The sequence below is a fragment of the Nonomuraea sp. NPDC049784 genome (assembly GCF_040659615.1).
Classification (GTDB): domain Bacteria; phylum Actinomycetota; class Actinomycetes; order Streptosporangiales; family Streptosporangiaceae; genus Nonomuraea.
In genome coordinates, this window is sequence record NZ_JBFAMX010000026.1 from 1 (window position 1) to 45,120 (window position 45,120).

Below are 45,120 nucleotides of genomic sequence, written 5' to 3' on the forward strand. Positions count from 1 at the left end.
CGATCATCCTGGCGGGCGGCGGCGTGATCATCGCCGAGGCGTGCGACGAGCTGCGCGCGCTGGCCGAGCACCTCCAGGTCCCCGTGCAGGTGACGCTCATGGGCAAGGGCGCCTTCCCCGAGGACCACCCGCTGTTCGCCGGCATGGCGGGCATACAGACCCAGACGCGGTGGGGCAACGCCGCGTTCCTGGACAGCGATCTGGTGCTGGCCGTGGGCGCCCGCTTCGGCGACCGGCACACCGGCGACCTCGAGGTCTACCGCAGAGGGCGCACGTTCGTGCACGTGGACATCGAGCCCACGCAGATCGGCCGGGTCTTCGAGCCCGACCTGGGGATCGTCGGCCATGCCCGGCCGGTGCTGGCGGAGCTGCTGGGCGAGGCGCGCCGCCGTACGGCGCCGAAGGAGCCCGGCAAGTGGCTGCGGAAGATCGCCGACCTGCGCCGGACGATGGCCCGGCGCGACGACTTCGACGACGTACCGATCAAGCCGCCACGGGTCTTCAAGGAGATCAACGAGTATTTCGGCAGGGACACCACGTTCGTCACCGCCATCGGGCTCTACCAGATCTGGTCGGGCCAGTTCCAGACGACCTACCTGCCGCGCCGCTACCTGGTCTGCGGCCAGGCCGGGCCGCTGGGCTGGGAGGTGCCGGCGGCCATGGGCGTCAAGTGCGCCCATCCCGAGCGCCAGGTCGTGGCGGTGGTGGGCGACTACTCCTTCCAGTTCCTCATGGAGGAGGTCGCGGTGGCCGCCCAGTACCGTGTCCCGTTCGTCATCGTCATGATCAACAACGAGTACCTGGGGCTCATCCGGCAGGCCGAGATCCCGTACGACATGAACTACGCCGTGGACCTGCACTACGGGGAAGGCGGCATCGACCATGTCAAGGCAATGGAGGCGTTCGGCTGCCCGGCACGGCGGGTGGAGCTGCCGGGGGACATCCGCGACGCGCTGGCCTGGGCGACGGCGGAGTCGGCGCGGGAGCGGCTGCCGGTGCTGGTGGAGGTGATGGTCGAGCGCGAGGCCAACGCCGCCATGGGGCCCTCGCTCGAGGCGATCAAGGAGTTCGAGCCGCTGCCCGAGCTCATCACCGCTGACTGGTCCGACTGAGGAGGAGCGCATGCGGCTCAAGCCTGGTATGGCCTGGCAGGACGCCTACGACCGATGCTGCTCGGCGGCGCCCGAAGCCTTCCACGACGACCGGGTGCTGAACCACTGGGGCGGCATCTGGCACCGCGACGGGCGCCCCGTGCCCGGCTTCTCACCGCTGGACGGCACCGCCATCGCGGGCCTGCCCAGGCTCGACCGGGCGGGCGCCGGACGCGCGGTGGCGGGCGCGGTCGAGGAGCACCAGAGGTGGCGGCACGTGCCGCTCGCCGAGCGCAAGGCCATGGTGTCCGCCGCCGTGGAGTCCATGGCCGCGCACCGCGACCTGCTGGCCCTGCTGCTTGTCTGGGAGATCGGCAAGCCGTGGAAGACGGCCCGCGCTGACGTGGACCGCTGCCTGGACGGCGTGCGCTGGTACGTCGAGGAGATCGACCGCATGGTCGCGGGGCGCGCGCCGCTGCCCGGGCCGGTCAGCAACATCGCGAGCTGGAACTACCCGATGAGCGTGCTCATGCACGCCATGCTCGTGCAGGCGCTGGCCGGCAACGCGGTGATCGCCAAGACTCCCACGGACGGCGGGCTGTGCTGCCTCACGCTCGCCTGCGCGCTGGCCGTGCGGGAAGGGCTCCCGTTCACGCTGGTCAGCGGGGGAGGGGCGGAGCTTTCGCCGGTGCTCGCCGGTGGGCGCTCGCTGGGCTGCGTGTCGTTCGTGGGCGGCAGGGACGCGGGGGCGAAGGTGGCGACCTCGCTGGCCGACGTGGGGCGCAGGCACGTGCTGGAGCAGGAGGGGCTCAACTGCTGGGGCGTGTGGGAGTACGGCGACTGGGACCTGCTCGCGCGGCAGATCCGGGCGTCGTTCGACTACGGCAAGCAGCGGTGCACCGCTTATCCGCGGTTCGTGGTGCAGCGCTCGCTGTTCCACGAGTTCCTGGGGGCGTACCTGGCGGCGGTGGGATCCCTGCGGTTCGGCCATCCGCTCGCGGTGGACTCTCCCGACGACCCGCTGCCCGAACTGGACTTCGGGCCGTTGATCAACGCCTCGAAGGCCAAGGAGCTGGCCGACCAGGTGGACGAGGCTGTGGCCCGGGGCGGGGTGCCGGTGCACAGGGCGCCGCTCGACACCGGACATTTCCTGCCGGGGCAGGATATTTCCGCGTATTTTGCGCCGACGGCACTCCTCAACCCGCCCCGCTCCTCGCCCCTCTTCCACGCCGAGCCGTTCGGGCCGGTGGACACGTTCGTGCTGGTGGACACGGAGGCGGAGCTGCTGGCCGCGATGAACGCCAGCAACGGCGCCCTGGTGGCCACGCTCTCCTGTGACGAGGAGGAGACGTACCGGCGGCTGGCACCGGAGGTCCGGGCCTTCAAGGTCGGCCACAACCGGCCGCGCTCTCGGGGCGACCGGGAGGAGCTGTTCGGCGGGCTCGGGGCGTCCTGGCGCGGCGCATTCGTCGGCGGCGAGCTGCTCGTGCGGGCCGCCACCACGGGGCCGGAGGGCGAGCGCCTGCCTGGCAACTTCCCGCACTACACGCTGCTGCCCTAAAAGGCTCCGAAGCGGGTCGCGACCACCAGCACGAGGAAGATCAGCGCGGCGACTCGCAGGAGCTTCCCGCCGATCCCCAGCGATGGCCACGACAGGTACGCCAGCCAGCCGACGAACGCGATCACCGGCAGCACGGCCACGCCGCCCAGCGGGTTGGCCACGGCGAACCCGGTCAGCAGCAGGATCACCAGCACGGCGGGCGCCACCCACCGGGGGACCTGCGTGAACAAGTACGTCATCGGCACGGCGCTGCGCTGCTCGACGGCCTTGCGCAGGCCGGTCGCGCCCGGCGTGAAGAACTGCTCGCCCTTGGGAAGCGGGCGCTTGCTGTCAGGGGCCACCCTCAGAGCCTACGGCAGTTGGCGTGTCGGCCTGTCGTAACGCCTTTAATCTGGTCAGGTGCTCGCCGTGATCCGATACACCGTTCCAGAGGCCCAGTCCCAAGACTTCGTCAAGCAAGGCCAAACCATTCTCGACACGCTCGCCGCCCAGCCGGGCTACCGGCGTGGCCGGCTGGCCCGTTCGGTCGATGAGCCCAACCTGTGGGCGCTGGTCACGGAATGGGAGGGCGCCGGGTTCTACCGCAGGGCTTTGTCGGCTGCGAGGATGGCGATGTACCCGCTGATGATCCTCATGGTCAACGAACCCAGTGCCTACGAGGACGTCTACACGCAAGACGGGGCGTAACGATTACTGGCGCGCGAGAGGGTGCGTGCGTCCCCTAAGCTGGGATCTCACCAATTTCACTCGCCGACCTCCAGCCGGAAAGAGAATCAACCAAAATGGCACGACGCACCGACGTCATGGACACCATCGTCAGCCTCGCCAAACGCCGCGGGCTCGTATACCCGTCGAGCGAGATCTACGGAGGACTGCGCGCGTCGTGGGACTACGGTCCACTGGGTGTCGAGCTCAAGAACAACGTCAAGCGGCAGTGGTGGCTGTCGATGGTCCAGTCGCGCGACGACGTCGTGGGCCTCGACTCCTGCGTCATCCTTGCGCCCGAGGTGTGGCGGGCCAGCGGCCACGTCGAAACCTTCACCGACCCGCTGACCGAGTGTCTCTCCTGCCACAAGCGCTTCCGCGCCGATCACCTCATCGAGGCGTACGAGGAGAAGAACGGCAAGTCGCCCGAGGGCGGCCTGGCCGACATCACCTGCCCCAACTGCGGCAACAAGGGCACCTTCACCGAGCCCAGGCAGTTCAGCGGCCTGCTCAAGACCTATCTCGGCCCGGTCGAGGACGAGTCGGGCCTGGCCTACCTGCGGCCCGAGACCGCGCAGGGCATCTTCATCAACTACCTCAACGTGCAGCAGTCGGCACGCAAGAAGATCCCGTTCGGCATCGGCCAGGTCGGCAAGTCGTTCCGCAACGAGATCACGCCGGGCAACTTCATCTTCCGCACCCGCGAGTTCGAGCAGATGGAGATGGAGTTCTTCGTCAAGCCGGGCACGGACGAGGAGTGGCACCAATACTGGATCGACGAGCGCTTCCGCTGGTACTCCGACCTGGGCATCAGCAAGGACAACCTGCGCCTCTATGAGCACCCGAAGGACAAGCTGTCCCACTACGCCAAGCGCACGGTGGACATCGAATACCGCTTCAACTTCACCGGCTCGGAGTGGGGTGAGCTCGAAGGCGTCGCCAACCGCACCGACTTCGACCTCAGCTCCCACTCCAAGGCGTCCGGCGCCGACCTGAGCTTCTTCGAGCAGGACACGGGGGAGCGCTACATCCCCTACGTCATCGAGCCGGCGGCCGGTGTCGACCGGGCGGCGCTGACGTTCCTGCTCGACGCCTACAGCGAGGACGAGGCGCCCAACGCCAAGGGGGTCCTGGAGAAGCGCACCGTCATGCGGCTCGACCACCGGCTCGCGCCGGTCAAGGCCGCGGTGCTGCCGCTCTCGCGCAACGCCGACCTGTCGCCCAAGGCCCGCGACCTGGCCGCGCAGCTGCGCCGCCGGTGGAACGTGGAGTTCGACGACGCGGGCGCCATCGGCCGCCGCTACCGCCGCCAGGACGAGATCGGCACGCCGTTCTGCATCACGGTCGACTTCGACACGCTCGAGGACCACGCGGTGACCATCCGCGAGCGCGACTCGATGGCCCAGGAGCGCATCTCGATCGACGGCGTCGAGTCCTACCTGCGCCAGCACCTCAATGATTGATTTTTAGTGTTCGTCTGACGGGCCGCTCGCCGTTGTCTCGGCGGGCGGCCCGTTGTGCGTTCAAAGCCATGGTCTCTTACGGCTGCGCACGGTGGACACCACCCGCCGCACTTCCGGCGGGGGCCTAGCCTGCTCGTCTGCGGCAGACGGCCCGGGCGACCAGGAACGCCAGCACCGGCAGCACGAACACGGCCACCCGCAGTCCGATCACGATCATCATGTACGTGTCGTGCGGCACGGTCAGCAGCGCGTCGGGGGCGCGCGCCGGCTGCGGGAAGCCCGGCGCGGAGTGCATCCGCGGCGACGCCTCCGACACCCACATCCCCGCCCACAACACCGTGAAGAACGCGATGACCGCGACGCCCAGCGCCGTGCGCACCGGCGCCTGCGACGGCCGGTCCAGCAGGTGGTGATGGTCGCCGTCGCCGGTGAAGCGCCGCTCGATGAACGGGTAGAGGAACAGGACGCCGAAGAAGACCGTGAGGATGAGCGGCGGGATCCAGAGCCCCGGCTGCAACACGTACCCGCCGATGGTGATCTCCCACGGCGGGACGAGCCGCTGCGCGCCGTCCAGCACCCCGAAGTACCAGAACGGCTGCGCCGACGGCACATATCCGCCCGCCCGGTACGCCCCGTGCTCCCACACCGGGTTGACCCGCACGAACGTGGCGAGCGCCGCGATGGCTCCCATCGTGAACAGCGCCGTGGCGCCGTTCTTGACCGCGAAGTACGGGAAGAACGGGCCGCCGGTCACCCGGTGCTCGTCGGCTGCCGTCGCCCTGCGCTCGTGTTCATGGTCGCGACCGCTTCGCTCCTCGTTGGCTCGTTCCTCGCTCTCTCGTCGCGAGCTCCTTCGCTCGGTGTGCTTCTGCCGCCAGGTGAGGATCAGCGCGTGCAGCGGCACCACCGCCATCAGGATCCCCGGCACCAGCAGCACATGGGTGACGAACACCCGTGGGATGACCTGCCCGGGGAACCCGCCGTCGAAGGCGAACGCCGCCAGGTACGTGCCCACCAGAGGGATCGACAGCAGCAGCCCGTGTGCCTCGCGCAGGCCGGTCATCGCGAGCTGGTCACCGGGCAGCGAGACGCCCAGGAACGACTCGAACAGCACCAGCCCGAACAGCACCACCCCGAGCATCCAGGTCAGCTCGCGCGGCCGCCGGAACGCGCCGGTGAAGAACACCCGGCACAGGTGGGCCACGATCGCCAGCACGAACACCGTGGCCGACCAGTGGTGGAGCTGCCGCATCAGCAGCCCGCCCCGCACGTCCAGGCTGGTCTCCGTGGCGGACGCGAAGGCCACGCCGGGGTGGGGTTCGTAGAACAGGGTGAGGAACGTGCCCGTGAGCACCAGCAGCGCGAACGAGTAGAGCGCCAGCTCGCCCAGCAGGAACGTCCAGTGGCTCGGGAACAGCTTGCGCAGCTGCGGCCGGAGCCAGCGGGCGAACGGCAGGCGGTCGTCGAGGTAGATCGCGGAATCGACGGCCGCCTTTGCGGCTCCCGCGACTAAGCGGGCGCGCCGCTTGGGCTTGGTAGGAGTGGCCATGGGCGCCTCCTGATGGGGGTGTGATCTGATTCTGCACCCACCGCCCGCCTTTCACAAGAATTGGTGTAAACCAATTGGTCTAAGCCAATTTTGCATCTTCCAGAACTTTAATTGGATTAGACCTGTTGTAGGCCGTTTACCAGCGCAAACGACAACTTATCCGAGGGGTGCAGTTTCATCATCAATTTCGCCGGTAGAGTCCGGGCAGAGGCGTTGATTGGAGCGTGTGGTGGCCAAGTACGTTTACGACTTCACCGAGGGCAACAGGAATCTCAAGGATCTTCTCGGCGGCAAGGGTGCGAATCTCGCTGAAATGACCAACCTCGGGCTGCCTGTTCCCCCCGGATTCACGATCACCACCGACGCCTGCCGCCACTATCTGGCGACGGGCGTCGTACCGGACGGCCTGGACGAGGAGGTCGCCGAGCACCTCGACGCGCTCGAGGAGCAGATGGGCCGGCGGCTCGGGCAGGCCGACGACCCGCTGCTGGTGAGCGTGCGGTCCGGGGCGAAGTTCTCCATGCCGGGCATGATGGAGACCGTCCTCAACATCGGGCTCAACGACGAGTCGGTGCACGGCCTGGCCAAGCAGGCGGGCGGCAACGACCGCTTCGCGTGGGACTCGTACCGCAGGCTCATCCAGATGTTCGGCAAGACGGTGCTCGGGATCGACGGCGACCTGTTCGAGCACGCGCTCGACGAGCTGAAGGGCAGGCGCCAGGACACCGACCTCGACGCGGGCGAGCTGCAGCGGCTCGTGGAGACGTTCAAGGGCATCGTCCGCGACCAGACCGGCAAGGACTTCCCCAGCGACCCGCGCGAGCAGATGCGCCTGGCCGTCATGGCGGTCTTCGACTCCTGGAACGCTCCCCGGGCCATCCTCTACCGCCGCCAGGAACGCATCCCCGCCGACCTCGGCACCGCCGTGAACATCGTGGCCATGGTCTTCGGCAACGTCGGCAACGACTCCGGCACCGGCGTCGCCTTCACCCGCGACCCGGGCACCGGCAGGCAGGGCATCTACGGCGACTACCTGCAGAACGCCCAGGGCGAGGACGTGGTGGCCGGCATCCGCAACACGATCCCGCTGGAGGAGCTCGAGCGCATCGACAAGCCCTCGTACGAAGAGCTGCTCCGGATCATGGAGACCCTCGAGAACCACTACAAGGACTTGTGCGACATCGAGTTCACGATCGAGCGCGGCAAGTTGTGGATGCTGCAGACGCGGGTCGGCAAGCGCACCGCGGCGGCCGCCTTCTGCATCGCCACGCAGCTCGTGGACCAGGGCCTGATCACGCTCGACGAGGCCGTCACCCGGGTCACCGGCGATCAGCTGGCGCAGCTCATGTTCCCCCGCTTCGACGGCGGCGCGGAGAAGAAGAAGATCGCCAAGGGCATGAACGCCTCCCCCGGCGCCGCCGTGGGCAAGGCCGTCTTCTCGTCCGAGCGGGCGGTGGAGCTGTCGCAGCAGGGCGAGGACGTCATCCTGGTCCGCCGTGAGACCAACCCCGACGACCTGGCCGGCATGATCGCCGCCAAGGGCATCCTGACCAGCCGCGGCGGCAAGACCTCCCACGCCGCTGTGGTCGCCAGGGGCATGGGCAAGACGTGCGTGTGCGGGGCGGAGGAGCTGGAAGTCTCTCCCCATGAGCGCCGCTTCACCGCGCCCGGCGGGGTGGCGGTGTCCGAGGGCGACGTCATCTCCATCGACGGAACCTCCGGGGAGATCTTCCTCGGGGAGGTGCCGGTCGTGGACTCGGCGGTGGTCGAGTACTTCGAGGGCGCCCCGCCGGAGGACGAGCTGGTCAAGGCCGTGGACCGGATCATGCGCCACGCGGACTCGATGCGGCGGCTGGGCGTGCGGGCGAACGCCGACACCCCGGAGGACGCGGCGCGGGCCCGCCGCTTCGGGGCGGAGGGCATCGGGCTGTGCCGTACGGAGCACATGTTCCTGGGTGAGCGCAGACAATTGGTGGAGGACCTGGTCCTCGCGTCGACCGACGAGGAGCGCCAGGCGGCGCTGGACGCGCTGGAGCCGCTACAGAAGGCCGACTTCACCCAGATATTTCAGGCGATGGGCGGCGCCCCCGTCACGGTCCGCCTCATCGACCCGCCTCTCCACGAATTCCTCCCCGACATCGTGGACCTCTCGGTCAAGGCCGCCACGGACGAGGCCACCGAGAAGGACCGCCGGCTCCTCGCCGCGGTGAAGCGCCTCCACGAGCAGAACCCGATGCTGGGACTCAGGGGCGTGCGCCTGGGCCTGGTGATCCCGGGCCTGTTCACGATGCAGGTGAGGGCGATCGCCCAGGCGGCCAAGGAGGTGCCCGGCGCCCGGCCGGAGATCATGATCCCGCTGGTGGCGGCCGTACAGGAGCTGGAGTCGGTACGTGAGGAGGCGGAGAAGATCCTCGCGGAGACCGGCGTGGACGCTCTCATCGGCACCATGATCGAGGTCCCGAGGGCGGCCCTGACGGCGGCCCAGATAGCGGAGGCGGCGGAGTTCTTCTCGTTCGGCACCAACGACCTCACCCAGATGGCGTGGGGCTTCTCCCGGGACGACGTGGAGTCGGCCTTCTTCTCCCGCTACCTGGACCTGGGCATCTTCGGCGTCTCCCCGTTCGAGACCCTGGACAGGGAGGGCGTGGGCCGCCTGATCAAGATCGCGGTGGAGGAGGGCAGGTCGGCCCGTCCGGACCTGCACCTGGGCATCTGCGGCGAGCACGGCGGCGACCCGGACTCGGTGCACTTCTGCCACGAGGTCGGCCTGGACTACGTCTCCTGCTCGCCCTTCCGCATCCCGATAGCCCGCCTGGAGGCCGGCCGCGCCGCCCTGGCCGAAACGGACTCCGACACGCGCTAGTCGCGCGGCCGTTCCTCTCGCGCAGGCAGCAGGCAGTCGAGCACGACGGCGGCCATGCGGCCGGGCCGGTCGGGGGCGGGATGGTGGCGCTCGGCGGTGAGTGCTCCCAGGACGATCGCCTGCACATCCTCGGCGTCCACGTCCGTCCGCACGGCGCCGGCATCCTGTGCCCGTACGAGCAGATCGGCGAAGGCCTGGCGGAGGTCCAGGGCCGTCTCCTGGGTGCGCTCGGACAGCTTGACGCCGGCCTGGGCGAGCGCGTCGGCCAGGTCCTGCTTGCCGTGGGCCTCGCTGATCAGGCTGTGCAGGAACGGGAAGAACGCCGACCCGTCGCGGTCGCTCTGGACGGCCTGGCGGGCCTGCTCGGTGAGCGAGGCGAGGTGCTCGGTGAGGACCGCCTCGATCAACGCCTCCTTGGCCGGGAAGTGGCGGTGGACGGTGCCTGGGCCGACCCCGGCCCGGCGGGCTATCTCATCGAGCGACACGGTCAGGCCCTCGGTGGCGAAGGCCTCGCGGGCGGTTTCGAGGATGCGTTCCCTGTTGCGCCGGGCGTCGGCACGCATCGGCCGCTGGCTGTCCAATCGTCCCCCTTGCAAACCGGGGCGAGCGCCCCGCATAATGATTAAGCGGTGCAAACGCCCCGCTTAATCAAGGAGTATGCCATGACCGTTGCCGGCGCACACCAGATCGTCGAGCAGTTGCTGAGCCTCGTCGCCCACGGCCCCTGTGAGGAGATGGCCGACCTGTTCGCGGAGGACGCCGTCTTCGAGATGCCGTATCTGCCGCCGGGCGTGCCGGCTCAGGAGCCGGGCCGCGAGACCTTCCGCGCTCACCTGCGCGAGGGGGCGCTGGTGCAGCGCTTCGACGCCGTCACCGACGCCCGGATCCACCAGACGGCCGACCCGGAGGTCGTCATCGCTGAATACCGGCTGCACGGCACCGTCACCGCCACCGGCAAGCGCTTCGCCTTCGACCTGGTCATGGTCGCCCGGGTACGCGACGGGCTCATCGTCTCCCACCGGTCCTACGCCAACCCCCTCGACGCGGCCGTCGCCTTCGGCGCCGTCGGGGACCTGCTCACCGCTCTGGCTGGGTAGCCGTGCCTGGATGGACGAGCCCGGACTCCAGGAGGTCCAGGTCCGGGGGGACGAGGGTCGTCGACTCGACCAGGCCTCTGAGGAGGTTGTGCAGGAGGTTGTTGTCGTAGGGGCGGCCCTCCGCCTTGTCGTGGCGCAGCGGGTACGGGAAGCCGCCGGCGTGGAGGCGGTAGCGGACGGCCTCGATGCGGTCCTCGATGATGTTCGCCCGCCAGTCGTCATCCGGGCGGAGGTAGGCCAGCCGGGCCGCGGCCTGCTTGTACGTCAGCGGCCGAGGCGCCTCCTCGTACAGCAGGTAGCGTTCGCCCAGGACCACCAGGAGCAGGCGCTCTGCCGCGTTTATCTCCCAGATCTTCGGCGGGATGGTCTCGGCCTCGTGGCGGTCCGTCTGGGTGTCGCCGTAGGGTCCCGTGACGTAGAGCTCCACCAGATGCTGACGGTAGCCGGAGCCCCTGATGAACAGCGGGGTGTAGCCCGCCGTCAGCGGGACGGGATCGGATGACTGGTGCATCAGCTGGCCGTGCGGCAGGCGCATGAGCTGCTGGCCCATGTTGCGCAGCCACCAGTAGCTGTCCTGGTACGTCACCTCGGCGTGCAGACGGCTCACCGACTGGTCGTCCGTCCCCACGCTCAGGTCGACGGCCGGCCGCTTGGCCCGGCCGAAGCGGACCTGGCGGCCCGGGCGCGGCCGGACCTTGATGCCACCGGTGATGGTGCGGGCGTGGAGTGTGCCGGGAACGGCCGCCTCCACACCATGCGCGAGGCTGTTGGCGACGCTCATCTACTCGCCTCCTTGGTGCTGGTCGTACGCGCGCCCCCACATGGTGCCCCAACCTCTCCGGGACCCCTCCCGGCCCGCACGAGGAGGGTTCAGGCGCCGGGTGGCCGCGTGGTGGCGGAGCGACCAGGGCGGAACACCGCGCGCTCCCGAATCTACTGCGTGAAGGTGGAAATACGCAGAGTTCTGATCACGCTTTGGACGCCTTCCTCCACACCTGCTCGGCCGAGGAGTCAGCACGCCCCGGGCCGTTCGGGCGGCGCCGCAGTGCCGGGTCGCCGGTCACTTCCATGGAACCCCTTGCCGCATTCGGATCGTAGCCGTACCGTCACGGATAGCGTTTTCGGCGGTGCGGAGGTGGAGCTGTGGGGTGGCACAACTGTGGGCATCCTTTCGCGAACGGGGAGACGTGATGTTGCCGCACATCGCATGGCGGCTGGACGCCATGATCGCGGCCATCACCGAGCACCGCCTGCCCCTCACCCGCCCGATCGAGCAGGCGTTGCGGGCGGTTCCCCGCCACTGGTTCATGCCACCCGTGGGCGAGTCGATCGAGCGCGACGGGCGTCGCGTGCCGATCGACCGGGACACCGACCCGCCGGCCTGGTGGGACGCCGTCTACGCGGGCCGGCCGATCGTGACAGGCAATGGGTGCTCGTGCCCCGCGCCCAGCGCGGTCGCCGATCTGCTCGAGCTGCTCGGGCCCGTGTCCGGGCAGCGGGTGCTGGAGGTGGGGACGGGCACGGGATGGACCGCCGCGCTGCTCGGCCGCCTGGTCGGCCAGTCGGGCAGCGTGACCTCGGTCGAGGCGGACGCCGCCGTCGCCGAGCAGGCCGCGAAGAACCTGGCGGCCGCCGGCGCCATGCCCCACCTCGTCCTGGGGGACGGCGCGGCGGGCTGTGCCGAGCGGGCGCCGTATGACGGGGTGCAAGTGACGTACGCCGTGCGCATCGTGCCGTACGCCTGGATCGCGCAGGCCCGCCCAGGGGCGGCGATCGTCTGCGGGTTCGGTGACAATCACGCCCTGCGGCTGGTGGCCGGGCCGGACGGCACGGCGAGCGGCCGGTTCTCGCGGCTCACGACGATGTGCACCCGGCAGAACGACCCGTCCGGCGCGGCCCTGGCCGTCGACCTCATCGGAGATCGGCGTGAGGCCTACCGGACGTGGACGGAGTGGGACGAGCCGGAGCGGGAGCGGTTCGGCATGACGGTCACACCCGAGGGGCAGCGGGTCTGGCTGGACAGCCCTGAGCGGGTGATCGGATAGGGGAGCGGACCGCTCCTGTCGTAATTCGTTTGCCCGGGCGCGAAGCCGACGAGCAGGATGCGGGGATGCGCATCGAGTTCGCGAGATTCTCCCTCGACGACACCGACCTTCTCGTCGACTTCCTGACCCGGCAGGAATGGCCCTTCCACGCGGGCACCCAGGACCCCGAGGTCGTGAGGAGCCGCGCCGCCGACGGCCTTTACGACAACGAGGAGACGAGGACGTTCTGGGTGCTCGCCGACGGGGAGCGCGTCGGTCTGATCAAGCTGCTGGATCTCGCCGACGAGACGCCCATGTTCGACCTGCGGATAGGGCAGGAGTGGCGGGGCCGGGGCCTCGGCGCCAAGGCGGTCGCCTGGCTGACCGGCTACCTGTTCACCGAGATGCCGCACATCAACCGGATCGAGGGCAACACCCGCCAGGACAACCACGTGATGAGGGCGGTCTTCCGCAAGAGCGGGTACGCCAAGGAGTCGCACTACCGGGAGGCGTGGCCGGACAGGGACGGCAAGCTCCATGACTCCGTCGGCTACGCGATCCTCCGCCGCGACTGGCTCTCCGGCACGGTCACACCGCCGGACTGGCACGACGACTGACGCGCCACGGCAGCCGGATGGGTCATGAGGCCCTGAGGGGACGGTGGTGGGCCACGGCGCGGGCGTGGGCCTCGGTCAGAAGGGGGCGGACCTGCTCGCCCGGGTTCAGGATCGCGATCCAGCCCTGACGCGCGTACACCGGGTGCGGGATGACGCGGTCCTCGACCGTGTAGTCGATGCCGGCGTGGTGCTCGGCGTGCTCCTTCGGCGGGAATCCGACGAGCCGCTGGAACTCGCCGCTCCCGACGTGGATGTTCAGCCGGAACACGCCCTGCCTGTTCAGGTCGGAGGCGGTGTCGTACCCGTCGTAGTCCTTGGTGACGATGGTCGCGAACGGCTGCCGGGGGCGGGCCTCCAGAGTGCCCTCCGGGTCGTAGTAGAAGAACGTGTCTCCCCAGGCGATCTCGGGCGCTCCGCTGTCCGCGCTGATGGTCATGGCCACGGCTCCGGGGAAGCCGGACACGAATCCAATGATCTCGTTCTCGGTCATGCCTTCAAGTGTTTCATTGACCCTCCCAGTGAGACTTTCCGCTCCATCTAGTCGGTCGATCGCACGAAAGTCTCAAACCGCAGAAGCATCTGACAGGCTGGGGAGCATGTCCGAGACACACCTTCCCGGGGGTTTCGTCAACGCCGTCGTCCGCGTCGGCGACACCGTCCGGCGAACGCCCGGGCAACGGGCCGCGTACGTGCACGAGCTGCTGCGCCTGTTCGAGCGGAGCGGGTGGGCGGGCGCGCCCCGGTTCTTGGGGCTCGACGAGCGGGGCCGCGAGATCCTGAGCTTCGTGGACGGCCACGTGGCCTGGGAGGACGTCCAGCCGGACGGCGTCACCTCAGACGAGAGCCTGGCGCGGGTGGCCGAGCTGGTGCGGGAGTTCCACGACCTGACCGCCGGCACGCCGCTGGCCGGCGAGGAGGAGGTCGTCTGCCACAACGACCTGTCACCCAAGAACACCGTCTACCGGGGCGAGGAGCTGCGGCCGGTGGCGTTCATCGACTGGGACATCGCCGGGCCGGGCTGGCGCGTCCACGACGTGGCGCATGTCTGCTGGCAGTACGCGGGCCTGGGACCCGCGGTCGAGGACCCGGCCGACGCGGCCCGGCGGGTGCGGCTGATCTGCGACGCCTACGGGCTGGGGGAGCGCGGCGAGGTGGTCGAGGCGATCCTGTGGTGGCAGGACAGATGCCGGCGCGGCATCGAGGCCGACGCGGCGGCCGGGATGCCGTACGCGATCAGGTTGCGCGAGGGCGGAGTCGTCGCGCAGGTACGCGCCTGCCACGACTGGGTCGCCGAGCACCGCGCCGCGTTCGAGCGGGCCCTGCGCTAGACCGGGGAAACCGGAGCCCCGGGGGCGGGCTCCTCGATGGGGACGTAGTCGGCGCGCATGCCGTGGTCTCCCAGCCACTGCCGGAGCCCGAGCACGGCCGCCGGGTTGGCCGCCACCTGCGCGGCGTACTCCGACAGCGCCACCTCCTCCCCGTCGTCGTACAGCAGCCGCGCCGGCCCCGACCACGACAGGGTCCACTTGGCCTGCCCGAGCTGGATCAGCACAGCCTCCAGAGCCTGCCCCAGCACCCCGGCCAGCAGGGTGTCCGACGGGTTCCAGCCCAGCTCGCGCAGCACGGCCTCCAGCTCCGCCTGCCGGCCCCGCGCGATCGCCTCGAAGGCGGCGTCCAGGTACGGCCGCGCGGCCCCCATGACCCGCTGCCCGGCCACCGCCAGGTCGCGCAGGGCCTCGGCGTTGCGGCCCGTGTACATGCCGTGCGCCACCAGCTCCTCCCACGACACCGGCCGCAGCCCCGTCAGCGCCTCCGGCGTCCACATGGACTGCTCCACCGCCTGCACCGCCACGTTCGCGTCGCGCAGCAGCGTCAGCGCGGACCGGGGATCCGGCACGTGCGGCGGCTCCGGCAGGCGGTCGATGGCGGCCAGGCGCTCGGCCAGGCTGGGATGGGAGTCGTACGGGGAGACCTCCTCCGGCTCCTCGCCCAGCTTGGCGATCTCGGACTGGCGGTCGGGGTCGCTCATGAGGGCGTGGAAGCCGCCGAACACCGAGACCGGTCTGGTGCCGCCCGCGCCGGTCAGCGACAGGTAGTCGTTGACGTACAGGTCCCAGCCCGTCGCGGTGGCGTGGATCTTGCGCAGTGCGCCGGCCATGGCCTGCCGGCCGCTGATCGAGACCGCGAACTGGTCGGCCTCCAGCTCCTGCTTGCGCGAGACGGCCTGCGAGACCCGGAGGTAGAGCTTGGCGTACCAGGTGAACAGGCGCTGGATGAACGGGTGGTTGCCCAGCCCATGGACGGTGGCGATGAGCGAGACCCGCCCCCGGTAGACCGGCGCGCCCAGGCGCGTGTGGGCGCCGCTGTAGTGGCCGAGCTCGTGCCCGAGCACCGCGCGCATCTCGTCCACCGTGAGCGTCTGCAGCAGCGGCAGGCCGATGAACATCCGCCTCCGCGTCGCCTTCATGCCCAGCCAGCGCGTGTCCTCGGAGACGGCCGCGTTCACCTCCGCCACCAGCCGGATCTCGTCCGGCGGTGCCGTGCGCACGCGCTGCGCGAGGTCCTCGACCGTCTGCCACAACACCGGCTCGTGCTCGCGCCCGACCGGTACCCCGGGCTGCTCACCGCCCTGGCGGCGGCTCACCATGAACAGCGCCCGTACGAGCGCGCCGGCGGCCAGGGTGAGGACGATTGCGATCTTGAGGGCGTTGGCGTGGAAGTCAACGAGGAGCAGGACGTCGAAGAAGATGGCGGCCGCCAGGATGAGGCCGACCAGAACGTAGAAGCCGGCGAGCAGGGTGAAGGCCAGCACTGCTCGGAACGCTGTCGTCATGGGGGAGGGCTCCCGGGGAATGGGTTCTCGCGAGGCTTGACACTAGCGGAGTCGGGAAACTGGATAAAATCGCCTAAGCAATGCCGTACTACGACCAGCACGATCAGGACCGTTGGGTTCCGGAACCTCCCGGCAATCCTGAGCGGTCCGCGTTCGAGCGCGATCGGGCTCGGGTGCTGCACAGCGCCGCACTCCGCAGGCTGGCCGCGAAAACGCAGGTCGTGGGCCCTGGCGAGACGCTCGGCGGCGGCCAGCACATCCCGCGCACCAGGCTCACACACTCCCTCGAATGCGGCCAGGTCGGCAGGGAGATGGGCGCCACGCTCGGCGTCGATCCCGACCTGGTGGAGACGGCCTGTCTGGCGCACGACCTGGGGCACCCGCCGTTCGGGCACAACGGGGAGATGGCACTCAACGCCCTGGCGGCCTCATGTGGCGGCTTCGAGGGGAACGCGCAGAGCCTGCGCCTGCTGACCAGGCTGGAGGCCAAGGTCCTCACCGAGGACGGCCGCAGCGCCGGGCTGAACCTGACGCGGGCAGCCCTCGATGCTTCCATCAAATATCCCTGGACATGCGTTAAGTCCCCAAAGTTCGGCGTATATGACGATGATCTACCCGTGTTCCGGTGGATCAGGGACGGCGCGCCGGAAGGGCGGGTGAGCTTCGAAGCGCAGATCATGGACTGGGCCGACGACGTCGCCTACTCCGTGCACGATCTCGAGGACGCCCTGCACTCCGGCCACGTCACGCCCGAGGCGCTCCGGTCGCCCATCGAGCGCACGCAGGTGTGCGAGACCACCCAAACCTGGTACGCCCCGTACGCCGACCTCAACGAGCTGGAAGAGATCTTCGCCAGGCTGATCATCGACCCGCTCTGGCCGCGCCGCTTCGAGGCCACGCTCGCCGACCTGGCCGGCCTCAAGGCCCTCACGAGCGGGCTCATCGGCCGCTTCTGCCGCTCCGCCCAGGCCGCCACCAAGGAGGTGCACGGCTCCCGCCACCGCGCCGACCTCGTCGTCCCCCACGCCACCCGGCTGGAGTGCGCCCTGCTCAAAGGCGTGACCGCCCACTACGTCATGACCACCAGGGACCACAACGCCAACCAGGCCAGGCAGCGCGAGCTCATCAGCGAGCTGGCCGCCCTGATCACGCTGGGCGCGCCGGGCACGCTGGAGCCCGCCTTCAGGCCCGCGTACCTGGAGGCCCCCGACGACGCGGCCCGCGTCCGCGTGGTCATCGACCAGATCGCCTCGCTCACCGACACCTCGGCGGTGGCCTGGCACCGCAGGCTCTCCCGCTGACCAAGCTTTCTCCATGAGCCTGGCCACCAGGCTTTTCCCATGACCCCGGCGGGCGGATACTGCGCCCATGGCCACATATGTGATCGTCGGCGCGGGACTTGCGGGAGCCAAGGCCGCGCAGACGCTACGCGAGGAAGGCTTCGACGGCGAGATCGTCCTGATCGGCGCCGAGCCAGAGCGGCCCTACGAGCGACCGCCCCTGTCCAAGGAGTACCTCCAGGGCAAGAGCGAACGAGACAAGATCTTCGTCCACGCCCCCGAGTGGTATGCGGACAACGGCGTGGATCTGCGGCTCGGCACCCGCGTCACCCGCATTGAGCCCGATCATCACCTGGTCAGGCTCGGCGACGGGTCGCGCCAGCCGTACGACAAGTTGCTCATCACGACCGGCGCCACCCCGAGACGCCTGCCGGGGCCCGCCCACTACCTGCGTACCGTCCAGGACAGCGAGGCGCTCAAGGAACGTTTCGCCACCGCCGGCAGCGTGCTCATCGTCGGCGCGTCCTGGATCGGACTGGAGACCGCGGCGGCCGCCCGTGCGGCGGGCTGCGAGGTCACTGTCGTCGAGCCCGAGCCCACCGCGCTCAACCGGGCGCTCGGTCACGAGCTCGGCGACCTGTTCGCGCGCCTGCACGCCGGCAAGGGAGTGGACCTGCGCTTCGGCACCGCCGCCGCCGAGATCACCGACACCGGCGTGCGGCTCAGCTCGGGCGAGCGGCTCGCCGCCGACCTCGTGGTGGTCGGCATCGGAGCCGTGCCCGAGGTCGGGCTCGCCCGCGAGGCCGGGCTCGACGTCGGCCAGGGCATCCTCACCGACGCCGCTCTGCGCACCTCACACCCCGACGTGTTCGCCGCCGGCGACGTGGCCGAACCCTTCCACCCCCTGTACGGGCGCCGCCTGCGCGTCGAGCACTGGGCCAACGCCCTGCACGGCGGCCCGGCGGCCGCCAGGTCCATGCTCGGCCAGGACGTGGTCTACGACCTGATCCCGTACTTCTACACCGACCAGTACGAGCTGGGCATGGAGTTCTCCGGCGACATCGAGGGCTACGACGAGATCGTCTACCGCGGCGAGCCCGCGAGCCTGGAGTTCATCGCGTACTGGCTGCGCGGCGGCCGGGTGATCGCCGGCATGAACGTCAACACCTGGGACGTCGTGGACGAGATCCAGGAGCTCATCAGGTCAGGCGTCATTGTTGACCAAAAGGAGTTGTCGACGGGTCCACGATGATCAGGCCATCGTCGTCCTTCGGGCTCTGCGTCTTCCCAGCCTGCGGGGTCTTCTTCGACGCGCACTGCACGGTGCAGCGCGGGGTCTCGCCCAGCTTGCCGCGCAGTGCCAGCGTCTCCTCCCTGGGCGAGTACGTGCGGTTGCCGGACTGCCAGGCGTCGAGGTAGTCCCACGGCTTGACCATGCCCCTGCGTACCCACCAGAAGGCCGGGCCCGTCTTCCACGAGATCGCGAAGTAGAGATTGGGCCCGGTGTCGCGGGCGTTGCCCGACCTGCCCACCCGCCCCAGCAGCTGGCCCGCCTTGACCCGGAGGCCCGGCTTGAGGCCGTCGGCGACCGAGTCGAGGTGGCCGCCGAGGTAACGCACGCCGTCGTCACCGATGATCGTGACGAACCTTCCCTCGCGGTCGGCCCCGACGTCCGTGGACGGTCGCCACTTGTTCTGGACGTTCACCTCGTCCACGACGCCGCCGACCGGCGCCACGAACGCGCACCCCTGCCCGGCCCAGATCGTCGTCTTGGGCAGCACGAGCAGCTTGCGCTGGTAGGTCGTCTTGCAGCCCTTGACCGGGAACGTGTACTCGTACTTCGACAGCTTCGGCGGCGGCACCCTGACCGGGTCGTCACCCTTGGGCGGCTGCTCGGCCGCCTGTTGCTCCGCCGTCGGGCTGGGCGTCGCGGAGGTCGCCGGGCTCGTCGAGGCCGCCGCGGGCGAGGCCGAGGCCGTGGCGGGCGGGGCAGTGGCGGGCGACTGGGCGCTGACCCCGGCCAGTCCGGTGGCCTGGGAGCAGGCAGCGGTCAGCAGCACAGCGCCCATGACGGCCGCCCATCGTCCGAGATGCCCCGATCGCATGATCTCCACCCGTGTCACCGTTTCCACCGACAACCTTTACCTTTGTAGCCGACGAGGGCACCTCGCAGAGCCGCTTTCCCCCTTTCGCAACCCACAGGTAATGCCCGTCTATCCCGTACCGCACCCGTACCGGCTGGAAGCGTCGGTGGGGCGGAATAGACTCACCGGCGTGGCTGGCCGGATCCGTGACGTCGACATCGCGCTCGTACGCGAGCGTTCACCCATCGCCGATGTGATCGGCGAGCACATCCAGTTGCGCAACGCGGGGGGCGGCAACCTCAAGGGCCTGTGCCCCTTCCACGACGAGAAGAGCCCGTCCTTCAACGTCACCCCCGAGCGCGGGATGTATTTCTGCTTCGGCTGCTCCGAAGGCGGCGACGTGATCACGTTCGTCGAGAAGATCGAGCACCTATCGTTCGGTGAGGCGGTCGAGCGGCTGGCGCAGCGGGCCGGGATCCAGCTGCAGTACGAGCAGGGCGGTTACGTTCCCAGGCGCGACCACGGCGAGCGGGCCAGGCTGATCGAGGCGCACAAGGCTGCGGCCGAGTTCTATGCGGACAAGCTGCTCAAGCCCGATGCGGCGGCCGGGCGGCGGTTCCTGTCGGAGCGCGGGTTCGAGCGGGCCGACGCCGAGACGTTCGGCGTGGGATACGCGCCCGCCGAGTGGGAGGCGCTCACCCGCCATCTCCTGGGGCGCGGATTCACGGCCGAGGAGCTGGTCAAGGGCGGGCTGGCCAAGGAGGGGCGGCGGGGGCCCATCGACCGGTTCAGGGGGCGGCTGATCTGGCCGATCAGGGACGCGACGGGCGATGTGATCGGTTTTGGCGCACGGAAGTTGCTTGATTCCGATGATGGGCCGAAATATCTCAATACGCCTGACTCGCCGCTTTACAAGAAGAGCCAGGTGCTTTATGGGATTGATCTCGCCAAGCGGGAGATCTCCAAGCGGGCTCAGGCGGTGATCGTCGAGGGCTATACCGATGTGATGGCCTGCCATCTGGCCGGGGTGCCGACGGCGGTGGCCACGTGCGGCACGTCGTTCGGCGAGGAGCACATCAAGATCCTGCGCAGGTTCCTGCTCGACCAGGCCGAGTTCCGGGGCGAGGTGATCTTCACCTTCGACGGTGACGCGGCGGGGCAGAAGGCGGCGCTGCGGGCGTTCGCCGACGAGCAGAAGTTCGTCACGCAGACGTACGTCGCGGTGCAGGGCGACGGGCTCGACCCGTGCGACCTGCGCGTCAAGCAGGGCGACGCGGCCGTGCGGGATCTGATCGCGAGCAGGGAGCCGCTGTTCCAGTTCGCGATCAGGAGCACGATCTCCCGTTACGACCTGCGCAGCAACGAAGGCAAGATCGCCGCTCTGGACGCCGCCGCGCCGATCGTGGCAGGGATCAAGGACGTGGGGCTGCGCAAGCGGTACGCCATCGACCTGGACCGGTGGCTGGGCTTCATGGACGAGCGCTTCGTCATGCAGCGCATCGCCGAGGTGGGCGGGGCGCAGCAGGGGCGCCTGCGGCGCGCGCCCAAGGCGGCGCCCGTCGATCCGAGCGTGCGGGTGGAGGGTGAGCTGCTCAAGCTGGCCGTGCAGCGTCCGGCGCTGCTGGGGCCCCGCTTCGACGCGCTCGATCCGCAGGCCTTCACGGCTCCCGACCATGTGACGCTGCACAAGGTCATCGTGGCCGCCGGGGGTGTGGCGGCGGGTGCCTACGGCGGTCGCGAGTGGGTGGACCTGCTGCTGGAGCACGCGCACGAGGAGGGGGCCCGGGTGCTGGTGACCCGGTTCGCGGTGGAGCCGATGCAGGCGGACGCACATGCCGAGGAGCGGTACGCCGGGGCCATGCTGGCGGCCATCGAGGCCATCGCGGTGGACCGGGCGATCGCGGCGGTGAAGTCGCGGATCCAGCGGCTCAATCCGGTGGAGGAGCAGCAGGAGTACAACAAGCTGTTCGGTGAGCTGGTGGCGCTGGAGCAGCAGCGCCGCGTCCTCCGCGACCGCGCCGCCGGGAGCTGACCGCCCGGCGCGGGCCGGCGGCAAGTGGACCCGGCGCGTCCGGATCGATGTGAGGTCGGGGACGCGCACTGAACCCCTAAGAGCCGGGTGTATCACGCCGGTGGTTGGTAACAGTTTGGCCGCGATCACAAGCCGCATATCAGGGTGGTTGACCAGGGAACTTGGCGCGGTCCAACAGGTGACAAAGGTGCCGGACAACGACGTCAGGGCAGCGAAAGAGTTGCGTCCGGCCGGGGGGTGTCGCCGGGCGCCTGAAACCAGACCGCGTAATTGACTTTACTTTCCTGATCAAACTCCGGCCAAACCTAAAAGCGATCTCAATTCGGTAAGGACGATCGTCTTACCTTCGGTGACAAAAATGGGTCTGCCATTTGATGGAACCAATACTGCAGACTGTCTCCCGTGGGTGCATCGGTGCTGTCAAGCGGACCGCCATCGGTAGATCAGGTGGCGGACCTCGTCGCGAAGGGAAGGGAGCGCGGAAGCGTAACCGTCGATGACGTCGCAGCCGCGCTTGACCGGTCCGAGTTGCCGTCCGACGCGCTGGAACGCGTCGTGCGGATGCTCGCCGAGAACGGCGTGGAGGTCCTCGAGCCCCAGGGCGACGAGGAGTCCACCCGCGCCGATGAGGAAGACGTTGGCAAGCGGGCGCCGACCAGTGATCTGGTCCGTATATATCTACGGGAGATCGGCCGCGTGCCTTTGCTGACCGCAGAGGAGGAGGTGGAGCTCGCCAAGTCGATCGAAGCCGGCCTGTTCGCCGAGGACAAGCTGGCCAACGGGGTCTCGCGTCTGGCCTTCCCGGAGTTCAGGGAGCTCGTCTGGCAGGGCACTCGAGCCAAACAGCGGCTCATCGAAGCCAACCTCAGGCTCGTGGTGTCGATCGCCAAGCGGTACGTGGGCCGCGGCATGCTCTTCCTGGACCTGATCCAGGAGGGCAACCTCGGGCTCATCCGTGCGGTCGAGAAGTTCGACTACACGAAGGGCTACAAGTTCTCCACTTACGCGACCTGGTGGATCAGGCAGGCGATCACCCGGGCCATCGCCGATCAGGCTCGTACGATCCGCATCCCCGTGCACATGGTGGAGACCATCAACAAGCTCGTACGGGTGCAACGCCAGCTCCACCAGGACCTCGGCCGCGAGCCGATTCCCGAGGAGATCGCCAAGGAGATGGACCTCCCTGTCGATCGCGTGGTGGAGATCCAGCGCATCGCCCAGGAGCCCGTGTCGCTGCAGTCGCCGATCGGTGAGGAGGACTCCGACCTCGGAGACTTCATCGAGGACGCCGACGCTGTCGTGCCGATGGAGGCCGCGGCCTTCATCATGCTGCAGGACCAGCTCGACGACATCCTGGCCACGCTGTCCGATCGCGAGCAGCGCATCATCCAGCTCCGCTTCGGCCTGGCCGACGGGCATCCACGCACGCTGGAGGAGGTGGGCAGGGAGTTCGGCGTCACGCGGGAGCGCATCCGGCAGATCGAGTCGAAGACCCTGGCCAAGCTCCGCCACCCGACCCGCGCACAGATGCTCAAGGACTACCTGGACTGATCCGAGGGGACGGGCCCGGGCGAGTGCCGCCCGGGCCCGTCCCATGCTCAGGAGCAGCCCTCGAACTGCGGCACCGCGATGGTCGACAGGTCCAGCCCCGACTTGCCGAACCACCGGTGCAGCAGCCTGCTCGCCGTCCCGTCCTGGTACATGTCGGTGATCGCCCGGTTCACCGCCTCGCACCCCGGGACGTCGCTCTTGCGCATGCCCACCCCGGTGCGCTGCTCGTTGAACTGCGCGTTGGCCAGCTTCAGCCCCGTGCCGTCCTGGGTGGCCAGCCCCGCCAGGATGACGTCGTTGGTGGTCACCGCGTCCACCTGTTTGCTCTTCAGCGCCGATACGCACGCCTTGTAGTCGTCGAACGGCACGAGCTGCGCCGCCACTTCCCGCTCCTTGACGACCCGGTCGGCCGCGTTCGAGCCCTTGACGTTGCAGATCCTGCGGCCCTTGAGATCGCGCACGTTCTTGATCGTCTCGTCGGGCCGCTGCAGGATGTCCTGGTAGGAGATGTGGTACGGCCCCGCGAAGAGCACGTCCTTCTTGCGCTCCTGGTCGACCGTGAAGGTGGCCAGCACCAGGTCGGCCGTGCCGTCGGTGAGCACCTTCTGCCGGTCGGCGGCCAGCACGGGGATGTAGGTGGCCTCCTTGTGCAGCTTGCGGGCGATGTAGGCGGCCACGTCCACGTCGAAGCCCTCGAACCTGCCGTCGGGCCGGCGGAAGCCGACCGACGGCAGGTCGGGGCGTACCGCGATGACGATCTTGTCCTTGTCCACGACCGACTCCTGCCCGTCGGTCCCGCAGCCCGCGACCGCCGTCGCGACCAGGGCCAGCACCACCACCAGCGCCCGCTTCACCGGTACTCCTTGAGTCGTGGCCATACGCCCGCTATCACCAGCAGGCCGATCCCGCCGATGGCGAAGGGCAGCAGCCGCCACAGGTTGTCCAGCGCGCTCTCGCCGTTGTCGATCGCGCGCGTGAACTGGGTCTGGTGCCTGGCGGACAGCGCCAGGAGCGCGCGGTCGTACGCGTCGAACGCCGTGGTCACCGGGCCGAGCCGCTCGGCGACCGCCTCGCTGGTCTTGCCGCTCGCCACCAGCTCCCGGAACTTCGTGTCGGAGGCCTGGAAGCTCCGGTACGCCTCCAGCGCGTTGGTGCCCTCCTTGCCGACGAGCTCGGGCCCCAGCAAGCCGAGGAAGTCCCTGGAGCCCTGGGCGACCTGGTCGTGGTAGGTACGCAGGTTGCCCGCCTTGAAGTAGACCACCGTCATCGCCTTGTCCAGGAACGTGTGCTCGTAGGTGTCGGCCCACTCCTTGTCCAGCAGGTAGCGGCTTTCGTCGCCCTGCATGCTGTTGCTGATCGAACGCGCCTTGGCCAGCGTCAGCACCGAGTCGAACCCGGACTGCTTGGCCTCATGCAGCGCGGCCTCGTCCGTCCCGAGCACGTTCATCCCGGAGAGCAGCGCGACCGCGGTCGTCACGGTCGCGACCAGCAGCGCCGGCCCGAAGACCCGGCGGAAGCGCTGCGCCAGGAAGACCTGCAGCCAGATCAGGCAGCCCAGGGCAAGCAGCCCGGCCAGCACCACCGCGACCCGCAGGAGCGGCACCATGACCGCCTTCTCGTCATAGGTCGCGCGCACGATCGTGCCGCTCTCCAAGGTCAGGTTGTACGCCTGGGGCAGCAGCTCGACCCGCATCAGCTTGGTGGCCTCGCGGTAGGTCAGCACCACCTCCTGCGGAGGCGGCCCGGGCGCGTGCTTGGACCGCTCGTCGAGCAGCAGCGCCTGGCCGGCCAGCCGTTCGTAGCGGCCCAGCTTGTCGAGCACCGACCGCACGGTCTCCCGCTCGGCCCTGGTGTCGGCCAGTGAGAGCGCCTGCATCAGCGCCTCGTTGGCCTTGGACCGCTGCTGCTCGTACCGGTCGAGCGCCTGCTGGCGCTGCGCTGCGTACTGGTCGCCCATCACCAGCACGTTGGCCACCTGCGCGTCCATGTCGCTCAGGCCCAGGTAGAGATCGGCGGTGGCGACCACCTGCGGTCCCGCGTCGCGCCCGATGACCTGCAGGCCCTCGCGGGCGCTCGTGCTGCCGACCGCGAGCGCCGCGAAGAGCAGGGCCAGCGAGGCGACGGCGATGCCGGTGATGACCCGGATCCTGCCAGGCACGCTCCGGCGCACGGGCGCAGAGACGCCCTGGGCCTGCGCCACGGGCGCCTGGGGCTGGGACTGCACCAGGGTCACGGCGTGCCCTCCCTGATGGTGATGACGGTCCACGCGCCCAGGTGGATCTTGTCGCCGGGGCCGATCCTGACCGGCACGTTGAGCTTGACGGGCTTGCCGTTCACCTGGGTGCCGTTGGCGGAGCCGGGGTCGACCAGCGTCCACGAGCCGTCCGGCTGCGCCAGCAGCACGGCGTGCAGGTGGGAGACGCCCGGGTCCTCCGGCGGCCCGGTCAGGTCGATCTCAGGGGCCACGTTCCTGGCCCTGCTGCGCCGCCCGATGCGTACCTGCTCGCCGGCCAGCGCGAACGAGCGCTCGGGGCAGTACGGCGGGAACGCCATCGCGGCCGCGTCCGGGCCCCCCTCGGCGATGACCTTCTCGTAGTACGTGCGGTCGGCGGCGGTGACGGCCTCCCACTGGGCCCCGCTCACGGGGACGGAGACGGAGGCGCTGTTACCGGTGTAGTCGTGACCGCACACCTCGCAGAACTGCCCGGCGCGCGGCGTCTGACAGACCGGGCACGCCTCGGCCGCAGAGGCCGCGGCCTGGGCCTGAGGTTGCGGTGCGGGCGCGCCGTTCATCTGGGCGCCGCAGATGTCGCAGTAGTCGTCGTCGCCCGACGCGTGGCCCTGCGGGCAAGTGGCCATCAGCTTCCTTCCTTGCGCAACCGGCTGGTACGGACGGAGCCTGTGTCGAGCTCGAGCTCGTCCGCCTTGTCCACGTTCCTGCGCAGCCTGGCCGTGCCGGTGGCCGGATCGACCTCGACCACCCTCTCCAGCAGCCTGGCGGTGTCCTCGCGCCCCGACTGGGTGGCCAGCTCCTTGGCCTTGGCCAGGCGGGCGGTCGCGGTGTCGACGTCGCCCATCGCCCTGGCGCTGAGCCCGTCCTGAATGAGCTCGTGCAGCTCGGCCTGGCCGGTGTAGTGGGCGACCTTGTTGTTGATCCGGGTGGACTGCGCCAGGTCGTCGGTCCACTGGGCGAGCACGTTCCCGCTGGCCAGGACCTCCTGGGTGTCGGGGCGTACGAGCTTGACCCAGCCGGCCCTGATCTCGTGGCCGATCTGCCCCGGCGGTACCTCCACGCAGATGTGGTACTCGCGCTCCTCGGAGCCCCACGAGCCGGTCGGGTAGTCGCCGGTCAGCGGGTTCACGTCGTTGCGCTTGCCGGTCAGGTCGAGCAGCGTGGGGGAGACCTGCTTGACGAACTTCAGCGTGGCGGTCTGCGGCACCCACACCCGCAACGACAGCTCGGCCACAGTCTTGCTCATCGACGTCTGCGTCAGCCTGCGGAAGAACTCGGACAGATCCCCTTGGTTCCGTACGAAGTCGAACGTGCCGAGCATCGCCTCCGAGACCCTCCGCAGCTCGGCGGGCACCCAGTCCTCACCGATCCCCAGGGAGTCGCACACGAACTTGCCGCTCCAGCCCGCCAGCACGGAGGCGAACACGTCGGGGCGCTCGTTGTTCTGGCCGTCGGTCATCAGCAGCGCGTGCCTGATCGCCGACGGGTGCGCCGACAACAGGTGGCCCGCCAGTTTCAGCCACTCGCCCATGGCGGTGCCGCCGTGCGCGGACAACCGGCTGATCGCCCGCTCGGCCTCGGCCCTGGTGGCCGGACTGGCCTTGACCAGGTTGGCGTTGCCGCCCGGGTAGATCACCTTGGCCCGCTCCGTGCCCGCGATCACCGCGAAGTGGACCCCGTCACGCAGGGTGTGCACGGCGGTCGCGGCCGCCTGCCTGGCCTCGCGGATCTTGCTGCCGCTCATCGAGCCGGACGTGTCAATGATGATCACTTCGGCGGCCTCCGTGACCACTGACTGCGTGGTCACGACGCCGCCCGTGGAGCCGACCGTGAGGATGGCGTGCACCTCGCGGCCGTCGGTCGGGAGGTACTTGTTCTGGTCGATGGTCAGGGTGAAAGTGGGCTGGTCACCCATGCGTTACTCCTAGAGGGATCAAGGCGATGGTCACGTTGTCCTGGCCGCCGGAGTCGAGAGCGTGGCGCAGCATCTCGCGGGCCATCTCGATGGGGGTCCCGGTGCTGGGGAAGGCGTAGCCGTCCAGGTAGCGCCACAGGCCGTCGCTGCAGACGAGCAGCAGGCCGGGCTCCTCCGGGGTGAGGGTGCGTACGTGGAGCGCGACGTCGACGGCGTCAGCGCCGAGCCAGGCGGTGATCTCGCCGGTCTCGACCGCGTCGTCCACGGTCAGCAGGATGCAGTGTCTGATTGCCGCGCCTTGCTCGGGGGCCGGCAGCCAGTAGGCCCGGGTGTCGCCGGCCCAGCCGAACGTGATCCGGCCCCGCTCGACGACGGCGGCGACGTACGTGCTGGCGGGCGCGTCGTTCACGGACGTGGCCAGCTTGGCCACCGCCCGGCCGGCCAGGTCGAACGCCTCCTCCTGCGGCAGCCCCCTGGCCAGCGCGGCGGAGGCGGTCTCGACGGCCACCGCGGACGCCTCGTCGGCCCTGGGCGAGCTGCCCACGCCGTCGCAGACCACGGTCACGATCGCCTCTCCGGACCAGAGCAGGGCCATCGCGTCCTCGTTGCGGCTGCGGCGCAGCCCCCTGTCCGTGACGGCCGCCGCGCCGCCGTCGAGCACGATCTCCGCGTGGTCCCTGCCGGTGGGCTGGCGCAGGCCGCAGCGCTCGCAGTAGCCCTCCGCGTCCACGGCGGGCGCGCCGCACGACGCGCAGGCCGGCGCGCCCAGGGCGTGCCCGCACGCCTCGCAGTAGGTGTCGCCCTCCAGCACGGGCGCCTCGCACACAGGGCAGATCACAGCCACGTCCTAGGTCGTACGGCATTCGCCTGGTCGATGAGCGCGTGGCGCTCCTGACGCGACTCGGCCGCGACCGCCAGCTTGCGGTAGATCGACTCGAGCTGCTTGCGCAGCCCCACCTCGGTCAACGGCGCGCCGGCCAGTTGCGCGTCCTTCGGCGGTGAGTTCGTCTTGAGCCAGGCCAGCGCCGACGTGAGCAGCTCGGCGGTGAGCACGTCGCGGCGGCGCGGGTCGAGGCCGGACTGCCTGGACAGCCGGTCGGCCGCGCCCACCAGGTCATCCGTGACGAGCACGCCCAGGTCGGGCCGCCGGACGACGGAGATCGCCTGCGCCACCTGCGCCGGCATCCGGTAGATCGAGTGGGCGGGCACCTCGTCCAGCACGCTCATCCTGCCCGACCTGGCCAGCCCGAACGCCGCGCTCACGTAGGAGTGATCGGTCCGCCAGACGCCTTCGTACCAGGTGGCCGCCGGCTTGCCCGCGCATTCCAGCGCGAACGCCAGCGCCAGCTTCGGCGCCAGCTCGCCGGGCAGCGCCGACAGGCACCAGTCGAACATCGACACGGCCTGGTCGAGCTGCCCCGTGGCCAGCGAGAGCACCCCGCGGTACCAGCTCACGCGCCAGTCGCCCGGCAGCTCCTTGTCCAGCTCGCTCAGCGCGACCGGGGCCTCGGCCGCGCACTCCTCCGCCAGCAGCCTGGCCCGCATCAGCTTCGTCTCAGGCGTCTGCGGCATCGCGGCCAGCTGGTCGATCAGCTCCTTGCTGTCGCGGCCGAGCAGGCCGGCCAGCGCGCCCGCCGCCGGGTCGGCCGGATCGACCAGCGGCACCGGCAGCGCGCCCGCGACCGACGCCGGGTCGAGCCGGCCGAACACCTCGCCGGCGTCCTCCGACAGCGCGGTGCCCACCGCGGTCCGCTCGGGCCCGAACATCGGCGAGGGAGCCGGGTACGGCACGCCGTCCTGGAGGGCGCTCACCTCCCGCAGCACCCCGACGAGCTGCTCCTCCATCTCCTCCGCGCTCTGGAACCTGTCGGCGGGATTGACGGCGGTCGCCTTGCGCAGCAGCCGGGTGAACGACGGGTGCCCGCAGTCGTCGGGCAGCGGCGTGGCCACGCCGTTGGCGTACGGGACGAAGCCCGGGACGGCCAACACTGCCAGCGTCCTGGCCACGGTGTAGAGGTCGGCGGTGGCCGCGGCGGCGTGGGTCTCCACCTCGGGGCCGTGGTAGCCGGGCGTGGCCCACCCGGAGCCCGGCGGCGAGCCGATGGGCAGCACCGCGCCGAGGTCGATGAGCTTGAGCCGCTTGCCGACCCTGATCACGTTGGCCGGCTTGAGGTCGCAGTAGACCATGCCGTGCTCGTGCAGGTAGGCGAACGCCTGCAGGATCTCCCGGCCGTACATGAGGGTCTCGCGCAGCGGCAGCGGGCCCTGGCGGCGCAGCTCGTGGAGGGACTGGCCGCCCACGTACTCCATGACGATGTAGCCGAAGCCGCCGGAGCGCTGGAAGTTGAGGATCTTGACGATGTTGGGGTGGTCGACCGTGGTGAGGAACTTCCGCTCCGCCTCCGCCGCCGCCAGCGCCTCGGCGTCGTTGGTGTTGAGCAGGCCCTTGAGCACCACCCACATGCCGTCGAGGTTCTCGTCGGAGGCCAGGTAGATCCAGCCCAGCCCGCCGTGTGCCAGGCAGCCCAGCACCCGGTACTGGCCCGCCACCAGGTCGTCCTTGCCCAGCTTGGGGGTGAAGGAGAACTGGGTGCGGCAGTGCGGGCAGAACCCGTCCGTCAGCCCGGACCGCCCCTCCCTGGACCGGCCGACCTTCTTCCCGCACGCCGGGTTGGCGCAGAACCGCTTCTCCTCGGGCACCACGGGGTCGGCCATGACGGCCGTGGTCGGGTCGCGGTAGGGCACCGACGGCAGGTCGGCGATGGTGGCCAGCCTGCCGGCCCGCGACCTGCCGCTGCTCACCGGCGAGGTGACCGACCTGCTCACCGGCTGAGTCTGGAGCGGGACGGAGGGCTGGGAGGGAGGTGCGGGCGCGCTGGCCGAGTGGCCGCACAGGTCGCAGTAGCCGTCCTCGATCGTGCCCGTGCAGCCGGGCTGCGCGCAGCGGGTCATCCCTTACCTCCGTGTATCGCGCGCTGGTACGACTCGACGGCCGCCGCCGCCTTCGTCAGGTCGCAGGGCGCGCTCCACAGCAGCACGCGCGCCCGTTCGAACAGCTCGGAGGCCGCGGGGTCCTCCGCCAGGCCCTTGCGCACCGCCATCACCTGGCAGGCGCCGAGCCGCCCGCGCAGCTCGTCACGCCTGCCGACCAGGCCGTAGAGCGCCTTGGCCGTGGCCAGCGACTGCTCGGCTGACTTGCGGGCCTCCTCCTCCACCCCCGCCAGCCGCTTGGCCCGCAGCACCCAGGTGTCGGCCGAGGCGTCGAGCGCGTCCAGCTCGGCGGCCAGCGACTCGGCCCGGCTCCGCGGCTGGGCCTGCGGCGGCAGGGCGATCTTGACGACGACCGCGCCGTGGGCCAGCCTGGCCTCGCTCTCGGCCGCCCGGACCCGGTCGAGCGCGGCCACGAGGTCTTCCCTGCGCCTGCCGTACTCGGCCTTGACGGTGAGCGCCAGCTCCAGCTCCGTGCGGGAGCCGGCCAGCAGCCGGGCCAGCCGGTCGAGGTCCTGCTCGACGGACGCGCCGAGCGGGTCTTCGAGGACCGAGGCGCGCAGCCGCTTCAGCTCGGCCTCCTGCGCCGCGAGGTCGGCGCTCTCGCCGAGCTCGCGTTCGAGGTCGCGGATGTGGCGCAGGTCGCTGTCGGCGCCGTCGAGGCGGGGCAGGACGGTGTTCCACACGGCGTCGATGTCATTGAGGGCGGACGTGACCTCGCGGAAGGCGGCGTCCATCCGTGCCACGGTCTGGTCGAGGGTCAGCCGTTCGTCCTGCTGGGGGAGCAGCGAGCGCTGCTCGACCGGCTTGGCGACGGTCCGCAGCACCACGGACGTGCCCGCGAGCAGCTCGGTCAGCTCCTCCAGCTGCTCGGCGCCCAGCTTGGAGCGGGCGGCCCTGATCTGCTCGGCGTCGCGTAACACGGCCCGGTACGCGTCGTTCAGCGACCACAGCGCGGCCAGCGACTCCTGTGCCGCGGCCCATCTCCGCTGGGTCGCCCCGCGTAAGGAGGCTCCCTTGAGCAGCTGGTAGGTGGTGTGGGATTCGAGATCGAGCAGGTCACCGGAGATGCGGTCGCGTTCGTCGGTGCGAGCGCGCAGGGCGTGCTCCACGCCCTCCCTGCTCATTGGTGGTCCCAGGCTCATCACGCTCCCCGTGAAGCGGGCCCCCGATGCCCCCTTGGTCCTATCGACTTAACGGGGGATTCGAGCGGTTGGTTCCAAGAGTCGGGGTGACCCCTGACTTGTCCCTGATTCAACCCTGTCTCGCCTGCAATCCGCTTAAAGGATCTCTTACCGTTGCGGACATGGGACGAATTCTTCTGATTGCCGCGGCGATCGTGGCCGCGCTCGTACTCCTCGGCCCCCTCGTGGGCTTCGCCCTCACACTGCTCAAGTGGGGCCTCATCATCGGCGCCGTGGCGTTCGGCGTCATGCTCCTTACGAAGTGGGCCAAGAGAACATAGCTTCCTGCGGCATCCGCGGGCATAGTTGGGTGATGGAGGCGCGGCCGGCGGTCGACGATGCCGCGCTCGGGCGCGAGGCACTGGCCGTGCTCGAGGCGAACTGGACAGGCACTGGCACCGTGCCCGCGCCAGGTCTCTACCCGCACCAATGGAGCTGGGACTCCGCGTTCGTCGTCATCGGCCTGGCCAGGCACCGGCCCGACCGGGCCCGCGACGAGCTGCTCAGCCTGCTGCGCGGGCAGTGGGCCACCGGCATGGTGCCGCACATCGTCTTCCACACGCGCGAGGCGTACTTCCCGGGTCCCTCCGTGTGGCGCTCGCAGGAGCACGCTGCCGCGCCGCATGTCCTCACCTCGGGGCTCACCTCGCCGCCGATGCACGCGCTGGCCCTGTGGTGGCTCTACCGGCACACCGGCGACGTCGCCTTCGTCAGGAAGGCCTTCCCGGCGCTGGTCGCCCAGCACGCCTACCTCTCCTCGGCCCGCGACCTCGGCGGCGCGGGCTTGGCCGCGATCGTGCACCCCTGGGAGTCGGGCATGGACGACAGCCCGTCCTGGGACGACGCGCTGGCCGCGCTGCCCGCGATCAGGTATGGCTACCGCAACGTCGAGCTGGAAGAGCGCCACCCGGACAGCGACCACGACCGCTACGTCTGGCTGGCCATGCGCTACCGGGACGCCGGGTACCGGGCCGAGTACCTGCGGGACGAGCACCCGTTCGCGATCGAGGACCCGATGTTCAACGGGATCTGGCTGGCCTCCTGCCAGGCCCTGGCCGAGCTGGCGCCCCTGGTGGGCGCCGACCCCGTGCCCCACGCCGAGCAGGCCGACCGCATCAGGCAGGCCATGCTCGACCGCCTCTGGGACGGCTGCTTCTACGCCCGCGACCTGCGGGCCGACCGGCTGATCCGGGTGGCCACGGTGGGCGCCTTCGGGCCGCTGCTGGATCCCGGGTTGCCCAGCGACCACCTGCACGCGGCCGTGGAGGTGCTGGAGTCGGCCAGGTTCATGGGGGCCACCGGCTATCCGGTGCCGAGCTGCGAGATCCGCGCCACCCAGTTCGACCGTACGCGCTACTGGCGCGGCCCCTCCTGGGTGAACACCAACTGGCTGCTGCGCAGGGCCGCGGCCGTGCACTCACTTGACCAGCTCGGCCAGCAGCTCACCAACTGCACGCTGCGCCTGGTCCGGCAGGCCGGGTTCCGCGAGTGCTTCGATCCCTTCGACGGCAGCGGGCGGGGGTGCAGGGACTTCTCGTGGAGTGCGGCGCTCACCCTCGATCTGCTCGCCGATACCGTGGTGGAATGAGCTTTTTCCACCGCCTGCCCGCCGATGTGCGCAAGTCCTTGGACACCGAGCCGGGGGAGCGGGTGCTGACCTTCGCCGCCGGTGCGACCTCCGGCTACGTGGTGGCCACGAACCTCGCCCTCTACCTGACGGACGGGACGCGGGTGCCGTACGAGGAGATCGACAAGGCGTCGTGGGACGAGCAGGGGGTGCGGGTGCTCACCATGGACGGCACGTGGCATGTTGATGAGGTCTCCGACCCTCGGCTGGTGCCCGAGACCGTACGGGAGCGGGTCAACTCCACGATCGTGGTCAACAAGCACGTCAAGCTGCCGGGAAGGGGCGGAGTGCGGCTGGTGGCCCGGCGCCGGCCCGGCGGGGAGGTGCTCGGCTGGACCTTCGTCTTCGACGACGGCCTCGACCCCGAGGACCCCGGCCTGCGCGCGCAGGCCGAACAGGCCCTGGAGGGGCTACGGCGCAGCATGGGCGTCTGACGCGCCACGCGCGGGCGCCTCAGACGCCCATGCTCCGCGCCCGTCAGTGCGATCAGTACGGTCAGTACGGGATGCCGCTCTCGCGGGCCTTCTTGTCCACGATGTCCTCATCCGGCCAGCCGGTGCCCGTGTCGGGCTGGTGCCGATCGGAGCTGAGGAAGGGGATGCGGTGCTGCAGCGTGTCACCCACTCTCGACCTGGCCATCCCCGCCAGCTTCGACGCCTGCGCGCCCATCACCCCGGCGACCTCCTGGACCCTCGGGTTGTCGGCCACGCGCTGCGCCGTCCGCCTGATCTGCTCGTACCGCTCGCGTCCCGCCCGGCTGCCCAGCACGTAGCCGATCGCCAGACCAGCAGCGAATGTCATCCGATAACGCATCTTGCACCTCCGCTGTCTCCGGCCCTACCCCGCTTACGATGCGACACGCACTCCAGGAGTGCGCTAATCTATTCCTGCGCACAGCGAAGGGGCCCAAGCCCCGGCGAAGTGCGCAGATGCCCGATCCCGCGTAGCTCAACGGCAGAGCAGCCGGCTGTTAACCGGCAGGTTATAGGTTCGAGTCCTATCGCGGGAGCCACACACGAGAGGCCCTCTGCCGAGGGCCTCTTTGTTGTAGCGGCTCTTGTGCCGATCGCTGGGGCTACGGCGATGCGGACCTTGGCGCCCTGGGTCGCATCGCCTTCACGTTGCGGCCATGAGCGCATCGGCTCCAGGCGGCAACACGCCCGGGGGAGCGGATCGCCTCGACGCCGGCAACGCTTGCCTCAGGGGAGGCTCTGCCTGGACGCGCTGCCGCGTCTCAGGAGCGCATCGTCCCCGCGCCCTGCCGCGCCTCACGAGCACGCGCCTCCGCGCGGTGCCGGGCCTCAGGAGCGCGTTCCGTCACACCAGGCGCCACCGGCCCCACGAGGGTCGCGTATGGGGCGGTGGCTGATGGGCCTCGGGAGGCCGGGGTCTGGGAAGGCGCCCCTCGTCCATGCGGTGAAGTGGTGCGGTCAGGGGGTGGGGCCGCGCTTGGCGATGACGGAGGTGAGTGCCCAGCCAAGGCCCACGACCAGCCCGCCGACGATGGCCACGAGGCCGATGTTGCCGATCCCGAGCATCGAGAGCACGGCGATCAGGAGGCCGTAGGCCACGGTGAGGACGAGCATCAGGCGGAGATACGTCTTCTGGTTCATACCGACACGATCACGCGACTGAAGGCCCGGTTGTATCCACTGATCGGTGGACACGTCCCCGGTAAGATGTCCGATCGTGGGTGGCCCCGTCGACGCGCGGGCGGAGAACGCCTGGTCCCGCTCCTACCCCTTCTGGGATGCGTACTTCGCGATCGTGCTGGTGGCGACCATCGTCGCCATCGTGGTGGACGGCGGGGCGCCGGTCGCCATCGTGCTGCTGCTCCTGATCGCCGTCTCGTACGTGGCGTGGGGCCACAAGGCGGTGCGGGCGCCGGTCGCGCCCATCAAGGAGAGCTGGTGGCACGTCGCCGCGATGCTCGTCCTGTTCACGGCGGCCCACCTGTTCGCGCCGCAGTCCGCCGTCGCGCTGTCGGCGCTGATCCCCATGACGTTCATGGCGTTGCGGGCGGCACGGGCGGTGGCCGTGATGGTGGCCATGCTCGCCGGTCCTGTGATCCAGCTCATGGCGGAGAACGGGTCGCATCCGCTGCTGATCGCCGTGGCGATCGTCCTCGGGGTGTCGGCCAGCTCGCTGCTGGGGGTGTTCATCGACCGGCTCGGGCGGCAGAACACCGAGCGGGCCCGGCTGATCGAGGAGCTCGACCGCACCCGTGAGGAGCTGGCCGAGGTGAGCAAGGAGGCGGGGATTCTGGCCGAGCGCGAGCGGCTGGCCGGTGACATCCACGACACGCTGGCGCAGGGGTTCGCGAGCATTCTCATGCTGCTGCAGGTTGCCGAGGACGGGCGCGACCCGCACGTGGCGCGGGCCATGCAGACCGCCAAGGACAACCTCGCCGAGACCCGGGCCCTCATCGCCGCCCTGGCGCCGCCCGCGCTGGAGGGCGCCTCGCTGGAGGAGGCATTGGGGCGGCTGGCCAGGGGGTTCGAGTTGCCCGTGGAGATGACCGTCGCAGGGGCCGCCGACGTGCCGAGCCCCGTCGAGGAGGTGCTGGTGCGGGCCGCCCAGGAGGGGCTGGCCAACGTGCGCAAGCACGCCCGCGCCCGCTCTGTGCGGCTGGAGCTCGAGCACGTTCCCGGCGCGGCCGTGCGCATGTCGATCAGCGACGACGGCTGCGGCTTCGACCCCTCGGCTGTCCAGGACGGGTACGGCCTGCGCGCGATGCGCAACCGGGTGACGCGGCTCGGCGGCACTGTACGGATCACCGGCTCCCTCGGCGAGGGCACCACGGTCGCGGTGGAGCTGCCGTGCTCAGGGTGATGATCGTCGACGACCATCCCATCGTGCGCGAGGGCCTGCGCGGGATGCTTCAGGCCGAGCCGGACATCGAGGTCGTCGGCGAGGCCGGGTCGGCGGACGAGGCCGTGGCGGTCGTGCCCCGGTTACGGCCCGACGTGATCCTCATGGATCTGCGCATGCCCGGCGGCGACGGGATCAGCGCCATCGTGCGGCTGGGGCCCGGTCAGCGGGTCGTCGTGCTGACGACGTACGAGGATGACGGGGAGATCCTGCGCGCGGTGTCGGCGGGGGCGGCCGGATACCTGCTGAAGGACGTGTCACGGGCCGACCTCGCGCGGGCCGTGCGGGCGGCGGCCCGGGGCGAGACGGTCCTGTAACCCTCGGTCGCCGCGCGGCTGGCCGACCGGCGGGCCGCGCCTGTGCTGTCGGCTCGTGAGCGGGAGGTCCTGGAGCTGGTGGCCGAGGGACTCACGAACGCGGAGATCGGCAGGCGGTTGTACATCGGGGAGGCCACGGTCAAGACGTACCTGCTGCGGGTCTTCGGCAAGCTGGGCGTCTCCGACCGGACCTCGGCCGTGCTGGCCGCGCTGGACCTGGGCCTGGTACGGCGCCGCCCCTGACCGGCGCCCCGCTCGCCGGCCGTACCTGAAGATCACTTCGGCTCTCTTAAGCCTCGCTTCAGGTGCCGCGGGCCAGTCTCGGGCTGTCTCATCGAATCGGGGAAGGAGATCCCATGTTCAAGCGACGCGTCGCAGTCGTCGTCACCGCCGCCGTGTTGGGGCTGGTCGGAATGGCCGGGTCCGCGCTGGCCGACGACGGCACGCTCCACGTGCGCGACGACGGCCCGGTCAAGGTGCGGGACGACGGGCCGGTCAGGGTGCACGTCGAGCCGGGCGTCCGCGGTGGCAGGCTGAAGTGCTGGCTGAGTGACGGCAAAGTCGTCAAGTTCTCCAAGGCGAAGGTGACCGAGCTCTTCGACGAGGACTTCATCGAGCCTCAGCTCGCCGAGGCCGTCACCGAGGACGGCGTGACGACCGTACCCGAGGACCGGCTGTCGATCAGCGTTCCGGCCAAGGAGCTGCCACGCAAGGTCACGGTCGGCAAGCGCTGGCACCGCAGCCGCGTCATCCACCTCACGTGCGTGTGGGACGACCGCGTGGGCCGGTAGCCCTCACCGCCGCGCCCCTGGGCTCTCCCAGGGGCGCGTGGCGTTACAGGGACGGGAAGTTCGGCGGGCGGCGTTCCAGGAAGCTCGCGACGCCCTCCGCGAAGTCCGGACGGCCGAAGGAGGCGACCATCTCCTGGACGGCCGTCGCGGCCGAGGCCTCCAGAGTGGTGTCCCAGTCGTGCCACACCTGCCGCTTGATCACCGCCATCGACGCGGGAGAGCTGTACGCCGCGAGCTCCCGCGCGTACGCCTGCGCCTCGGCAACGACCGACTCACCCGTCACCGCCCGGTTCACCAGCCCGAGCTCGTACGCCTCGGCCCCGGTGAACACCCGCCCGGACAGCAGGATGTCCATGGCCCGCTGCTGCCCCATGATCCTGGGCAGCACCCAGGACAGCCCGTACTCCGCGATCAACCCCCGGCGCGGGAAAGCGGTGGTCCACTTGGCGTCCGCGGCCGTGAAGACGAGGTCGCAGACCAGCGCGTGCACCATGCCCAGCCCCGCGCAGGCCCCGTTGACGGCGGCGATGATCGGCTTGGCGATGGTCGCCGGGAACGTGTTCGGCCGGGGGTCGGGCTCCTCGTCGTAGGAGCCGCTCTGGATCGCGGCCAACGCCTTGAAGTCCGCCCCCGAACAGAACCCCTTGCCCGCGCCCGTGACCACCATGGCCCGCACCTCCGGGTCCTTCTCCGCCTCCGTCAGCAGGTCGAAGTAGCGCCGCCCCAGGGCGTTCGTCCACGCGTTCAGCGTGTCGGGACGGTTGAAGGTCAGGGTGAGTACGCCCTGGTCGAGGGATGAGAGCACGAGTTCTGCCATGCACTAACCGAACCATGTTCTAGCCGGGAATGGCAAGGATCGGTTACCGGTGGTGGACGAAGGCGGGGGTGAGGACGCTGGTGTCGTAGTAGCGGTGGAAGACCGGGGTGGCGCTGCCCGAGAGCGGTGGCACGATCCATGACCAGTCGGCAGGGCAGACGCGCCCGGCCTTCTCCTCGCGTGACAGGTGGGTGAGGAAGCGGCGCGACTCGGTGTGATGGTCGGTCATCGTGACCCCCGCCTGCTCGAACGAGTGCAGCACCGCCACGTTCAGCTCGACCAGCGCGTGGTCGCGCCACAGTGTCCGCTCGGTGGAGGTGTCCAGGCCCAGCCGGTCGGCGACCACTCTGAGCTGGTCGTACCTGTCGGGGTCGGCGAGGTTGCGGGCGCCGATCTCGGTGCCCATGTACCAGCCGTTGAAGGGCGCGCATGGGTAGCAGATGCCGCCGATCTCCAAGCACATATCCGAAATAGCCGGTACGGCGTGCCAGCGCAGTCCGAGCTCCTCGAACCACGGGTATTCGGGGTGAACCAGCGGCACCTCCAGGACGGCGTCCCCTGGCAGGTTGCACATGAGCGGCTCGCCCAGGCTCGGCTGGATGATCACCGGCAGCACGTCGAACCGCCCCGACCTGCCGCGCCAGCCCAGCGCCTCCGCCATCTTGGTGAGTTCCACGTTGCGCGGGTCGCCGACGATGCTCCCGTCGCGGTTGCGGTGGCCCGCGTACCGGATGAGCTGGTCGTTCACTATCCGTGGCCCTCGGAGGGCCGGCGTGTCGGGGGGCAGGATCGTGACGGTTGGCCTGATCTTTCCGTTCCCGGTGGCCTCGCGCAGATGGGCGACGCACTCGAGGGCCACCCCCTCGGCCGTGGCCACCTGCCGGCGGTCACGTACCTTCAGCGAGCGCCAGTAGAGCCGCCCGATGCACCGGTTGCTGTTGCGCCAGGCCACCCGGGCGCCGAACTCCAGCTCCTCGTACGTGTGCGTGTAGGTCCCGCGGCGGGCCACGTCTCTGGCGACGTCGCGCAAACGGGCGTGCATGCCTCCGGTTTGTGGGTGTTCGGCGTGGAAGAGCCTGATGAAACGCTCTGCCTCGCGGAGGTCGGTGGTTCGCTCGAGCACCGCCTGTACGGCGAGGGCATCGAATGGACGCAGGTTCGTAATCCAGGTACGCACGCGGCAATCAGCACTTCTCCGTCATCGGATCGCTTCGCCGATTCCGGGTCGGCGGCACGTTCCTGATGGCGGCGCCCTCTCCTCGCCACCGTCACGACTTATCCGCGGCTACCGGCCCCTGGGGACCGGTAGCCTCATCTTTACTCGCGGCCGCTGCTTTGTCCCGCCAAACCACGAAATGCACGCGCGCCTTGACTCCTCCCGGTGGCCCTTACGCCACGAGGCGTCTCATGCCAGGCGGTGGGCGCCGGGGGCCGGGGTGGCGGGGAGGAAGCGGGGGGTCTGGAAGCCGTGCTCGGCGAACGCGTTCGACACCGACTCCTCGACGGCGGGCAGGCGGTCCACCGGCACCAGGGCGATGGCGGAGCCGCCGAAGCCGCCGCCCGTCATTCGGGCGCCGCGGGCGCCGCCACGGATGGCGGCCTCCACCGCCACGTCCAGCTCCGGCGACGACACCTCGTACTGGTCCCGCAGCGACAGGTGTGAGGCGTTCAGGAGGGCGCCGATCTCGTTGACGGCGCCGGCGCGCAGGAGGCCGACGAGAGCCTCAACGCGGTGGTTCTCCGTGACCACGTGCATCGTGCGCTTGCGCTCATCCCCCTGCAGCTGGTCGAGGGCCCCCGCCAGGTCCGTGACGTCGCGCAGGGCCGGGACGCCGAGCTTGCGGGCCGCCGACTCGCACTCCGCGCGGCGCTTGGCGTACTCGCCGCCCGCGTGCTCGTGGTGCGCCTGCGTGTCGATGATGAGCATGCTCAGCCCGTGGGAGGCCAGGTCGAGCGGGATGTTCCGGGAGCCGAGGGAGCGGCAGTCGAGGAACAGCGCGTGCCCCTCCTTGCACAGCGCCGAGGCGGCCTGGTCCATGATGCCGCAGGGCATGCCGACGAAGTCGTTCTCGGCCTTCTGGCTGAGCAGCGCGATCTCCATGGGCGTCATGCCCAGGTCGTGCAGGTCGTTGAGCGCCGAGGCGACGGAAACCTCGAGGGCGGCGCTGGAGCTGAGGCCCGCGCCCGGCGGGATGTCGCCGTCGATGGCGATGTCCGCGCCCGCCACCCGGTCGCCCAGCATGTCCAGGACGCCGACGACGTAGCGGGTCCAGCCTTTCGACTCGTCGTGGCTCGCCAGAGTGACGGGCTCGCCGGAGGACTGGAGCGACAGGATCCGGATGGTACGGTCCGCGCGCGGGGTGACGGCGGCCGTGACGCCCAGCGGCACGGCGAAGGGGAGTACGAAGCCGTCGTTGTAGTCGGTGTGCTCGCCGATCAGATTGACCCGGCCGGGCGCATGCCAGACGGTCTGGGGGGACGCGCCATAGGCGGCACGAAAAGCTTCAACAACGCGCATAATCGAACACTCCTCAACAAAGGCCCGACCGTAGACTAGCGCCATGGAGGAGCTCCTGGATCCAGGGCTCGGGCGGGTCCGGGTGTTCCTGATGCATGACGACAACAAGCCACGCAAACTCAAGTACAACCTCGGCCATTCCCGGCTGCTCACCTTCGGAGGCGCGTACTCCAACCACATCAGGGCCGTGGCCGAGGCGGGGCGGCGGCACGGGATCGAGACCATCGGGGTCATACGAGGTGAGGAGCATCTGCCGCTGAATCCGTCACTCGCCTACGCGAGGGCGTGCGGGATGACCCTCACTTATATGGATAGAGCCACCTACCGGCTCAAGGACACAGAGCCCGTGCTGGCCGGGCTGCGGGCGCGGTGGGGTGCCGACGTGGTGATCCTGCCCGAGGGCGGGAGCAACGCGGCGGCCGTGCGCGGGTGCGCCGAGCTGCCGGGGGAGATCACCGAGGAGTACGACGTCGTCTGCTGTCCGGTCGGGACCGGCGGGACGCTGGCCGGGATCTCGGCCGGGCTGCCGGAGGGCAAACGGGCGATCGGGTTCGCGGTGCTGAAGGGGGCGGGGTTCCTCACCGATGAGGTGGCCAGGCTCCAGCGCGAGGCGTACGGGCGCGCGTGGTCGAACTGGGAGATCCGCCTGGATTACCACTTCGGCGGATACGCCAAGTCAACACCCGCCTTGGACCGGTTTATCGCGAAATATCGCGTCGAAGGCGTCTACGTGGCCAAAATGCTCTACGGGATCCTGGACCTCGCCCGGCAAGGCGCCTTCCCGCAAGACGCCCGCGTCGTCGCCGTGATCACCGGTCAGCCCTCCACGCCCGTGGCCGTGTGAGGCGCCCCGACCGGCTTCGACTCGGGCGACCCCCGCTGCCGCAGGTAGATCGAGAGCACCACCATCGACAGCACGGCCAGCAACTCGGACTGCCAGTTCTGCAGGGTCCGGTTCCAGAACTCGGGCGAGGTCACGTACGACCACCAGGACACCGGATCGCGCAGGTCGCCGAGCCGCTCCGAGTTGTACGCCGCCTGCCCCGCCACCGACTGGGCCAGCCACGACAGCACGAAGACGGTACCCATCACCAGTCCCAGCGAGTTGCTGAACAACCACAGCCTCAGCCCGCGGGCGCCTGCCCACCGGGGAGACCCGGAGCCGGCGTACGCCCCGATCCGCTGCCTCTCGTCGGACTCCGCCCCCGCCTCCTTCACGTCCTTGGACTCGGGCGACCCCTTCTGCACCAGCCAGACGGTCAGCATGATGAACAGGAAGAACTGCAGGTACTCCGACTGCCAGTTCTCCGCCACGTCCACCGCGAACGAGGACGACGTCACGTACTGGAGGAACGAGGCGGGCTCGGCGCCCTCGACCAGCTGCCGGTCGTTGTACTCCAGCATCCCGGACACCGCCTGCCCGCCCAGCGCCAGGAAGAACATGATCATGAAGGCCAGGCCCAGAGAGTTCTCCTTGAGCCACCTCACAGCCGCGACCACCCCACCGCGAAGAAGAACGCAAGGCCGACCACGATGATCAGCATGGTCAGCGTGAACATCACGCGCATCAGTCCTCCACTTCGCACTTGTAGGGAAGGTCGTGCACGGGCTCGCAGCCGGCGGCCTTGACCCGCCAGCCGTCGGTGAAGCGGTGCAAGAAGAGCGTGTCCCCGGCCAGCCGTACCTGTGCGTCCTCCCCCCACACACTGACGGCTGTGACGGAGCCGCCCGGACCGAGACCCAGCTCGCGTAGCGCTTCGGCGCAGGTCTGGCCGCGGTTGGGGAGATTCTCGGCGGTCTTGCGCGTGAGCATGGCGCACGCGGCATCCTCGCGGTGTGCGGAGAGAGCCGCGTGGAAACGCTCGGCCGCCTGCGCCGGAGCGGCCATGTCAGGGGCGCAACCGGTGGCGGCGAGCGCGAGCGCCGGCACCAGGATGAGCAGGGTCCTCATGCGTCCCTGCTACCCGTGGATCAACCGCGCATGCTAGCCGCCGAGCTGGTCGAGCACCGGTGACACCAGGGCGTTGAGCTCGCGGGCCAGCACCACCACCGCCCGGTGCGCGCGCTGCTCGACCTCGTCGTGCGGCCCTTCGGGCTCGGGCGGCAGGTCGTCGAGGGGCACGGGCACCTCCAGGAGCAGCGTGGCCCGCAGGAATGGGTGCCTGGCCAGGTCTTGCTGGGTCGGGTCGACGTACTGGCCGAAGGTCTCCTGCCAGCCCAGCCACCCGCGGTCGCGCCACCAGGCCCGTGACCGGGTCAGCTCCTCGGGCAGCGGCGAGACCACCCTGACGCGCGCGTAGAGCGAGCCGTCCCAGGTGTTGCGGTGGCAGGTCGCGTCCAGCACGCGCCGATCCCACCTCACGTAGCCGGGGGTCAGCGACGGCGGCGTGGCCAGCCGCCACGCCGCGCACGCGAACCTGATGGGCGCGATGTCGCCCCACTCGAACTCTTCGAGATTCTTGCGGACGTGTACGGCATAGCGCCCGTCACGGTCTCTGTCGAACTCTTGATCGATCCAGAACGCTCTGCCCATGGGGACTACGCTACGGCCTCCCCTGCCTCCACGCGGTGGAGGCCATGGGCGCGAGATCTCGGAATGCCCTGTGACGGAGGTGACAGATGTGTAGCTTTTTCACATTGTTGGATGACTTTGGAGTGAGCAATGGCGTCAGAACAGCTCGACGCGGCCATGAGTTACTGGAAAACGGGAGATCTCGATGCGGCCGCCGCGCTGTTCAGGCAGATCGCGGCCACGGGGGATCCGGAAGCGTCCCATCTGCTGGCCGGGCTGCTGCAGGAGCAGGGGGACCTGGACGGCGCCGAGGCGGCGCACAGATCGGTGATCCAGTCGGGCGACCCGGTGTTCGGGCAGCGCTCGGCCATCGCCATGGGGATGATGCTGGTCACCGCCAAGGAGTGGCCCGCGGCGCACCGGGTGCTGACGATCGCGTCGGATGGGGCCGACTTCGAGGTTGCCGCGCTCGCCGACACGGCGCTGGTGCTGGTGCTCACGCAGATGGGCGACGTGGAGGGCGCGCAGGAGGCGCTGGAGCGGGCGCGCAGGTGCGACAGTTCCGCCGTGGCCGAGCTGGCCGACCGGCTGGAGCTGCCCGAGTTCCACCAGGACCCGGCCTCGGCCCGTGACCTCTATGAGGAGGCCGAGGACGAGGCCGACTACCGGGCGCTGCTGACCTGTGGCGATCCCGACGTGGTGGCGCTGTCGGCGTTCCGGCTGTACCGGATCTACGCCGAAGAGGAGGAGTTCGAGCAGGCCAGGGAGGTGTGCGAGCATGCCATCGCGGTCGGGCACCCCGACCACCTGGCCATGGCGCACAAGCTGCTCGGCGCGGTGCTGGTGGATCTGGGCGAGTACGCCGAGTCCGCGGCCGCCTACCGCGTGGCCGCCGAGGACCCCAGGCCGGACATCCGGCTGCCGTCGCTCATCGAACTGGCCAAGGTGACCGCGTCGCTCGGCGACGTGGAGGAGACGAAGGCGATCTTCCGCCGGGTGATCGCCAGCGGTCATCGCGAGTACGTCGTGCAGGCCCAGGCGTGCCTGGCCCAGATGCACACCGAGGCGGGCGAGCCGGCCCTGGCGCTGACCGCGCTGCGTGCCGTGCTGGAGGCGGGGGAGGACGAGTGGGCCCCGGTCTGCGTCACGCTGCTCGGCATGCTGCTCGACCAGCATCCGGAGGCGTACGACGAGGTCATGGAGGTGGTGCGGCTCGCGGCCGGGCACGAGGATCCCGACACCGCGTTCAAGGCGGGGCTGCTGCTGGAGCACGCCGCCAGGCAGCAGCCGCTGGCCGACCCCGTCGAGGAGCAGGCGCTCCAGGACACCGACGAGGGGCTGGCCCGCATGCAGGCCGGCGACCTGGCCGAGGCCAGGCGGCTGATGCGCAAGGCCGCCGACTCGGGCGCGCCGGCGCAGGCGCTCAGGGCCATGGTGACGCTGGCCCAGCTGGAGATCGGCGAGGGCGATCGGGAGCAGGCCGACGAGCTGCTGGCGTACGTGGCCGAGGGCGACGACGTGCTCCAGGGCTTCAACACGGCCTTCCTGCTGCACCTGCTGCGCGAGTCGGGCGAGCAGCCGCACCCGGTGCTGCAGGCGATCCTCGACCACCAGCGGCTGGGCAGGGAGGAGGGGCTGGTCCGCTACCACGCGACCATGGAGCACGCGGATCCGGCCGTCGCGGCGATCGGCACAGCCGTGTTCGCGCAGGTGCTGGCCGCGATCGGATACGACCTGTCGGAGGCGGCCAAGCTGTTCCAGTCGGCGGCCGACACCGGGGATCCGCTGGCTCTGTCGTACGCGGCCGTGATCTGCAAGGAGATGCTGTCCGACGAGGACGAGGCTCTGGCGCTGCTGCGCCGGGCCAGAGCCGAAGGCCATCCGGTGCTAGCGCCGTGGGTGGGGTACGCGCTGGGCGGGCTCGTGGAGGAGCACGACCTGGCCGAGGCGCGGGCCGCGTACACGATGGCTTTGGAGAGCGGCAACCGCGGGCTGCGGGCAGAGGCGGCCGGCGCGCTGCTCACGGTGTACGAGCGGCAGGGCGACCTGCTGGCCGTCTGCCGCATGCACGAGAGGCGGCTCGAGGAGGAGATCTCCGAGGACGACCGCGGGCGCAGCGCCTGGCTGCTCGGGCTGAACCGGGTCAGGGTCGACGACCTCGCCGCCGCGCGGGCGGCCTTCGAGCCGGTCGCGGGGGAGCCGGAGGCGATGGGGCGCTACGCGCGGTCCCTGCTCGACCGGGACTTCGAGGGTGCGGCTGAGGCGTTCGAGGAGATCGGCGACGACGGCAGCGCGTTCCTGGCGAGCATGCTGGCCCTGGAGAGCGCGCACGCCTGGCAGCGGCGGGGCGAGATCGCCGCCGCCGACGGGGCGCTCTCCCTGATGCTCGTCGCTGGGCACGCCGATTACCGGCAGGAGGCGGGGTGCTACCTCGGCGCGCTGCGTAACGAATCGGGCGACAAGCGCGGCGCGCTGGAGGCGTGGGGGCAGGTCGCGGAGGGCGGCAACGAGCGCCTGGCCGCCATGACGCAGTGGGACATCGGGCGGGTGCGACACGAGCTCGGGCTGCTGGACGAGGCGGCCGCGGCCTACCGGGC

Annotated in this window: 43 protein-coding genes, 1 tRNA gene and 1 pseudogene; 23 read left to right on the forward strand and 22 right to left on the reverse strand. The window is 70.1% G+C overall.

Features of this window, described 5'->3' with window-relative positions; all coding sequences use genetic code 11:
• Positions 1-1,112: thiamine pyrophosphate-dependent enzyme (locus AB0J09_RS09375; RefSeq protein ID WP_360687707.1), on the forward strand; the 1,112-nt coding region annotated here is incomplete at its 5' end.
• A gap of 10 nt (positions 1,113-1,122) precedes the next feature.
• The gene (locus AB0J09_RS09380; RefSeq protein WP_360687710.1) at positions 1,123-2,652 is read left to right on the forward strand and encodes an aldehyde dehydrogenase family protein; all 1,530 of its coding nucleotides are present in this window, start codon (positions 1,123-1,125) and stop codon (positions 2,650-2,652) included.
• On the opposite strand, the gene AB0J09_RS09385 is transcribed toward AB0J09_RS09380, so the two are convergent.
• On the reverse strand, positions 2,649-2,993 hold the full coding sequence (locus tag AB0J09_RS09385; protein ID WP_360687713.1) for a DUF6703 family protein: 345 nt from the start codon (positions 2,991-2,993) through the stop codon (positions 2,649-2,651). The genes AB0J09_RS09380 and AB0J09_RS09385 overlap by 4 nt on opposite strands.
• A 58-nt stretch (positions 2,994-3,051) precedes the next feature.
• On the opposite strand from AB0J09_RS09385, the gene AB0J09_RS09390 reads away from it, so the two are divergent.
• Entirely contained in the window at positions 3,052-3,339 is a 288-nt protein-coding gene (locus tag AB0J09_RS09390) for an antibiotic biosynthesis monooxygenase family protein (RefSeq protein ID WP_360687716.1), read from the forward strand.
• A gap of 95 nt (positions 3,340-3,434) precedes the next feature.
• Positions 3,435-4,820, forward strand: a complete 1,386-nt coding sequence (locus AB0J09_RS09395; RefSeq protein ID WP_360687719.1) for a glycine--tRNA ligase — start codon at positions 3,435-3,437, stop codon at positions 4,818-4,820.
• Positions 4,821-4,944: 124 nt separating this feature from the next.
• Here AB0J09_RS09395 and AB0J09_RS09400 read toward each other — a convergent pair whose 3' ends face one another.
• Positions 4,945-6,369 carry a cytochrome b N-terminal domain-containing protein gene (locus tag AB0J09_RS09400; protein WP_360687722.1) on the reverse strand — a complete coding sequence of 475 codons (1,425 nt, stop codon included), beginning with the start codon at positions 6,367-6,369 and terminating at the stop codon, positions 4,945-4,947.
• A gap of 229 nt (positions 6,370-6,598) precedes the next feature.
• Here AB0J09_RS09400 and ppdK point away from each other — a divergent pair, with 229 nt between their 5' ends.
• Entirely contained in the window at positions 6,599-9,232 is a 2,634-nt protein-coding gene (gene ppdK / locus AB0J09_RS09405) for a pyruvate, phosphate dikinase (protein WP_360687725.1), read from the forward strand.
• On the opposite strand, the gene AB0J09_RS09410 is transcribed toward ppdK, so the two are convergent.
• Positions 9,229-9,795, reverse strand: coding sequence for a helix-turn-helix domain-containing protein (locus AB0J09_RS09410; RefSeq protein ID WP_360687728.1), 567 nt, complete (start codon positions 9,793-9,795; stop codon positions 9,229-9,231). The two genes, ppdK and AB0J09_RS09410, sit on opposite strands and share 4 nt — an antisense overlap.
• 99 nt (positions 9,796-9,894) lie before the next feature.
• On the opposite strand from AB0J09_RS09410, the gene AB0J09_RS09415 reads away from it, so the two are divergent.
• Positions 9,895-10,329, forward strand: a complete 435-nt coding sequence (locus AB0J09_RS09415) for a nuclear transport factor 2 family protein (RefSeq protein WP_360687731.1) — start codon at positions 9,895-9,897, stop codon at positions 10,327-10,329.
• Here AB0J09_RS09415 and AB0J09_RS09420 read toward each other — a convergent pair.
• Entirely contained in the window at positions 10,310-11,110 is an 801-nt protein-coding gene (locus AB0J09_RS09420; protein ID WP_360687734.1) for an FHA domain-containing protein, read from the reverse strand. The genes AB0J09_RS09415 and AB0J09_RS09420 overlap by 20 nt on opposite strands.
• A 409-nt stretch (positions 11,111-11,519) precedes the next feature.
• On the opposite strand from AB0J09_RS09420, the gene AB0J09_RS09425 reads away from it, so the two are divergent.
• Positions 11,520-12,374: a methyltransferase domain-containing protein gene (locus AB0J09_RS09425; RefSeq protein ID WP_360687737.1), complete on the forward strand. Its 855-nt coding sequence runs from the start codon at positions 11,520-11,522 to the stop codon at positions 12,372-12,374.
• A 65-nt stretch (positions 12,375-12,439) separates the two neighbouring features.
• Positions 12,440-12,970, forward strand: coding sequence for a GNAT family N-acetyltransferase (locus tag AB0J09_RS09430; protein WP_360687739.1), 531 nt, complete (start codon positions 12,440-12,442; stop codon positions 12,968-12,970).
• A 22-nt stretch (positions 12,971-12,992) separates the two neighbouring features.
• Here AB0J09_RS09430 and AB0J09_RS09435 read toward each other — a convergent pair whose 3' ends face one another.
• Positions 12,993-13,460 carry a DUF6194 family protein gene (locus tag AB0J09_RS09435; RefSeq protein WP_360687742.1) on the reverse strand — a complete coding sequence of 156 codons (468 nt, stop codon included), beginning with the start codon at positions 13,458-13,460 and terminating at the stop codon, positions 12,993-12,995.
• A gap of 106 nt (positions 13,461-13,566) precedes the next feature.
• On the opposite strand from AB0J09_RS09435, the gene AB0J09_RS09440 reads away from it, so the two are divergent.
• The gene (locus AB0J09_RS09440) at positions 13,567-14,298 is read left to right on the forward strand and encodes a phosphotransferase (RefSeq protein ID WP_360687745.1); all 732 of its coding nucleotides are present in this window, start codon (positions 13,567-13,569) and stop codon (positions 14,296-14,298) included.
• On the opposite strand, the gene AB0J09_RS09445 is transcribed toward AB0J09_RS09440, so the two are convergent.
• The gene (locus tag AB0J09_RS09445; protein WP_360687748.1) at positions 14,295-15,803 is read right to left on the reverse strand and encodes a M48 family metallopeptidase; all 1,509 of its coding nucleotides are present in this window, start codon (positions 15,801-15,803) and stop codon (positions 14,295-14,297) included. The two genes, AB0J09_RS09440 and AB0J09_RS09445, sit on opposite strands and share 4 nt — an antisense overlap.
• Before the next feature lie 80 nt (positions 15,804-15,883).
• On the opposite strand from AB0J09_RS09445, the gene AB0J09_RS09450 reads away from it, so the two are divergent.
• Together AB0J09_RS09450 and AB0J09_RS09455 are read left to right on the forward strand one after the other, a co-directional pair.
• Positions 15,884-17,104 carry a deoxyguanosinetriphosphate triphosphohydrolase gene (locus AB0J09_RS09450; RefSeq protein ID WP_360687751.1) on the forward strand — a complete coding sequence of 407 codons (1,221 nt, stop codon included), beginning with the start codon at positions 15,884-15,886 and terminating at the stop codon, positions 17,102-17,104.
• Positions 17,105-17,171: 67 nt separating this feature from the next.
• Complete coding sequence (locus AB0J09_RS09455; RefSeq protein WP_360687754.1) at positions 17,172-18,335, forward strand: FAD-dependent oxidoreductase; 1,164 nt, start codon at positions 17,172-17,174, stop codon at positions 18,333-18,335.
• Here the strand turns inward: AB0J09_RS09455 and AB0J09_RS09460 are convergent.
• The gene (locus AB0J09_RS09460; protein WP_360687757.1) at positions 18,295-19,215 is read right to left on the reverse strand and encodes a M23 family metallopeptidase; all 921 of its coding nucleotides are present in this window, start codon (positions 19,213-19,215) and stop codon (positions 18,295-18,297) included. The two genes, AB0J09_RS09455 and AB0J09_RS09460, sit on opposite strands and share 41 nt — an antisense overlap.
• A 142-nt stretch (positions 19,216-19,357) precedes the next feature.
• Here AB0J09_RS09460 and dnaG point away from each other — a divergent pair, with 142 nt between their 5' ends.
• On the forward strand, positions 19,358-21,199 hold the full coding sequence (dnaG, locus tag AB0J09_RS09465) for a DNA primase (RefSeq protein WP_360687760.1): 1,842 nt from the start codon (positions 19,358-19,360) through the stop codon (positions 21,197-21,199).
• Between the two features lie 447 nt (positions 21,200-21,646).
• Positions 21,647-22,750, forward strand: a complete 1,104-nt coding sequence (gene rpoD, locus AB0J09_RS09470) for an RNA polymerase sigma factor RpoD (RefSeq protein ID WP_360687763.1) — start codon at positions 21,647-21,649, stop codon at positions 22,748-22,750.
• Between the two features lie 47 nt (positions 22,751-22,797).
• On the opposite strand, the gene AB0J09_RS09475 is transcribed toward rpoD, so the two are convergent.
• Genes AB0J09_RS09475 through AB0J09_RS09505 form a run of 7 tightly spaced genes read right to left on the reverse strand, consistent with a single transcriptional unit; the run spans position 22,798 to position 31,013 of the window.
• Positions 22,798-23,604, reverse strand: a complete 807-nt coding sequence (locus AB0J09_RS09475) for a transporter substrate-binding domain-containing protein (protein ID WP_360687766.1) — start codon at positions 23,602-23,604, stop codon at positions 22,798-22,800.
• A complete protein-coding gene (locus tag AB0J09_RS09480; RefSeq protein WP_360687769.1) occupies positions 23,601-24,983 on the reverse strand; it encodes a hypothetical protein in 1,383 nt (460 codons plus the stop codon). The genes AB0J09_RS09475 and AB0J09_RS09480 overlap by 4 nt, the downstream gene beginning before the upstream one ends.
• Positions 24,980-25,609 carry an FHA domain-containing protein gene (locus tag AB0J09_RS09485; RefSeq protein ID WP_360687772.1) on the reverse strand — a complete coding sequence of 210 codons (630 nt, stop codon included), beginning with the start codon at positions 25,607-25,609 and terminating at the stop codon, positions 24,980-24,982. Before AB0J09_RS09485 ends, AB0J09_RS09480 begins: the two co-directional genes overlap by 4 nt.
• Positions 25,609-26,898: a VWA domain-containing protein gene (locus AB0J09_RS09490; protein WP_360687775.1), complete on the reverse strand. Its 1,290-nt coding sequence runs from the start codon at positions 26,896-26,898 to the stop codon at positions 25,609-25,611. The genes AB0J09_RS09485 and AB0J09_RS09490 overlap by 1 nt, the downstream gene beginning before the upstream one ends.
• Positions 26,891-27,742, reverse strand: a complete 852-nt coding sequence (locus AB0J09_RS09495) for a protein phosphatase 2C domain-containing protein (protein ID WP_360687778.1) — start codon at positions 27,740-27,742, stop codon at positions 26,891-26,893. The genes AB0J09_RS09490 and AB0J09_RS09495 overlap by 8 nt, the downstream gene beginning before the upstream one ends.
• Entirely contained in the window at positions 27,733-29,850 is a 2,118-nt protein-coding gene (locus AB0J09_RS09500; RefSeq protein WP_360687781.1) for a tetratricopeptide repeat protein, read from the reverse strand. The genes AB0J09_RS09495 and AB0J09_RS09500 overlap by 10 nt, the downstream gene beginning before the upstream one ends.
• A complete protein-coding gene (locus AB0J09_RS09505; protein ID WP_360687784.1) occupies positions 29,847-31,013 on the reverse strand; it encodes a hypothetical protein in 1,167 nt (388 codons plus the stop codon). Before AB0J09_RS09505 ends, AB0J09_RS09500 begins: the two co-directional genes overlap by 4 nt.
• Positions 31,014-31,192: 179 nt before the next feature.
• Between AB0J09_RS09505 and AB0J09_RS09510 the strand changes: the two genes are divergently transcribed.
• Genes AB0J09_RS09510 through AB0J09_RS09520 form a run of 3 tightly spaced genes read left to right on the forward strand, consistent with a single transcriptional unit; the run spans position 31,193 to position 33,131 of the window.
• Positions 31,193-31,351 carry a hypothetical protein gene (locus AB0J09_RS09510; protein WP_360687787.1) on the forward strand — a complete coding sequence of 53 codons (159 nt, stop codon included), beginning with the start codon at positions 31,193-31,195 and terminating at the stop codon, positions 31,349-31,351.
• Positions 31,352-31,383: 32 nt separating this feature from the next.
• Positions 31,384-32,658 (forward strand): hypothetical protein, encoded by a 1,275-nt coding sequence (locus AB0J09_RS09515; RefSeq protein WP_360687790.1) that lies wholly within the window; start codon positions 31,384-31,386, stop codon positions 32,656-32,658.
• The gene (locus AB0J09_RS09520; RefSeq protein WP_360687793.1) at positions 32,655-33,131 is read left to right on the forward strand and encodes a hypothetical protein; all 477 of its coding nucleotides are present in this window, start codon (positions 32,655-32,657) and stop codon (positions 33,129-33,131) included. Before AB0J09_RS09515 ends, AB0J09_RS09520 begins: the two co-directional genes overlap by 4 nt.
• Positions 33,132-33,192: 61 nt before the next feature.
• Here AB0J09_RS09520 and AB0J09_RS09525 read toward each other — a convergent pair whose 3' ends face one another.
• Positions 33,193-33,510, reverse strand: a complete 318-nt coding sequence (locus AB0J09_RS09525) for a YtxH domain-containing protein (RefSeq protein WP_360687796.1) — start codon at positions 33,508-33,510, stop codon at positions 33,193-33,195.
• A 124-nt stretch (positions 33,511-33,634) separates the two neighbouring features.
• Here AB0J09_RS09525 and AB0J09_RS09530 point away from each other — a divergent pair.
• Positions 33,635-33,709 (forward strand) — tRNA-Asn (locus tag AB0J09_RS09530).
• Between the two features lie 418 nt (positions 33,710-34,127).
• Here AB0J09_RS09530 and AB0J09_RS09535 read toward each other — a convergent pair.
• On the reverse strand, positions 34,128-34,310 hold the full coding sequence (locus AB0J09_RS09535) for a hypothetical protein (protein WP_360687799.1): 183 nt from the start codon (positions 34,308-34,310) through the stop codon (positions 34,128-34,130).
• A gap of 76 nt (positions 34,311-34,386) precedes the next feature.
• Here AB0J09_RS09535 and AB0J09_RS09540 point away from each other — a divergent pair, with 76 nt between their 5' ends.
• The 3 genes and pseudogenes from AB0J09_RS09540 (at position 34,387) to AB0J09_RS09550 (ending at position 36,676) form a co-directional block, all read left to right on the forward strand.
• Positions 34,387-35,529 (forward strand): sensor histidine kinase, encoded by a 1,143-nt coding sequence (locus AB0J09_RS09540; RefSeq protein WP_360687802.1) that lies wholly within the window; start codon positions 34,387-34,389, stop codon positions 35,527-35,529.
• A pseudogene (locus AB0J09_RS09545) lies at positions 35,517-36,128 on the forward strand (response regulator transcription factor). The gene AB0J09_RS09540 and the pseudogene AB0J09_RS09545 overlap by 13 nt, the downstream one beginning before the upstream one ends.
• A 113-nt stretch (positions 36,129-36,241) precedes the next feature.
• Positions 36,242-36,676 carry a hypothetical protein gene (locus AB0J09_RS09550; protein WP_360687805.1) on the forward strand — a complete coding sequence of 145 codons (435 nt, stop codon included), beginning with the start codon at positions 36,242-36,244 and terminating at the stop codon, positions 36,674-36,676.
• A 43-nt stretch (positions 36,677-36,719) separates the two neighbouring features.
• On the opposite strand, the gene AB0J09_RS09555 is transcribed toward AB0J09_RS09550, so the two are convergent.
• Positions 36,720-37,493 carry an enoyl-CoA hydratase-related protein gene (locus AB0J09_RS09555; protein WP_360687808.1) on the reverse strand — a complete coding sequence of 258 codons (774 nt, stop codon included), beginning with the start codon at positions 37,491-37,493 and terminating at the stop codon, positions 36,720-36,722.
• A 43-nt stretch (positions 37,494-37,536) separates the two neighbouring features.
• A complete protein-coding gene (locus AB0J09_RS09560) occupies positions 37,537-38,535 on the reverse strand; it encodes a nitric oxide synthase oxygenase (protein ID WP_360687811.1) in 999 nt (332 codons plus the stop codon).
• 15 nt (positions 38,536-38,550) lie between these two features.
• Between AB0J09_RS09560 and AB0J09_RS09565 the strand changes: the two genes are divergently transcribed.
• On the forward strand, positions 38,551-38,736 hold the full coding sequence (locus tag AB0J09_RS09565) for a hypothetical protein (RefSeq protein ID WP_360687814.1): 186 nt from the start codon (positions 38,551-38,553) through the stop codon (positions 38,734-38,736).
• A 162-nt stretch (positions 38,737-38,898) separates the two neighbouring features.
• Here the strand turns inward: AB0J09_RS09565 and galK are convergent, their stop codons facing one another.
• Entirely contained in the window at positions 38,899-40,011 is a 1,113-nt protein-coding gene (galK, locus tag AB0J09_RS09570) for a galactokinase (protein ID WP_360687817.1), read from the reverse strand.
• Positions 40,012-40,054: 43 nt separating this feature from the next.
• Between galK and AB0J09_RS09575 the strand changes: the two genes are divergently transcribed.
• Positions 40,055-40,855: a pyridoxal-phosphate dependent enzyme gene (locus AB0J09_RS09575; RefSeq protein ID WP_360687820.1), complete on the forward strand. Its 801-nt coding sequence runs from the start codon at positions 40,055-40,057 to the stop codon at positions 40,853-40,855.
• Here the strand turns inward: AB0J09_RS09575 and AB0J09_RS09580 are convergent.
• The 3 genes from AB0J09_RS09580 to AB0J09_RS09590 all read right to left on the reverse strand — a co-directional run bounded on the left by AB0J09_RS09580 (position 40,828) and on the right by AB0J09_RS09590 (position 42,544).
• Positions 40,828-41,499: a DUF6766 family protein gene (locus AB0J09_RS09580; RefSeq protein ID WP_360687823.1), complete on the reverse strand. Its 672-nt coding sequence runs from the start codon at positions 41,497-41,499 to the stop codon at positions 40,828-40,830. The genes AB0J09_RS09575 and AB0J09_RS09580 overlap by 28 nt on opposite strands.
• 79 nt (positions 41,500-41,578) lie before the next feature.
• Positions 41,579-41,962, reverse strand: a complete 384-nt coding sequence (locus AB0J09_RS09585) for a hypothetical protein (RefSeq protein ID WP_360687826.1) — start codon at positions 41,960-41,962, stop codon at positions 41,579-41,581.
• A gap of 33 nt (positions 41,963-41,995) precedes the next feature.
• The gene (locus AB0J09_RS09590; RefSeq protein WP_360687829.1) at positions 41,996-42,544 is read right to left on the reverse strand and encodes a hypothetical protein; all 549 of its coding nucleotides are present in this window, start codon (positions 42,542-42,544) and stop codon (positions 41,996-41,998) included.
• 129 nt (positions 42,545-42,673) lie between these two features.
• On the opposite strand from AB0J09_RS09590, the gene AB0J09_RS09595 reads away from it, so the two are divergent.
• Positions 42,674-45,120, forward strand: a 2,447-nt coding sequence (locus AB0J09_RS09595) for a hypothetical protein (RefSeq protein WP_360687832.1), incomplete at its 3' end; no start/stop codon positions are given.

Bases quoted from the DNA above. Each gene is read 5' to 3' on its own strand.
- AB0J09_RS09425 (WP_360687737.1), top strand. From the start codon at position 11,520: ATGTTGCCGCACATCGCATGGCGGCTGGACGCCATGATCGCGGCCATC.
- AB0J09_RS09555 (WP_360687808.1), bottom strand. From the start codon at position 37,493: ATGGCAGAACTCGTGCTCTCATCCCTCGACCAGGGCGTACTCACCCTG.
- AB0J09_RS09490 (WP_360687775.1), bottom strand. From the start codon at position 26,898: ATGGGTGACCAGCCCACTTTCACCCTGACCATCGACCAGAACAAGTAC.
- galK (WP_360687817.1), bottom strand. From the start codon at position 40,011: ATGCGCGTTGTTGAAGCTTTTCGTGCCGCCTATGGCGCGTCCCCCCAG.
- AB0J09_RS09510 (WP_360687787.1), top strand. From the start codon at position 31,193: ATGGGACGAATTCTTCTGATTGCCGCGGCGATCGTGGCCGCGCTCGTA.
- AB0J09_RS09400 (WP_360687722.1), bottom strand. From the start codon at position 6,369: ATGGCCACTCCTACCAAGCCCAAGCGGCGCGCCCGCTTAGTCGCGGGA.
- AB0J09_RS09415 (WP_360687731.1), top strand. From the start codon at position 9,895: ATGACCGTTGCCGGCGCACACCAGATCGTCGAGCAGTTGCTGAGCCTC.
- AB0J09_RS09380 (WP_360687710.1), top strand. From the start codon at position 1,123: ATGCGGCTCAAGCCTGGTATGGCCTGGCAGGACGCCTACGACCGATGC.
- AB0J09_RS09450 (WP_360687751.1), top strand. From the start codon at position 15,884: ATGCCGTACTACGACCAGCACGATCAGGACCGTTGGGTTCCGGAACCT.
- AB0J09_RS09585 (WP_360687826.1), bottom strand. From the start codon at position 41,962: ATGAGGACCCTGCTCATCCTGGTGCCGGCGCTCGCGCTCGCCGCCACC.
- AB0J09_RS09395 (WP_360687719.1), top strand. From the start codon at position 3,435: ATGGCACGACGCACCGACGTCATGGACACCATCGTCAGCCTCGCCAAA.
- AB0J09_RS09535 (WP_360687799.1), bottom strand. From the start codon at position 34,310: ATGAACCAGAAGACGTATCTCCGCCTGATGCTCGTCCTCACCGTGGCC.
- AB0J09_RS09430 (WP_360687739.1), top strand. From the start codon at position 12,440: ATGCGCATCGAGTTCGCGAGATTCTCCCTCGACGACACCGACCTTCTC.
- AB0J09_RS09560 (WP_360687811.1), bottom strand. From the start codon at position 38,535: ATGCACGCCCGTTTGCGCGACGTCGCCAGAGACGTGGCCCGCCGCGGG.
- AB0J09_RS09445 (WP_360687748.1), bottom strand. From the start codon at position 15,803: ATGACGACAGCGTTCCGAGCAGTGCTGGCCTTCACCCTGCTCGCCGGC.
- AB0J09_RS09575 (WP_360687820.1), top strand. From the start codon at position 40,055: ATGGAGGAGCTCCTGGATCCAGGGCTCGGGCGGGTCCGGGTGTTCCTG.
- AB0J09_RS09590 (WP_360687829.1), bottom strand. From the start codon at position 42,544: ATGGGCAGAGCGTTCTGGATCGATCAAGAGTTCGACAGAGACCGTGAC.
- AB0J09_RS09455 (WP_360687754.1), top strand. From the start codon at position 17,172: ATGGCCACATATGTGATCGTCGGCGCGGGACTTGCGGGAGCCAAGGCC.
- AB0J09_RS09520 (WP_360687793.1), top strand. From the start codon at position 32,655: ATGAGCTTTTTCCACCGCCTGCCCGCCGATGTGCGCAAGTCCTTGGAC.
- AB0J09_RS09440 (WP_360687745.1), top strand. From the start codon at position 13,567: ATGTCCGAGACACACCTTCCCGGGGGTTTCGTCAACGCCGTCGTCCGC.
- AB0J09_RS09500 (WP_360687781.1), bottom strand. From the start codon at position 29,850: ATGACCCGCTGCGCGCAGCCCGGCTGCACGGGCACGATCGAGGACGGC.
- AB0J09_RS09550 (WP_360687805.1), top strand. From the start codon at position 36,242: ATGTTCAAGCGACGCGTCGCAGTCGTCGTCACCGCCGCCGTGTTGGGG.
- AB0J09_RS09525 (WP_360687796.1), bottom strand. From the start codon at position 33,510: ATGCGTTATCGGATGACATTCGCTGCTGGTCTGGCGATCGGCTACGTG.
- AB0J09_RS09485 (WP_360687772.1), bottom strand. From the start codon at position 25,609: ATGGCCACTTGCCCGCAGGGCCACGCGTCGGGCGACGACGACTACTGC.
- AB0J09_RS09420 (WP_360687734.1), bottom strand. From the start codon at position 11,110: ATGAGCGTCGCCAACAGCCTCGCGCATGGTGTGGAGGCGGCCGTTCCC.
- AB0J09_RS09515 (WP_360687790.1), top strand. From the start codon at position 31,384: ATGGAGGCGCGGCCGGCGGTCGACGATGCCGCGCTCGGGCGCGAGGCA.
- AB0J09_RS09505 (WP_360687784.1), bottom strand. From the start codon at position 31,013: ATGAGCAGGGAGGGCGTGGAGCACGCCCTGCGCGCTCGCACCGACGAA.
- AB0J09_RS09410 (WP_360687728.1), bottom strand. From the start codon at position 9,795: ATGCGTGCCGACGCCCGGCGCAACAGGGAACGCATCCTCGAAACCGCC.
- AB0J09_RS09435 (WP_360687742.1), bottom strand. From the start codon at position 13,460: ATGACCGAGAACGAGATCATTGGATTCGTGTCCGGCTTCCCCGGAGCC.